This is a genomic window from Bradyrhizobium guangdongense, assembly GCF_004114975.1.
Lineage (GTDB): Bacteria > Pseudomonadota > Alphaproteobacteria > Rhizobiales > Xanthobacteraceae > Bradyrhizobium > Bradyrhizobium guangdongense.
Map to the genome: position 1 here is coordinate 4,140,972 of NZ_CP030051.1, position 56,740 is coordinate 4,197,711.

Consider the following 56,740-nt stretch of genomic DNA (forward strand, 5'->3'; position numbering starts at 1 on the left):
ACCACTGCTCCGCTCGATTTCGAGCAGGCGGCCTCCTATCAGATCGTCGTGCAGGTCGCCGATACCGCGGGCGCCACCTTCAGCAAGACGCTTCAAATCGACGTCACCAACGTGAACGAGGCGCCGACCGACGTCACCCTGTCGAACGCCTCCGTCCTGGAGAACGCTCCCGCGGGCACCGTCGTCGGCACCCTGAGCGCGATCGATCCGGACGCAAACGATTCCGCCAGCTTTACGCTGACAGACAATGCCGCCGGTCTCTTTGCGATCTCGAACGGCAATCTGGTGACCACCGCCCCACTCGACTTCGAGCAGGCGCCCTCCCATCAGATCACCGTCCGCGCCACCGACAGCGGTGGTCTCTTTGTCGACAAGACGTTCGTCATCGCCACCACTAACGTCAACGAGGCCCCGACCGCCGTGCTGCTGTCCAACGCGTCGGTCGCGGAGAACAGCGCTGCCGGCACGGTCGTGGGCAGCCTTTCGGCGGTCGATCCGGACGCGGGTGACAGCGCCATCTTTACGCTCACCGACAATGCCGGCGGCCTGTTCGCGATCTCGAACGGCAACCTGGTGACGACCGCCCCGCTCGATTACGAGCAAGCGCAATCCCACCAGGTGACCGTGCGGGCGACCGACTCCGGTGGGCTGTTCCACGAGACGACCTTTATCATCGCGACCACCAACGTCAACGAGGCGCCGACCGACATCCTGCTGTCGAACGCGGTCATCCCGCAGAACACGGCCGTCGGCACGGTGGTCGGCGCTCTGTCGGACGTCGATCCGGACGCCGGCGATACCGCGACGTTCACGCTCGTCAACGATGCCGGCGGGCAGTTCGCGGTCGACAGTCACGGCAACCTTGTCGTCGCGGGTCCCTTGACTGCCGGCGCCGAGCAGGTCGTCGTCAGGGCCACCGACTCCGGAGGCCTGACATTCGACAAGACCATCGTGATCACCGTCAACTCCGGCGCTCTCGTCGTCGGCACGGCCGGTCCGGATACGCTCGTCGGCACGGCCGGAGACGACACCATCCAGGGGCTCGCCGGCAACGACCGCCTGCAGGGGCTCGCCGGTAACGACGTCCTCGATGGCGGCCCGGGCTTGGACCGCGCGGTCTACACCGATGCGACGTCCGGCATCGCCGTCAACATGGCGGCCGGAACGGTGACCGGCGGCTCCGGATCGGACACGCTCCTCAACATCGAAGGCGTCGTCGGCAGCGACTTCGCCGATACTTACGACTCCACCGGATTCGCTGGCGATACGGGGATCGCCGGCACCAATGTGGGCTTCAACGAGTTCGAGGGCCGGGGCGGCAACGACACCATCATCAGCGCCGTCAACAGCCTGGGTGCCCTGCTGACACGGATCTCCTACATCAGCGCGGCAGCGGCCGTCACGGTGGACCTGTCGCTCGGCACCGCGCACGGCACGGCCGCCGGCGACGTCGCTGGCGTCGGCACCGACACGCTGGTCGGCAACGGCTTCGCCGGCGTTGTCGGCTCGAACTACGATGACACCCTGATCGGCAGCAACAACCCGTCCGGGACGGTCGAGATCTTCGCCGGAATGGCCGGCAACGACCTCATCAACGGCGGTGGCGGCTTCGACCGCGCGGACTACGCACAGGACCCGACAACAGCATCCGGCATCACGGTCAACATGGCCGCCGGAACCGTGACCGGCGACGGCACGATCGGCACCGACACGCTGCGCTCCGTGGAATCCGTCCGCGGCACGAACTTCGCCGACACCTACGTCGCCACAGGATTCTCTGGCGGCAGCGTGAACGCCGGCTCCAATGGCACGTTCAATGAGTTCATCGGGATGGGCGGCAACGACTCCATCACGGGTAACGGCAACACGCGTCTGTCTTACACCAATGCTACCGGTGGTGTGACCGTGGACATGCAGACCGGTTCGACGCCAGGGACCGGAACTGCGACCGGTGACGCGTCGACCGGCACCGACACCTTCAGCGGCGTCAACGCCATCCAGGGCTCGATGTTCGACGACGTGATTCGTGGCAGCAACAACACCAGCAGCACCGAGACCTTCTACGGCGGCGCCGGCAACGATTTCATCGACGGCCGCGGCGGTTTCGACCTCGTAACATACAACAACGCCTACTTCTCGACCGGAGCCGTCACCGTCGACATGGGCGCCGGCACCGCTACGGGTGACGCCTCGGTCGGCAACGACACCCTGCGTTCGATCGAAGCCATCCAGGGCACCGCTTTCGCCGACCATTACGACGCCTCGAGCTTCGGCACGGGAACCGCCCTCAACATCGGCAGCAACGGGACCTTCAACCAGTTCGAAGGCCTCGGCGGCAACGACACGGTCCTCGGCAACGGCAACACCAGGATGATCTTTTCCAGCGCCACCGGAGGCGTGACGATCCACATGGCCGCCGGTACCGCCGACGGTGACGCGTCGGTTGGTCATGACACCTTCTCCGGCGTCAACAGCGCGACCGGCAGCCAGCTCGCCGACACCTACGACGCGACCGGCTTCACCGACAGCGGCACCTTCAACAGCGGCACCTTCAACCTGTTCGAGGGCCTTGGCGGCAACGACAACATCACCGGCAACGGCAACACCCGCATCGCCTACTCGCAGGCCGCGGCAGCCGTGACCGTCGACCTGTCGCTCGGCACCGCGCACGGTACGGCCGCCGGTGACGTCGCCGGCGTCGGCACCGACACCATCACCGGCGGCGTCAATTCCGTCCAAGGGTCGAACTTCAACGATACCCTGACGGGCGGCGCCGGTAATGAACTGTTCTTCGGCGGCGGCGGCGCCGACACGATCAGTGCCGGCGGCGGCAACGACCAGATCACCGGCCAGGCCGGCAACGATACGATCGACGGCGGCGCCGGAACCGACATGGCGATCTACACCGGGCTCTCCTCGGCCTACACGATCACGACCCTCGCAGGAGGGCAGATCCAGGTCGCGGATTCCAATGCCAGCCGGGACGGCACCGACGTGCTCACCAATGTCGAAGTCCTGCAGTTCAGCGACGTCACGACCCTGCTGTCCTCGGGCAGCGCGGCAAACCCGATCGACCTCTCGAACATGGGACTCGGAGCCAGCGGCAATGCGCTGCATGGAACGGCGGGCGACGACTATCTCATGGTCGGCGGCAGCGCCTTCGGCCACCCGATCGATCTGGGCGCCGGCAACGACACCGTCGCGCTGGCCTCCACCGGCGTTACCCTCACCCTCGTCAACGTCGAGAACGTCGTCGGCAGCAGCGGTGACGACTTCATCGGCCTCGCCAATAATGCCAATGGATTGTCGATCGATGGCGGCGCCGGCAACGACTTCGTCGGCCTCGCTAACGGCGTCAACTCGATCGTTGTTCACAACGTCGAGAACGTCAATGGCAGCGATTTTACCGGAAGCTCCGACGATACGTTGACGCTGCTGAACGACGTCACCGGCGTCTCGGTCAATCTCGCCAATGGCAGCAACACGCTGAACCTCGCCGCTGGCGCCAACTCGCTGGTCGACATCTCCAACGTCCAGCACGTCAACGGGACGTCGTCCGACGACGTGCTGACGGTGACCGATACGATCTGGTCGCCCGACAACAATCCGACCGTCGACCTCGGCGCCGGCGACAACACGCTCAACATCGGCTCTCAGTTCGAAAGCATGACGCTGCTAAACACGCAGCACCTCAACGGCAGCAGCCAGGACAACTTCTTCACTCTGCACAACGATGTCTCCGGCCTCGCGGTCGATCTCGGCGCCGGCAACGACACGCTCAATCTCGCCAACGGCACCAATTCGGTGAGCCTCTTCAACGTCGAGAACCTCGACGGAAGCGACTTCACCGGCGGCATCAGCCCGAGCGACGACACGGTGACGCTGTTGAACGACGTCAGCGGACTGACCGTGAATCTTGGCGACGGCGTCAACACGCTGAACCTGGCAGCCGGCGTCAACTCGCTCGACACTTTGTTCAACATCGCGCAGCTGAACGGAACGGCCTCGGACGACACGCTGACGGTGACGCAACAATCGTTCGGGACGGTGTTCGACTTGGGCGCCGGAAACGATACCATCAACTTCCAAGGGCCTGCCGGTGGTGTCACGGTCGTCAACGCCGAAACCGTCAACGGCAGCGCCGCCATGGACTTCATCACCATCGGCACCGGTGCCACCGCCACCACGGTGACCGGCGGGGCCGGCGCCGACACGATTACCGTCGGATCCTCGGCCGTGAACTTCAACTTCAATGCTGCCAGCGAGTCGCAGACCGGGAACGGCGACACTGTGGTCAATTTCGATGCGGGCAGCGACACGTTCACGTTCACGAACATGACCGGGCCGAACGGCTTCATCGGACCGATTCACTTCGTGGGCACGGCCGGTTTCGACGGGACGGCGGGAGCCCTGCAATCGGAGGCGCGGGTCGACAATTCAGGCGGAAATGCAACCCTTCAGATCGACGTCAACGGAGACGGCGTGATGGATTCAAACGATGTGGAGATCCATCTGACCAATTACGTGGGAACACTGCACGATTCGAACTTCATCCTGGCTTAGAGGCACCGAACGCCGACTGGCTGCAAGGCCGGTCTGTTCCTTCAAATGCGGAGCGGAGAGCGCGACAGCGATCCGCCCCGCGCTCTCGCGGGCAATCATCGCAGCGCCCGGCCCGAGGGGCCTTCAGCTTTCCGGGGCTGGCACGGTCGCCGGCGCACTCAGCGGGGCCCCGCCAACCGAAACCGGCCCGACGGATTTCGGCTCGCGAAGCATCCGCTTGCGCAACGCTGCGGGCAATCCATAGCGCGCATGCGCCCTACGGATGGACGACGTGAGATCCGAGGTCATCGCACTTTGCAGCGAGTCGATCTTGGCGATCAGCGTCGAAAGCTGCGGCGATATCCTCTTCACATCGCTCCGTTCGTCCGTAATGCTCTGCCGGAGAGAGACGAGGACCGTTGAATCCTGCTGCCGCAGAGCCGTGTTCTGCTGCAAGGAGGCATTGATCTCTTGCAGCGCGGCGGCCTGCTGCTGCTGGGCCGACTGGATCTCCTTGAGGGCGGCGACGACGGGATCCGGTTTCGGCGCGGAGTTTTCCTGGTACGGAAACAGGGCGGCCAAGCTGCTGATGGCAGGCGCTGGAAGATCAAACGGCGAAGTATAAATGGCCGCTGCGCCGTTGATGGCCAAGGCACATACCGAGAATACCAGGACCGATTTTCGGCTGGACTGCCTGGCAGGTGCTGGAGCTTCCGCCGCTTCGGGCCCGGTTTCGGACGCTGCGGCGGCAAGTGCTGCGGCATCGAGGTGCTCGGCAAAGCACAGGGTGTCGGACGTCGTGGCCATCTGCATTGACCTCATGAGCGAGCAAAAGGAGGCCGTCGCCGGAACGTCTTCGCGACGCCTCCTTTACGCAGCACTCACTTACACAACTGCCTCAAATTGTGAGCATTTCGGATTAATTCCACGTTAGCGACGTGGCCGGCCTGCCTGCCCGGCCACTCCGGCCGATTACGGGCCGGACGATGGTGCCCGCGGCGCTGCATCTGTCCCCTGCTCCATGACCCCTGCGCGAAAAAGCCACGAGACAGCGCGTGAGAAAGGTGTAGGATTCACCAAAACAGGAGGAGCGGCATGTTTGAAATCACCGGTTTCGACACGGCAGGCGTCGTCAACCTCAAGCGGGAATCGCTTGCCGCTGCCCTCAAGAAGGCCAGGGAACTGATCCAGGACGGGTGCCACGACGTTCAGATCGTTAATCCCAATGGCCGGGTCTACACCTCTTTCGAGGAGCAGGCAGCCTAGCCCGATCCGCTTCCACCGAACGCATCGTTGAGCCGCCCGCAACCGGGCGCTAGGATGAGCCTTTTCAGGAGGCTCATTTGAAACAGGCTATTTTCATTGCAGCCATCGCGCTGCTTGCCGGCGGGCCCGCCCGAACCCAGACTCTGGTCGATCCCAGCAAGGTTGCACCCGAATACCGGGACGCAGCCGAAAAGCGCCGAGCCGAGCAGATCCGTCAGCGCGAATGCGCCCTGAAAGCGGACCTTGAAAAGGTGCTGCCGCGAGATCGGACCGCCTATCTGAATCGTTGCCTGGAAGCCATGGCCGCCAAACAATAGCGGCCCGCACGCCCCTGCACGCAGTGCGTGCGATCAGGCCAGCAACCGGCGTTGAGGCTTTCTTCAGACATTCGGCTCACCGTGGCCGCCGATTTCCAATGATCATTTGTCGGCGTCATGAATTCCGTCCAGATCCAGTGCACGCGCTGCAAAACGATGTTTCGCGATCGCGCGGGACGGTTGCAGGACGGCTATTCCAGACAGTGTCCTTGTTGCGAGGTGGTGCTGTTCTTCGCAGACGACGCACAGCATCCCTTCATCAAGCGCGCGATGCGAAGCGCGCGGCAAGTCCGGAAAGAGCTGCGCGCGGCTGAGGCGGCGAGGCTTGCTGCTCCACAGGAAGAGCGTGCGGCGCCGAGGTCACGATCGTCGATCAGTCGTGCGCGGGTCCAGGGCCGAACCGAGTAGCGCCCCACCGCTCAGGTCGCTTCGATCCAGATTCCGGCGTCGGAATGAGCGCGGATGTGCTCGACCAGAAAATCCGAGAACACCCTGATCTTGGCCGGCAACCGGACGCGGTTCTGGTAGGCCACGTTCATCGTGAGCAGCGGCAATTCCCAGTCCGTCAATACAGGCACGAGCTTGCCGGCCTTTATGTCGCCCTGAACGATGTAGAGCGGCTGGATCAGGATGCCGAGCCCAGCGCGGGCGGCGCCGCAGATGATCTGGCCGTCATTGCTGTCGAGCGTCGGCGCGATGCGGACGGTCTGCGTCGTGCTGCCCTTGCTCAGCCGCAATGAATATGGATCGTTGGCGAGGTTGTAGACCAGCATGTCATGGCGCGCGAGATCGGCGGGATGTTCGGGGATACCGCGCGCCGCGAGATAGGACGGCGCGGCTGCCAGCACACGGCGCATCTGCCCGATGCGGCGGATGATGATGTTGGAGTCAGGCTCCTGCTCGCGCGTACGGATCGCGACGTCGATGCCAGCCTCGATGAAGTCGGGATAGCGGTTGGCGGCGATGATCTGGACGTCGAGCTTCGGATAGAGCCTGCGAAACGCCGGCAGCATCGGCGCCATGTAGATCATCGCAAATGACAGGGAGCTCGTGACGCGCAGCATGCCCTTGGGCGAGAGCGCGCGATCGCTGACGGCATCCTCGGCCTCGGCCAGCTCGTTCAAGAGCGTGCTGCAACGTTGCAACAGCTCCTGCCCGGCCTCGGTCAGCCACTGACGGCGGGTGTTGCGCTCAATCAGGCGGACCGCGAGCCGCTCCTCCAGCGCGCTGAGATGCCGGCTCGCAGCGGCATTCGACATCCGCAAGAGCTCGGCGGCCTTGGAAAGGCTGCCGAGCTCAGCCGTCCTGGAGAACACCTCAAGCTGGAGAAGCCGATCCATTCTTCCTCATATCGGAAAAGAGACTTACGATTTTTGACCTTTATTTCCGCTTTCTGCAAGGCAAAATGGCCGCAACAAACAAGATTGCAGGCGAGGAATTCAGGGAAATGTCGGGTCCGATCAAGCACATCGTGATGTGGCGGCTGCGCGGCGAGACGGCCGCGGAGCGCTCGGCGGCCCGCACCAAGGTCAAAACCTTGTTCGAAGGCCTCAAGGGCCGGATCGATGGTCTCACCCATATCGAGGTCGGCGAGGACATCAGCGATGTCGACTATGCCTGCGACGTTGTCCTCGTCTCCGAGTTTACCGACAGCAAGGCCCTCAAGGCCTACGCCACCCATCCGGAGCATCTGCGTGTCAGGGAGCAGCTCGGCGACTTGCGCATCGGACGTTTCCAGGTCGATTATCCCGTCAAAGAGACCGGCGCATGATCGGTTCGTTCACCTTTGAAAACCTCCCCTGCCGCGTCGTGTTCGGCAGCGGAACTCTGGGCGCGGCCAAAGCCGAGATCGAGCGCCTCGGTGGCAAGCGCGTGCTGGTGCTGGCGACGCCGCAGCAGGAAGCGCACGGCAAGGCGCTCGGCGCCGCACTCGGCCCGCTCTATGCCGGCCTCTTCGCCGGCGCGACGATGCACACGCCGGTCGAGGTGACCGAGCGCGCGATCGCGGCGATGAAGGCCTGCGAAGCCGACTGCGTGGTCGCGCTCGGCGGCGGCGCGACGACTGGCCTTGGCAAGGCGCTGGCCTTTCGCACCGGTGTCAACCAGCTCTGCATTCCCACGACCTATGCCGGCTCGGAGATGACCCCGATCCTCGGCCAGACCGAGAACGGGCTGAAGACCACGGTGCGTGACGTCGCTGTGCTGCCGGAGACGGTGATCTATGACGTCGACCTGACGATGACGCTGCCGGTGGGCCTCACTGCCACGTCAGGCATCAACGCCATCGCGCATGCGGTGGAAGCGCTTTATGCGCGCGACACCAACCCTGTCACGTCGCTCATGGCCGAGGAAGGCATCCGCGCGCTGGCGCGTGCCCTGCCCGCGATCGCGGCCAAGCCCGACGATCGCGCCTCGCGCAGCGAGGCCCTTTACGGCGCCTGGCTGTGCGGCGTGTGCCTCGGCACCGTCGGCATGGCCCTGCATCACAAGCTCTGTCACACGCTCGGCGGCACGTTTGATCTGCCGCATGCGGAGACGCACACGATCGTGCTGCCGCATGCGCTGGCCTACAACGCGCCCGCGGTCCCCGAAGCGATGGCGCGGATCGCGCGCGCCATCGGTGCGACCGATGCGTCGCGGGGCCTTTTCGATCTCGCCAAACGACTGGGCGCGAAAGTCGCGCTACGTGACATCGGCATGCCCGAGAGCGGCATCGACAGGGCGGCCGACCTCGCCGTCACCAACGCATACTGGAATCCGCGACCGCTCGAGCGCGCCGCCATCCGCGACCTCATCGCGCGCGCCTGGGCCGGCGAGCCGCCGGTCACCACCCAAGCGGCGGCCTGATCACGATGAAGCGTACCCTCATCCAATCGGCAACCATCATCAGCATGGACGCGTCGATCGGCGACGTCAGGGATGGCGACGTGCTGGTCGAGAACGGGCGGATCGCCGCTGTGCGTCCCGGCATTGCCGCTGATGATGCCGAGATCGTCGACGGAAGGGGCCGCATCGTCATCCCCGGGCTCATCAACGCGCATATGCACACCTGGCAGACGGGCTTGCGCGGCTTTGCGGCGAACTGGACACTGCTGGAATATTTCCGCCGCATGCATGCTGGGCTCGCGACCCTGTTCACCCCTGATGACATCTACATCGCCACGCTCGTCGGCGCGCTGAACCAGATCAATTGCGGCGCCACCACGCTGGTCGATTGGTGCCACAACAATCCGACACCAGCTCATACCGATGCCGCCGTGCGCGGGCTGATCGATAGCGGCATCCGCGCCGCCTTCTTCCACGGCTCGCCGAAGCCTGAGCCGAAGCCGGGCGAACCGCACTTCTCGGAGGTACCGCATCCCCGCCGCGAGGTCGAGCGACTGCTGGCCGGCCCCCTCGCCGACCGCAATGGCCTCGTCACGCTCGGACTTGCCATTCTCGGCCCGCATTATTCGACGCTCGACGTGTCCACGCATGACTTTCACCTGGCGCGGGAGCTCGGCCTGATCGCCTCGATGCATCAGGGCGGCGGACCCGCAAAGACGCCGGGCGGCTGGGAGAAGCTGATCGAGGCTGGCCTCGTCGGATCCAACGTCAATATCGTCCATGGCAATGATCTTCCCGATGATCTTCTACGGAAACTGATCGATCTCGGCGTCACCTTCTCGGTCACGCCCGAGAACGAGATGATCCAGGGCCACGGCTTTCCAATCACCGGACGGTTGCTCAGGCGAGGGGTGCGCCCGACCATCGGCATCGACCTGGAATCCGTGCTGGCCGGCGATCTCTTTTCAGCAGCTCGCGTCGCACTGTCGATGCAGCGCGCGCTCGACAATGCGGAAACACGCAAGAGCGAGGGGACGATCCCCGCGACGACGACGATCCCGGCGCGCGAGGGGCTCGCCTGGATCACCACCGAAGGCGCGCGCATGCTCGGCCGAGAGAGCCAGATCGGCTCGCTGACGCCGGGGAAACTCGCCGATCTCGTCGTCATCAATGCTGACGACCTCAATCTCTTTCCGGTCCACGATCCCGTCGCCACCGTGGTGATGCAGACGAGCCTTGCGAATATCGAGGCTGTCATGATTGGCGGCACCTGGAAGAAGCGGAACGGGAAACTGCTGGTGGATGGGCTCGAGGCGAAGAAGCAGCTGCTGGCGCAATCCGGCCGGCGGCTGGTGCGGGACATCGAACGACAAGGGCACGCCGCGCCATAGCGGCCAACGGACAAGAACAATGACTGATACAAGCAAACAGGTCGCCTTCATCGGCATCGGCAAGATGGGCCTGCCGATGTCGCAACTCGTCGCCAAGGCCGGTTATGCCGTCACTGCCTTCGATCAGAGCGCGGCACGCCTGAAGGAGGCGCGCGAACAGGGCATCGCCGTCGCAAGCTCGTCCACGGAGGCGGTCGACGGCCGCCCTCTGGTCATCACCTCGCTGCCCGACGATGCCGCCTTGCGCGCGGTGATGCTCGGCCCGGCCGGGCTGGTCGGCGCGATGGCGCCGAAGGCGGTGCTGATCGAGACCAGCACGGTCAGCGCCGAAGCCTCGGCGGAGGTCAATGCCGCTACGCACGCACGCGGCATCGCCTATCTGCGGGCTCCGGTCTCGGGCAATGCCAGCATCGTGCACACGGGCGCGCTGAGCTGCTTCGTCTCCGGCCCCAAGGACGCGTTCGAAAGCGCCAAGCCTCTGTTTGCGAGCTTCACTCGTGCGCAGACCTATCTCGGCCCGAACGAGGAAGCACGCTACGCAAAGCTTGCGGTCAACCTCATGATCGCGGTCTCGGCTGCCATGATGGCGGAAAGCCTGGCGCTGGCGCGCAAGGGCGGCATCGGCTGGCAGGACATTCTGAAGGTGCTGGACGAGAGCGCCGTCGCCTCACCCATGGTGAAGTACAAGACCGCGCCGCTGCGCAGCCGCGACTTCGTCTCAAGCTTCTCCTGCAAGCAGATGGCCAAGGACCTCGATCTCATCTTGGGCGCTGGCCATGCCGTCGGCGTGCCGCTGCAGCTTGCAGCGCAAGTACGTGAGACCTATGGCGCGCTCGTCGCGCAGGGCGAAGGCGAGACCGACTTCATCGCGACCGTGAAGCATCTCGAACGGCTGTCCGGTCTCGGTGAGCCCAAACTCTGATCGACGGGAGGCGAATTTGCGAAATTTCAGCGAGACCAACATCACCGACGCCGTGCTCGAACGCATCGCCGGGGCCACCGATCCCCGCATCAAGCAGGTCAGCGAAGCCCTGGTACGTCACCTCCACGCCTTCGTGCGCGAAATCCGGCCGACCCAGAAGGAATGGGAATACGGCATCGACTTCCTGACCCGCACCGGCCACATGTGCGACGACAAGCGGCAGGAATTCATCCTCTTGTCGGACGCGCTCGGCGTTTCCATGCTGGTCGATGCGATCAACCATCCCGTGCCTGATGGCGCGACCGAGACCACCGTGCTCGGGCCATTCTTCGTCCAGGCCGCGCCCGAGAAGCAGAACGGGGACGACATCTCCGGCCCCATGGAGGGCGATCCCATGATCGTCACCGGGTCGGTCTCGACCGCCGACGGCAAGCCGCTTGCCGGCGCCGTGGTCGATGTCTGGCATTCCGACAATGACGGCTATTACGACGTGCAGCAGCTCGACGAGATCGGCGAGCTCGCAATGCGCGCGCGCTTCCACACCGACGCCAACGGCCGCTTCCACTTCTGGTCGATCAAGCCGGCGGCCTATCCGATCCCGCATGACGGTCCGGTCGGCGAGATGCTGGAGGCGCAGGGCCGCCATCCCTGGCGTCCGGCTCATGTGCATTTCATGATCTCGGCGCCGGGCTTCGAGCAGCTCGTCACGCATGTGTTCGTCGCCGGCGACAAATATCTGGACAGCGACGTGGTGTTCGGCGTCAAGGACAGCCTGATCCACGATTTCGTGCGCTGCCCGCCTGGCCGTGCGCCTGACGGTCGCATGGTGGACAACGCCTACTATCACCTCACTTACGATTTCGGCCTGAAGCAAGCCGCAAGCAGCGCGCAGGCAGCGTAAGCCGGACGTAGAATTGACGGGCTGACAACAGTCCGCAACGAAGACGGATAATGGGGAGAGACAATGGAACCGCGGGTCGACAGTGCCGCTGTGGCTGAGCGCCTCACGGGCGTGATCGGTCCGCGCGCGACCACCGCGCGCGGCGTGCTCGACCAGCATGGCCAGAGTGAGTCCTATTACCGCGCCCTGCCCCCTGATATCGTCGTCTTCCCCGAAACCACGGCGGAAGTCGTCGAGATCGTCAAGCTCTGCGCCGGCTCGGGTATGCCGATCGTGCCGTTTGGCGCCGGCACCTCGCTCGAGGGCAATGCCTCCGCGGTCGCCGGCGGCGTCTGCATCGACTTCGCGCGCATGAACAAGGTGCTTGCTGTCCACGACAGCGACATGAACGTCGTGGTCCAGCCCGGCATCACCCGTAAGCAGCTCAATGCGGAGCTGCGCGGCACCGGGCTGTTCTTTCCGATCGATCCCGGTGCGGACGCCTCGATCGGCGGCATGACCTCGACGCGCGCCTCCGGCACCATGGCGGTGCGCTACGGCACGATGAAAGACAACGTCATGGCGGTGGAGGTCGTGCTGGCCGACGGTCGCGTGATCCGCACCAGTAGGCGCGCGCGCAAATCCGCGGCCGGCTACGATCTGACGCGGCTGTTCGTCGGCGCCGAGGGCACGCTCGGCGTCATCACTGAGATCACGCTGAAACTGCATCCGCTGCCGCAGGCGATTTCGGCCGCGGTGTGCAGCTTCGACACGCTGCACAATGCGATCGATACCGCGATCGGCATCATCCAGGCGGCCGTTCCGGTCGCCCGTGTCGAGCTGCTCGACGACGTCATGATGCGCGGCATCAGCGGCTATGCCAAGCTCGGCTATCGCGAGGCGCCGACGCTGTTCTTCGAATTCCACGGCTCGGAGAGCGCAGTGGCCGAGCAGGCTGAGGTCGTGCAGGCGATCGCCGCCGAGCATGGCGGCCGCGGCTTCGAATGGGCCAAAGCGCCGGAGGACCGCAGCCGGCTCTGGCACGCCCGTGATAACACGCTCTATGCGGGGCTCGGCCTGCGGCCCGGCGCACGCGCCGTCATCACTGATGTCTGCGTGCCGATCTCGCGTCTGGCGGAATGCCTGACCGATACGCGTAAGGATGCCGACGAACACGGCTTCACCGCGCCCATCGTCGGCCATGTCGGCGACGGCAATTTCCACATGTTGATCCTGGTCGATCCCGCAAGACCTGAGGAGATCGACGGCGCCAAAGCGCTGCAGGCCCGCATGGTCGCCCGCGCCATTGCGATGGACGGCACCTGCACCGGCGAGCACGGCATCGGCCTGGGCAAGATCGACTACCTCGCCGATGAACTGGGCGAGGCCGTCGACATCATGCGGTCGATCAAGACCGCGCTCGATCCCCAGGGATTGATGAACCCCGGCAAGATCTTTGCGGGAGCGCGGCCATGAACGTCCACGTGAACGTCCCCGGCGAAACCACGGCGGTGCCGCTGCTCCAGTTGCGAGGCATCAGCAAGGAGTTTCCGGGGGTCAAGGCGCTCGACGACGTGTCCTTTGCGCTCTACCCCGGCGAAGTGCACATGTTGTTAGGTGAGAACGGCGCCGGCAAGTCCAGCCTGATGAAGGTTCTGTGCGGCGCCTACAGCGCCGATGCCGGCGAGTTCTTCTACAAGGGCGAGAAGGTCACCATTGCATCCACGGCGGACGCGCAGAAGCTCGGCATTGCCGTGATCTTCCAGGAGTTCTCCCTGGTCCCCTATCTCGACATCGCCCAGAACATCTTCCTGGGACGCGAGCCGAAGGGCCGTGTTCCAGGCACGATCGACCGCCGCAAGATCCTGACCGACGCCAAGCGGCTGCTCGACACGATCGGCTTCGACATCGATCCGTCCATCATCGTCAACACGCTCGGCGTCGCCCAGCAGCAGATGGTCGAGATCGCCAAGGCCATCAGCCAGAACGCGCGCATCCTGGTCATGGACGAGCCGACAGCCGCGCTCTCCGACCGCGAGACCGAGCTGTTGTTCGCACTGATCGCCCGGCTGAAAGCCGACGGCGTCTCCATCGTCTACATCTCGCACCGCATGGCTGAGGTATTCGCACTCGGCGATCGCATCACGGTCCTGCGCGACGGCCGCCGCATCGACGGCGTCAAGCCGGCCGACGTCACCCCTGACCAGCTCGTCCGCATGATGGTTGGCCGCACCGTCGACATGACCTACCCGCGCAATTTCGCCGGCAGGCCCGGCGAGGTGCTGCTCGAGGTCAAGGGCCTGAGCGCGCCGAGCGGCATTTCCGACATCAACATCGAAGTGCGCCGCGGCGAGATCGTCGGCCTCTGCGGCTTGGTCGGGTCCGGGCGCACTGAAGTCGCGCGCGCGATCTTCGGCGCCGATCCGGTAGCCTCGGGGGAGATCGTGTTCGACGGCAAGCCGATCTCGGGCGAGCCTGATATCGCCGCCCGCCGCGGCATCGCGCTGATCCCGGAAAGCCGCAAGAGCGAGGGCCTCGCCCTGCTGCGTTCGGTCGGCGACAATCTCGTGGTCTCGGCGTTACGAAAGCTGTTCCCAAGCGGGTTGTTCGATCCGCGCAGCAGCCAGCGCACCGCCGACGGCCTGATCCGGCAGCTCCGCATCGCCACCCCGAGCGCGCGGCAGATGGTGGGCCTGTTGTCGGGCGGCAACCAGCAGAAGGTCGTGATCGGCAAATGGCTGGCGGCTGGGGCAAAACTCTTCATCTTCGATGAGCCGACCCGCGGGATCGATGTCGGCGCCAAGTCGGAGATCTTCGCGCTGATCGACCGGCTGGTCGCCGAAGGCGCGGCTGCGCTGATGATCTCCTCCGAGCAGGTCGAGATCTGCCATGTCTGCGACCGCGCTTATGTGATGCGCGAGGGGCGCGTCGCCGGGCACTTGAGTCGCAATGAGCTGACCGAGGAGAATATCGTGCGATTGGGGATGCATCATGCGTGAGGTCGCAATCGTCTCGCAAGCAAATCCGCTGCAGCGCATTCCCGGCGTCGCCATCGTGCTGGGTGCGCTGATCGTGCTGTTCGGCGCGATCGCGCCCGGCTTCCTCACCGCGGCCAATCTCTCGAACGTGCTGGTACAGTCGACCATCCTGACCATGCTGGCGCTGCCGATGACGCTGATCATCATGACCGAGGGCCTCGACCTCTCGATGGGCGCGGTGTTGACGTTGACCTCGCTCTGCGTCGCGATCGTCTCGCTCGCGACCAAGTCGATGCTGCTCGGCCTCGGCGCCGGCGTCCTGGTCGGCGCTGCCTTCGGCACCGTCAACGGCTGGCTGGTTGCGATCCTGGGTATCCCGCCTTTCGTGGCCACGCTCGGCACCCTCGGAATGGCGCAAGGCCTGTCGCTGATCGTCTCGGACGGCCAGAGCGTGGTCGGCATTCCCCACAGCGTCCGCGACATCTATTCGGCGACGCTAGCAGGCATTCCCCTGCCGATCGTGCTGGCGCTCGTGACTTACGCCGTCTTTCACGGCCTGCTCTATCACACCCGCTTCGGCACCTATGTGTTTGCCCTTGGCGGTAACCGCGAGGCGCTCCGCTATGCCGGCCTCTCGCCGAGCCGGCTGCTGATCGCGGTCTACGCGCTCGGCGGCACCATGGCCGGCGTCGCCGGCCTCTTGATGACCGCCCGCATGAATTCAGGGCATCCGACCGCGGGCCTCGGGCTCGAATTCGACGCGATCGCAGCGGTCGCGGTGGGCGGCACCTCGTTCGAGCGCGGCAATGGCTGGCTGCTCGGCACACTCTTGGGCGTCATTGCCGTTGGCGTGCTGCGCAACGGACTGAACCTGATCTCGCTACCCTCCTCGGTGCAGGTCGCCAGCGTCGGCATCCTCGTCATCGTCGCACTTTTCCTCGACGGCCTCAGGAGCCGCGCATGACCGACATCACCAAGGAGGCGCTGTCGCCGCCGCGTTCCTTCCTGTCGCAGGACGCGATCCAACTGTTCTACCGGTTGCTCGCCGTGCTGCTGATCTGCGCCGTGCTGGCCATCTTGAACGACTCCTTCCTCAGCCTCGGCAACATCCTCAACGTGCTGCGCCAGGCGAGCCTCACCTTCTTCATCGCCTCCGGACTGACCCTGGTGGTGCTCACCGCCGGCCTCGATCTCTCCGTGGGCGCCAACGTGGCGCTATCAGCCTGCATCGCCGGGACCGTGATCCACACCACGGGATCGCCAGCGCTCGGCATCCTGACGGGCCTCGCCTGCGGCGGCATGGTCGGCCTGCTCAACGGCATCATGGTGACGGCGCTGCGCATCCCCTCCTTCATCGCCACCTACGGCATGCTCTGGGTGCTGAACGGGGTGACCTATTGGTACATGGCGGGCGAAACGCTGCACGGCTTTCCGGCCGGCTTCCGCCAGATCGGCAGCGGCTATCTTTTCGGTCTGCCGATCCCGGTATATCTGCTGCTCGTGTTCCTCGGGATCGGAACGCTGTTTGCCCAGCGCACGATTTGGGGCCAGGAGATCTACGCGATCGGCGCCAATCCGGTTGCCGCGCGCCTCTCCGGCATCCCCGTCGCGCGACGCCTGCTGCTGGTCTACGCCGTATCCGGCACCATGGCCGGGCTCGCCTCGATTATCTTCCTGTCGCGGCTCAACTCCGCCGAGGCCGACATCGGCGAAAGCCTGACCTTGCCGGCGATCGCGGCCGTGCTGATCGGCGGCACCTCCCTGTTCGGCGGCGTCGGCACCGTGTTCGGCACCTTCGTCGGCGCGCTGATCCTGACGCTGGTGCTGAACGGCATGAACCTGCTCTCGGTAAGCGCCAATTGGCAGCCGCTGGTCACCGGCATCATCGTGATCGTCGCGGTCTGGCTCGACATGAAGACCCGCCGCCGCACGCAATGAGTTCTCAACCGATCCAACAAACCAAAAAGGGGATGGAGACGACATGAAACAGAGACTTGAACAAAGGGTTGGCTATCTCGCACTGCCGCTGCTGATGGCGGCCGCGTTCGCCACGCAGGCACGCGCCGACGGCGAGACCATCGCGGTGTTCACCAAGAACCAGACCAATCCGTTTTTCCAGACGGTGCGGGTCGGCGCCGACACCATGGCGAAGACGCTGAACGCCAAAACGCTGCAATACATTCCGACCAAACCCGACTCAATTCCCGAACAGCTCAGCCAGATCGAGGACGTCGTGGTGAAGAAACCGAGCGCGATCGTCTTCACCCCGGTCGACTACAAGGCGATGGTGCCGGGTGTCGAGAAGATCAACGACGCCAAGATTCCCGTTGTCAACATCACCGACCGCTCTGCCGGCGGCAAGTTCCTCTCGTTCGTCGGCGCCGACGATTACAGCCTCGGGCTTGAGACCGCGCGCTTCCTGCTCAAGACGCTGGGCGGCAAGGGCAACATCGTCATCATCGAGGGCGTCAAGGGCTCGCTCACCAATGTCGACCGCGTCCGCGGCTTCAATGACGCGCTCAAGGAGAACCCGGGCGCCAAGCTGCTCGCCTCGCAGCCCGGCAATTACCAGCGGCTCCAGGCGCTCCAGGTCATGGAAAACCTGATGCAGTCGAACCAGCAGATCGACGGCGTATTAGCTGCCAACGACGCCATGGCGGTCGGCGCGATCGAGGCGCTCGAGGGCGCCAACCGCAAGGCACAGGTGATCGGCATCAACGGCACCAAGGAGGCAATCGACGCCATCAAATCCGGTAAGCTGCTGGCCAGCGGCGATTACAACGGCTTCTTCCAGGGCTGCCTCGGCACCATGATGGCGATCCGCGCCTTGCGCGAGCAGCCTGTGATCGCCGAAATCGTGCTGAAGCCGACGGTCATCACCAAGGATAATTACCAGCCGTTCGACACACCGCTCGAGCAGCGCACCTGCCCCACCTTCGAAGAGGCCGGCAAGCTCAGCGCGAAGTAGCCTCGTCCCGTTCTCATCAAGCCATGGGACGGCTGATGACACAGCCGCCCCCAAGAAGACTGGAGACATCATGTTGTTTGCCATCCATGCCATCGACCGCACCGGCGCCCTGCCGACGCGCCTTGCCAATTACGATGCCCACAAGGCCTTCCTCAGCGACACCTCCCAGTTCGGCGTCAAGATCGTGATGTCGGGACCACTGGTCGCGGATGACGGCGCCACGATGATCGGCAGTCTGTTCCTGATCGAAGCCCCAAGCCGCAGCGACGTCGAGGCCTTCAACCGCGCCGATCCGTTCGCTGCGGCCGGCATCTGGGAGAAAGTGACGATCACCGGGTTTCTACGGCGGCAGGGCTGAGCAGCGGCGCGCTCCCCAACGCGAAAAACCCCAGCGCTAGCGGGCGCTGGGGCGTTTCAAGAAAATGGATTGGTAAGGCAATGACGCCTCTATAGCAGCGCGTTTCACGGCAGCTTGTGAACTGGTTCACATATCCGCGGGAGGTCCAGACTATTTGTCATCCCCGGGCACTATCGCCGCCGCGACTTCCGCGGGAACAGCCGATCGCGGATGTAGCGCGAGGTCGCGGTCAGGCGGATCCCGCGCGGCTTCTGCCAGGCGGCGCGGTCGATCTCTTTCTTGTCGCCGATCGCCAGGCGCCCCTTGGCGCTCTTCGCGATGAAGATCGCGTCGCTCATCCTGCGCCCCGAACGCTTGTTCTTGGCCTTCACCTCTTTCCAGAGGCTGATCCGGCCGAGCTTCAACTTCGGCAGCTCTTCCTTGATTTCACGCCGCAGGCAGGCCTTCTCGGTCTCGCGCGCTCGCTTGCGGCCGCCGGGGAACATCCACAGGCCGTCCGACCGTCGCCGGACCAACAGAACCTTGCCGCGCCTGGCGGCCACCAGCTTGGAAGACTTCGCCATTCCCGTCGCAAACCAACAAAAGAATCTGGTTGCCATCGTAACTTGTCTATTTCGTTAGACAAGTTCGATGGTTGCTCCGGTCGACGCCGCCAGGCGCAATTGTCCACATCTTGCGACATGAGCGTGAGGCGCGATCAGGTCTCGTCGGCGATGGGCGGCTCAGCGGCCCGCTTCGACGCCGTCCCGATCCACGCCGCCGCCATCTCCCAGGCCACCGACAGGATGATCGGGCCGATGAACAGGCCGACAATGCCGTGAGCGAGCGTGCCGCCGATCACGCCGACGAAGATCACGATGGTCGGCGTGTTGAGACCGCGTCCCATCACCAGCGGCTTGAGCATGGTGTCGATGAAGCCGACGACGACAAAGAACACGGTGAGCACCAGCGCCGTGGTGACGTCCTTGGCGGTCCAGATCCAGATGATGACGGGCAGCAGAACGAGGAAGGCGCCGATCTGCACGATCGACAGCAGCAGCACGATGAAGGCGAGCAGGCCCGCGCTCGGCACCGCCGCGAGCTTGAAGCCGATGCCGGCGAGCAGCGCCTGCACGATCGCGACACCGATCACGCCCTGCGCCACGGCGCGGATGGTGGCGCCGCCGAGCTCGAGGAAATGCTCGCTCTGCTCGGGCACGATACGCGACAGAAAGCCGCGCCCGGCCGCAACCAGCCGGGGCCCATGCGGAAACAGGAAACCGGCCACGAACACCGAGACGAGGAACTGCAGCGTGCCGAGGCTGGCATCGCCCGCGAGCACCAGAAGCGGTCCCGCCAGCGGTTGGAGATACGGCGCGACCTCGCGCAATACCGCGCGGATGTTGGTATAGGCCTGGTCCCAGAGCTCGTAGAGGGTCGGACCGATCAGCGGCCACGATTTGATCTGCTCGGGCGCGGACTGGAGCGCGAGGTCACCGGTGCCGAGCTGGTGCGCAAGCTCCCTCACCCCGTCCACGGCGCTGAGGCCGAGCCAGGTGGCTGGTCCGAGAACGATACCAAGCGTGACCAGGGTCAGGATGGCAGCTGCGGTCTTGGGCCGTCCGCCCAGCATTTTGGCGACCCAGCTGAACGCCGGATAGAACGCGACGGCGAGGACGAAGCTCCAGGCCAGGATCGGCACGAAGGGACGGATGATCAGGAAGGTCCAGATGATCAGCAGTGCCAACAGGCCAAGCCGGATCACGAGCTGAATGACGTCCTCGCCCGTCAGGAGCTGACGCAGACTTTTCACAGGCACAGCTTTCCTTGCGGCATCAACGCGGGTTCCGGCGCTTGCGCGGGCATGCGTTATTGCCAGCCTCGGGCCGGCCGTCAAGACGAGCGGGTCTGGGCGCCGCTGACCCGGCCGGTCCGGGAGCCCTCCTCGGACCCTGAAAAATACGACAGGATTGGCGCCCCGCGCCGGTTTTCCTAACAGCGATTAACCGGATTTCCTCCGACCGGTTTACGCCGATGCAAAGGCTCGCACCTAGGCTCGCGCCAGCGCATCCAAGAACACTGAAGTGCAATGGCCAACAGCATCTGGACGACCGAAGAATTCACCTGCGCGGGCTGCAGCATGACCTACACCGCGACGCGGGAAGAGCACAGCGAAGCGCATACCGGCAGCTTCAAGTGCAGCATCTGCAGCGGCGTGGTGCACAGCTGGTCCGGCAAGCATCATTTCTTTGGCTGGCGGGCGGTGAAGACGAAGCCAGCCGTATTCGGAAGGCGCTGGGCCGGGGTGCCGTATTAGGCCGAGGCAGCGGGCCGCGGCGCTCGTTTGAACTGCAAGATCACGGATGAACGTCTAGACTCGTCAATCGGTGTCACCTGCGGGCGGCATCGAACTGGATGGAGATCGGGTCGGTCTGGACTTGATCCCCCATTGGCCGGCCGGTACACGTCACGGCTGCCGTTGCGCCAATGACCTCCTCCGAGACTCGAAAGCGACCGATGCTGCCAAGAACGATCCGTGCCTTGCTGCTGGTCGCCGCGACGATTGCCCCACCTCAAGCTCGCGCCAACGATTCCACTGCCGAGCTGGCCACCGGCGGCCTGATCTTCACCCGCTCGCCCGACATCGAGATGCGATCGGAAGATCTATTCATCTCGATGACCGAAATCCGGGTCCAGTACAGGTTTTTCAATCATTCGAGCCGCGACGTCGACACGCAAGTCGCCTTCCCGATGCCCGACATTTCGTTCGGGATGGACTCGGACATCGCGATCCCGACCAACGATCCCGAAAACATCCTCGGCTTCAGCACCACGGTGGACGGCTCGCCGGTCGCAGCCCTGGTCGAGCGCAAGGCGCTTCTGAACGGCATCGACAAGACCGAAACGCTGAAAACCCTGAATGTGCCTCTGGCGCCGCGAACCGGACAAAAGCAGGATCATCTTTCCCAGGAGACCTGGGACCGGTTGATCCGCGAAGGTCTGATCGAGGATACGCCGCGTGCCGATGGATACATGACGCCAAAATGGGTCTTGAAGACCACGTATCACTGGCAGCAGAGATTCCCCGCCGGCCAGGAGGTCTCCGTCTCCCATCGCTATTTGCCAAGCGTCGGCGGCACCGTGCCGATGTCGGCGTCCACGTTCCTCGATAACCCGTCAATCCTCCAGATCGAGCGGTCCAAGGGGCTCAATCGCTTCTGCGTCGATCAGGATTTTCTCAACTCCATGGTCCGCTCGCCCAATTTGAACTGGCAGCAGAACTACATGGAATACATTCTGGTGACCGGTGCGAACTGGTCTGGACCCATCAGGGAATTCCGCCTGGTGGTCGACAAGGGCGCGCCGGAAAATCTGCTCAGCTTCTGCGGACATGGCGTTCGAAAAATCAGCCCGACCCAATTCGAGGTCCGCGCCTCGAACTTTGTCCCGAGCGCCAATATCAGCCTTCTGATTCTCAAACCGGAGCGTGCCGATCCAGCCGCCGCGCGGGATGCCGATGGATCTCAGAACGTGGCAGACCAGCCTTGCGACCAGCTGTGGCAGCAGCGGAACAGCATCTTCAAAGCCGGCGGCTATTGCTTTCGTACGCCACGCGCCATTGCCGCCTTTGGCAATGCGGGATGCAAGTACGACAATATCCTCGACGTTCCTCTGTCGGCCCGGGACCGGCAGGTGGTCAACGACATCCAGCGGATCGAGCGGATCAAGGCCTGTCCGCGATAGCAGCGCATCATTGCGGTCTGCACGAACTGCGGCTTTTGCCCGGCTGCAGCTCCGGCTAAGCTTTGCTCCCCGAAATAAAAGCCGAAATCCAATGACCGCTCCCTTCGTCCCGCAGATCGCCCTCTACCGCAGCTGGCTCGCCGAGCAGCGCGGACTCACATTCTCGACTTACGAGGAGATGCGGCAATGGTCGGTGCGCGATCTCGATGCGTTTTGGCGCAGCATCTGGGACTATTACGATCTGCAATCGCCGACGCCCTTTGCAGCCGTCATCACTGAGCGCAAGATGCCCGGCGCAGTCTGGTTTCCCGGCGCGCAGGTCAATTACGCCCGGAAGGTGTTCCGGCATGTGGACGCCGCGCACGCCGCCGGCCTGCCCGCGATCGTCAGCAGCGGCGAAGACGGCCGGCTTGTCGAGACGAGCTGGCCGGAGCTGCGACGTCGAGCCGCTGCGCTCGCGCTGCACCTGAAGGATCGGGGCGTCCGGCCAGGCGACCGCGTCGCGGCCTATCTGCCCAACATCCCCGAGACCATCATCGCGTTTCTCGCCAACGCCAGCATCGGGGCGGTCTGGAGCCTCTGCGCCCCCGACATGGCCGCGCCCGCCGTGATCGACCGCTTCAAGCAGATCGAGCCGAAGGTGCTGATCGCCTGCGACACCGTGACCTATGCCGGGCGCAGGCACGACCGCAAGGACGTCGTCGCCGAGCTGCGGCGATCGCTGCCGTCAGTCGAGCATGTCATCCTGCACAGCGAGGCCGCCGCACCTGCAGCGCCGGACGCGCTGCTCTCCGAGATCACCGCAAGGACGGGCGCCGCGATCGACGCATTCGAACCGATCTGGCTGCCGTTCGATCATCCGCTGTGGATCGTCTATTCCAGCGGCACCACCGGCCTGCCCAAACCGATCGTGCACGGCCATGGCGGGATCGTCATCGTCGTGCTGGCGCTACTCGGCCTGCACAACGACCTCGGCTGCTCGTACCACCCGAACTCGTTCGGGGAGCGCTATCACTGGTACTCGTCGACGGGCTGGATCATGTGGAATAGCCAAGTCGGCGGGCTGCTCAGCGGCACCACCTGCTGCATTTTCGACGGCAGCCCCGGCGGCACCAAGGACAAGCCGGACTGGTCCACGCTGTGGCGCTTCGTGGCGCAGTCGAAAGCGACCTTCTTCGGCGCGGGCGCGGCGTTCTTCGCGAGCTGCGCCAAGGCCGAGATCGATCTCGCCGCCGCCGGCGATCTGTCGCGGCTGCGCTGCCTCGGCTCGACCGGCTCGCCGCTCAGCGCCGACACCCAGGCCTGGTTCAACGACCGCTTCGCCGCACTCTCGAAGTCAAACGGCAGCACCGCGCAGGCCAACATCTGGTGGGCGAACATCTCCGGCGGCACCGACTTCGCCGGCGCCTTCATCGGCGGAAACCGCGAATTGCCGCAGACACCTGGCGCGATGCAGTGCCGCCTGCTCGGAGCTGCGGTCGAAGCTTTCAGCGAGCAAGGCCGCGCCGTGATCGACGAGGTCGGCGAACTCGTCTGCACCGAGCCGATGCCGTCGATGCCGCTCTACTTCTGGAACGACAAGGACGGTGCGCGTTACCGCGCCAGCTATTTCGAGACCTATCCCGACAATTTCGACGGCAGCGGCCGCGGGCCGGTGTGGCGGCACGGCGACTGGCTCAAGGTCAATCCGGACGGCTCCTGCGTGATCTACGGCCGCAGCGATGCCACCATCAACCGGCACGGGCTGCGCATGGGCACCAGCGAGCTCTATGCCGCCATCGAGGCACTCCCCGAAGTGCTCGACAGCCTCGTCGTCGACCTCGAATATCTCGGCCGCGACAGCTACATGCCGCTGTTCGTGGTGCTCCGCGACGGCGTTGCCTTCGACGATACGATGCGGGCCAAGATCAACAAGGCGATCGAGGCCGGCCTCTCCCGCAGATTCCTGCCGAACGAGATCTTTGCCGTCGCCGAGATCCCGCGGACGCTGTCGGGCAAGAAGCAGGAACTGCCGATCAAGAAGCTCCTGCTCGGCCATCCCGTCGAGAAGGTCATCAACAAGGAGGCGATGGCCAATCCGGCCTGCCTCGACTGGTATCTTGCGTTCGCGCGCGACCATCTGGCGCGGAACAAGGCGTGATGGGAGATCGGCCCAATTGCGCCGGTCACGTTTGGAGTCCGTTCACCGATCGCCGCTAGATCAGACGGGATCCTCCGCAACGAACCCAGCAATGGCCGACCTCAACGCCGTCCTCACCAGGCTCAATGACCGCCTGCTCCGCCTTGAAGGCGAGCTGTTCGTGCTGCGCTCGCTGGCGCGTGCGACGCTGACGGCAGGTGACGATCACGCCGCGCGGATGCGCAAGCTGGTCGAAGCCGCCAAGGTCGCGCTCGATGACGAGGCCAAACGTGAGCTCGACAAGCCGACGCGCAAATATGTCGATGCGGCAACGGCGCTGGTGGAGGAATTGCTGGTCGAGCCGACCCCGGCGCGGCCGCTCTTCACCGTGATCGATGGCGGCCGACGCGACTGAGCGCGTCAGATCCGACGGACCGTATCGGTATCGGAGGATTCGGCCTTCAGCCGGCTGAGGCCTTCCTCGATAATCGCGATCTCTTCGTCGATCTTGCTGATCGGCAGGCTGAAATCGTAGCTGCCCGACCTGCTCTTCAAATCGACGGCGAGCCGCTGCCTGTGCATCATCAGCTCGTCCAGGCCACGGCGGTTCTTCAGCCGCACATAGGCATCCACGATCTGCGCAATCGCATTCGACATGAAATCGGTCCCGGCAAAAATGCCCGCGCGACGCACCCACGCCGGCGGGACATTCTTGGTGTCGCGGTACGCAATACAAGTCCGCGACGGATTCGTCGATACGACAGCGAAGTTGAGAACGCGTTACCGTTTGATGATTTCGCGATGGCAGGAACAACAAAGCCGCCGGCGATCAAGCCGGTGGCCTAAGTCGGCTTGGAAAGCAGATCCGGGATGAAATTTGGCCAGTCGCGTCATTCCTCCCGCCCCCTGGCATTGTTGATAACCGGCGCAAATGCGGCGCGGGTGGTGACACGACGGCCTGACGTGTTATCGGAGGGATGACGCAGCTGCGAGACGGATCGGACACCCATGCGCATTACCCTCGTCGGCTCCCGCCATTTCGGCGTGACCACCCTGAACATGCTCCGCGAGCACGGCGTCGGCATCGTGCGGGTCGTGGTCGCTGACGCCGAGGACCGCTTGGCTGCGGCCGCGAAGGCCGCCGGAATCGAGGTGGTTGTACAGGCAAACCCGAAGCTGGTGGTCGCCTCGGAGATTGCGCCCGATACCGATCTGATCATCACCGCCCACAGCCATGCCCGGATCGGCAAGGACGCGTTGGCGGCAGCGAAGCTGGGCGGCATCGGCTATCATCCCTCGCTGCTGCCGCGCCACCGCGGCAAGGCCGCGGTGGAATGGACCATCAAGGAAGGCGATCCGATCGCCGGCGGGACGATCTATCACCTCGCAGACCGCATGGACGCCGGCGCCATCGCCGCTCAAGACTGGTGCTTCGTCAGAAAAGGTGAGACCGCGCGCGAGCTCTGGGAGCGTGCGCTGGCCCCGCTCGGCCTCAAGCTGCTGGCCGACGTGATCGATTATGCCAAGGTGCACAAGGCCCTCCCGTCCAAGCCCCAAGACGAGCAGTTCGCCACCTCGGCGCCCAGCTTGTCCTAGGCGGCCATTCCGAGTCACTCCCGACGTTAACGATTAACGCCAAGGGCCCTTGATTTCGCTTCCAAAATTGGAGCCGAAAACGCAAATAAACCATTGTTTTGACAGGAACAATTTTCGACTTTGCATTGCACCAAATTTCCGTCACATTTCTTCCGAATAAGCGTCAGCATATCAGACAGATTCAAGGACGGAATTCATGCGTTTTGCTCGCATCGCGGCGTTCTGTGCCGCTTCAGTTATTACCGCCACCCTCGCCGCCCCGGCGGTCGCCCAGACCCCCTACGATGGCAATTGGCAGGTCACCATCGTGACCAAGACCGGTTCCTGCGAGCCGACCGCAAGCTCGATGCTGACGGTTGCCGACGGCAAGATCACCGCGCCGGGCGCTAACGTTTCCGGCACCATCGGCAGCGGGGGTCTTGTGAAAGTTTCGATCAATGGTGCATATGCTAACGGTCAACTCAGCGGCAACGCCGGATCGGGGAAGTGGAATGGAGCATCTGCAGGCATACCGTGCAGCGGGCGGTGGGAAGCATCGCGCCAATAAGCTATTCGGAACGAACCTCCTTAATCGGCGGCTGCTCATGACGGCCGCCGTTTTGTTTGTGACAGCTGTTGCCGGCTCGGAGAGCAAGGCCCAGTCGGGTCCCTTCGCCCCGATGGCGGGCAGCTGGAGCGGCGGCGGCACCGTGACGCTGGATGACGGCTCGACCGAGCGGATCCGCTGCCGGGCCAAATACGCCCCGATTGGCCCCACCATGGAGATGTCGCTGACCTGTGCCAGCGACGCCTATAAGTTCAACCTCGCCGCCAACGTGAGGGCCGAGGGAAGCGCCATCACCGGCAGTTGGTCCGAGGCCAGCCGCAATATCTCCGGCTCACTCCAGGGCCGCGGCGGCGGCGGGAACTTCGAGGTCGTCGCCTCTGCCGCCGGTTTCAACGCCAACATCGCGCTGAGGACGAGCGGCAACAAGCAGAGCGTCACGATGCGCGCGGACAGCCAGTTCCGCGGCGCCAACATCTCAATGTCGCGCTGACAGAGCCGCCCTCGAGACATCGACCCGGCGACCTCGCCGGGTCGATTTTTATGCGCCAGGCACGAACGCCGTGACCTCGATCTCGACCTTGGCTCTGGGGTCGACGAGGCCGCCGATATAGAGCAGCGTCGAGGGCGGGAAGTTGCGCCCGAGCGTCTCCTTCCAGGCCGCACCAATGCCGGCGCCTGCGGCCTCATATTCGCTGCGGCTGGTCAGATACCAAGTCAGGCGCACGATGTGGTCGGGGCCGGCGCCGGCCTCCGCAAGGAGCTTGACGATCCGCTGCAGCGCGGTCGCGACCTGGGCCGCCATCTCGGGATCATAATTGCCGGTCTCGTCGCCGCCGGTCTGCCCGGCCAGCACGACCCAGCGACCCGGCCCCTCCGTCACCACACCATGTGAAAAGCCGCGCGGTTTTTTCCATTCGGCCGGCTGCAAGATGCGCATGGGCGGAGATCTCCGGATTTTTTGTTGATCTGCGCTGCCTTACCACGCCGCTGCGCATCGCTGCATCAGCAGATTTGGCCGTTGCAAACACCGGCGATGTCGCCGATACCGGCCTTCCCTCAGGTTCGATCTCCCATCCCGCACCGATGAGCGCAACACCGTCCAAAACGATGGCCGCCCTTTGGATGGCTGGATGGCTGTCCCTGATGCTGGTCATGGCGGTCGCCGGGCGCGAGACCACGCGTGACCTGAGCGTCTTTCAGATCATGGAGGTGCGCTCGCTGATCGGATTCACGTTGCTGCTGCCGATCATCTATCGGGCCGGCGGCTTCAAGGCGATCAAAACCAAACGCCTGCCCCAGCACCTCGCACGCAACGGCGTGCATTATTTCGCGCAGCTCGGCTGGTTCTATGCGCTGACGCTGATCGGTATCGGCCAGGTTGTCGCGATCGAATTCACGATGCCGATCTGGACCGCGCTGCTCGCCGCAACCTTCCTGTCCGAGCGTATGACGAGCTGGAAGATCGCCGCGGTCGTCCTCGGCATCGTCGGCGTCGTCATGATCGTGCGGCCCGCTACCGGCGAGATCAATCCGGGCCAGTTGATCGCGCTTGGGGCTGCGATCGGCTTCAGCATCTCGATGGCCCTGGCAAAGTCGTTGACGCGGACCGAAAGCGCCTTGTCGATCCTGTTCTGGATGATCGTGGTGCAGATGGTCATGGGCCTGCTGCCGACGCTCTATGTTTGGACCTGGCCATCAGCCACGCTCTGGGGGTGGCTCTTCGTGATCGGGGTCTGCGGCACTTTTTCGCACTATTGCCTCGCCAGCGCGCTGCGGTACGCGGATGCGACCATCGTGGTCCCGATGGACTTCCTGCGGGTTCCCCTCACCGCGACCGCCGGCTGGCTGCTCTATTCCGAGCGGCTCGACGCCTGGACCGTGCTGGGCGCGGCCTTGATCCTGTTTGGCAATCTCCTGAATTTGAAGCCGATCGCGCCGGTTCCTGCCCGCGCACAGTGAACCCCGCCGCGGCCTCGCGCGACACATCGAAGTGGTCGAGCGTGATTTGGATCACGTTGGAGCGGGCATTCCGGCGTGCGCATTCGGCCACACGGCAACAGGTTGAACCAAACGTCCCGTCGTTTGGGTGGCGTGAAGTCGGGCAGTTCGTGTAGCTTCGCCGCCAATTTGTTGCTGCCTCCAATTCGATTCTGGGGATTTCAGATGCGAACTCTCACCATCATCGTTTCGCTGATGTGCATGGCGCTGTCGGTCAGCGCCGCGAAGGCGGACCGCCGCGTCGCTTTCGTCGTCGGCAATGGCGCCTACAAGAACGTCGCGCAATTACCGAACCCGCCGATCGATGCCAAGGCAATGGCATCGACGCTGCGCAATGTCGGCTTCGAAGTGATCGAAGGATCCAACCTCACGCGCGACCAGATGACCGAGAAGCTGCTGGATTTCGGCCGCAAGGCGCAGGGCTCCGATATCGCGGTGTTCTATTATGCCGGCCATGGCATCGCCGTCGGCGGCACCAACTATCTCCTGCCCGTCGATGCCGACATCAAATCGGAAATGGACGTCAAGCTCGGGGCCGCCATCAACATCGACCTGACGCTCGACCAGACGATGGGCGATGCCAAGGTCAAGCTGGTGTTCCTCGACGCCTGCCGCGACAATCCTTTTGCCGCCAAGATCAAGTCGAACTCCGCCACCCGCAGCGTCAACGTGGGAAGCGGCCTTGCCGAGATGAAATCGGGCGAAGGCACGCTGATCGCGTTTGCCACCGGCCCCGGCCAGACCGCGCTCGACGGCCAGGAAGGCAACAACAGCCCGTTCACCCGCGCGCTGATCGACAACATCACCAAGCCCGGCGTCGAGATTCAGCAGGCGATGACCTCTGTGCGCGCCCAGGTCAATGAAGAGACCCACAAGGGCCAGCTGCCCTGGGGGCACACCAATCTGATCGGCGCGGTCTACCTCAACCAGGGGCCGGCGACCCAGGTGGCCAACGCAGCACCGACAGCAACCGCCGCGCCTGCCGCATCGACAGCCGGCTCCGAGGCTGAAGTCGAGTTCTGGCGTTCGGTGAAGGAATCCAACAAGCCGGAAGAGCTGAACGCCTACCTCTCCGCCTATCCCAACGGCCAGTTCAAGCCGCTGGCGCTGGCCCGGCTTGCGGCGATCCAGAACGGTCCATCGACCACGACCCGCAACCTCAATGCCGGCGTCGATCCCGCCACCTTCACCGACGATGCCAGCCAGCTCACAGAGGACCAGATCGGCCTGGACAAGGGTCAGCGCCGCGACGTGCAGCGCCGCCTCAACGGCCTCGGCTTCGACACCAAGGTGACCGGCGTGTTCAACGACGAGACCCGGTCGGTGCTGAAGCGCTGGCAGGCCGCCCGCGGTTATCCGTCGACGGGCTTCCTCAACAAGCTGCAGCACAAGGCCCTGCTCTCCGAGATCGTGGCCTCGACAACGACTGCAAGCGAGGACAGCCCGAAGCCGGCGCGGCGCGCCGCGCCCGTGCAGAGCGCGCCCGCGCCCCGCCACAGCGGTGGCGGCGATGCCGGCGCCGCGTTCGTCGGCGGCGTGGTTGGCGGCATGATGGGCGGCATGTTCCGCCACTGAGCCCTGACCAGAGCGCAAAACACAAAAGCCCGGCTCGCGCCGGGCTTTTTCATTGTTGCGACGAAGTACGTTACTTCCCCGCCGCCTTGCGCAGCGCCTCGTTGATGCGGTCCTGCCAGCCGGGGCCACCCTCCTGGAAGAACTCGAGCACGTCCTGATCGATGCGCAACGTCACCTGCTCCTTGATGCCGGGAACCGCGTTTGACTTCGGCGGCGCCGCGGCGACCTTGGCGGTCACCTTCTTGAACGCTGCCTCGGCCTCGGTCCTCGCGTCGCCAAGCGTCCGCGGACGCCTCGGTTGATCCGCCATGTGCTAGATTCCTTCAAACAGAGCGGTCGAAAGATAGCGCTCTGAGAAGGACGGCACGATAGCCAGGATGGTTTTTCCTGCAGCTTCCGGCCGCTTGCCGATCTGGAGCGCGGCCGCGATCGCGGCGCCTGAGGAGATGCCACCCGGAATGCCCTCATGCCGCGCCAACGCCCGCGAAGTCTCGATGGCCGTTGTCGAGTTGATCTTGACGATCTCGTCGATCACGGAGCGATCGAGAATGTCAGGCACGAAGCCTGCGCCAATGCCCTGGATCTTGTGGGGCGTGTGCTGGCCGCCTGACAGCACCGGGCTTTCCTCCGGCTCGACCGCGACCACCCGCAAGGATGCCTTGCGCGGCTTCAGGACCTGACCGACACCGGTGATAGTGCCTCCGGTACCGACGCCGGCGACGAAGTAGTCGATATTGCCTGCGGTGTCGTTCCAGATCTCTTCCGCCGTGGTGCGACGATGCACTTCAGGATTGGCGAGGTTCTTGAACTGCTGCGGCATCACCGAGTTCGGTGTCGTCTTCAAAAGCTCTTCGGCGGCCGCGATCGCGCCCTTCATGCCCTGCGCGGCCGGCGTCAGCACCAGTTCGGCGCCGAGGAAGGCGAGCATCTTGCGCCGCTCGATCGACATGGATTCCGGCATCACCAGCTTCAAGCGGTATCCGCGTGAGGCCGCGACAAAGGCGAGCGCAATACCGGTATTGCCGGAGGTCGGCTCGATCAGCACGGTGTCGGGCTTGATGATGCCCGCCTTCTCCATGGCGATGATCATGGCCGCACCGATGCGGTCCTTCACGCTCGCGGCCGGATTGAAATATTCAAGCTTTGCCAGAATGGTCGCATTGACGCCGTGCATGCCCGGCAACCTGCGCAAGCGCACGATCGGCGTGTCGCCAAAAGCCTCGACGATCGAGTCATAGACCCGGCCGCGACCCGGTTGGTGCGCTGCACCCGTGGTGGACGTTGCATCCATGACGAACTCCTCTTGGCAACAATTTGCACTTCTGGCAGAGCGCTTGCACAGTTACGGTCAGCGTGTGACCACCGCGCAAGCGGCAATGCGGCACATGTTAAATACGCTGCATCGCAAAACCGCGTGAGCTTTAATTAGCAGAAAACCAACGCATTTGTGTTGCGACCTCGTCAACTGATTCTGCTTATGTTAGACTTAGGTCTCGAAGCAGGGAGGTCACCACGATGTCAGCTATCGCTGAAGTCTTGCCGACCGTCACGCCAAGGCGCGATCCGCGTTGCAGCGAGTTGCCCACCTGTCCCGTCTGCGCCGACTCCATGGTCGCCGCCGAAGCTTCCGCCTACGTCTCGGACCATATGATCAGTTATCTCTGGACCTGCGACAATTGCGGCTATGGCTTCGTGACCAAGCACGCCGTCAAGCAGCGACTCGTCTGCAATTGATCAGCGCGGGGCGATATCGCCCCTCGCCCAGTCCTCGCGCGTACGCTGGTAGAACTCTTCAAATGTTCCGTGTGCGATCGCGTTCCTGATGCCCTGCATCAGGAACTGATAATATGCGATATTGATTTCCGACAGCAACATGGCCCCGAGCGTCTCGCCGGCCTTGACGAGGTGGTGCAGATAGGCGCGCGCGTAATTACACGCCGACGGCCATGAGCTCTCTTCATCGAGCGGACGTGGATCGTCGGCGTGGCGCGCATTGCGCAGGTTCACCTGACCAAAACGCGTGAAGGCGACGCCGTGGCGGCCATTACGCGTCGGCATCACGCAATCGAACATATCGACGCCGCGCTTGACCGCCTCGAGAATGTCATCAGGCGTGCCGACGCCCATGAGGTAACGCGGACGATCCGTCGGCAGCGCCGGCGCTGTTTCGTCGATCATCGCCAGCATCACCGCCTGCGGCTCGCCGACGGCCAGACCGCCGATCGCGTAACCGTGAAAGCCGATTTCGACGAGGCCTTGCGCGCTGGCATGACGCAGCTGTGGGACATCGCCGCCCTGAACGATGCCGAACAGCATGTAGCCGTCGGGCGCGCTCTCGAAGGCGCGTTTGCTTCGTTCGGCCCAGCGCAGCGACAACCGCATCGCGCGGTCGATGTCGTCGCGCTCCGCCGGCAGCCGGACGCATTCATCCATCTGCATCGCAATGTCGGAACCGAGCAGGCGCTGCACCTCGATCGAGCGTTCCGGCGACAGCTCGATCTTGGCGCCGTCGATATGCGAGCGGAAGGTGACGGCGTGCTCGCTGATCTTGCGCAGGTCCGACAGCGACATGACCTGGAAGCCGCCGGAATCGGTCAGCATCGGCCCGTTCCAGCCGGTGAAGCGCTGCAAGCCGCCGAGGCCATTGATGCGCTCCGCGCCGGGTCGCAGCATCAGATGATAAGTGTTGCCGAGCACGATGTCGGCGCCGGCCTCGCGGACCTCGCGCCAGTGCATGCCCTTCATGGCGCCGGCGGTGCCGACCGGCATGAAGGCGGGCGTCCGCACCACGCCATGCGGCGTGGTCAGGCGGGCGGTGCGCGCGGCGCCATCGGTGGCGAGCAGCTCGAAATGATTGGGAAGATTCATGGCGTGCTTATTGCGTGTCGAGGCAGCCCGATCAACCCGCACGATGCCCCAGACTGGGACAGCGTTGACGCGGACGTGATCCGCGCCGGCCTTGTTAAACAAAACGATACAGTATAGTTTAATACCGGGGGACTGGACGAGACGCTGTGGCAACATTGCCGGCAGCTGTAAATGCGTGATCGTCAGCCAGCGACCAATGCCCCTCCCCATATGTTCGACCGACATGTCCGCCACTCCCGATGGCCGGGCGAAGCGGACAGGCGCCCGCCCGATCGGGGCGCTGGTGCTGGCGTGCAGTCTGGCGCTCACCGCCTGCACTTCGCTGCCCCGCACGCCCTACACGGCGGCCGATGCCCGCGCCTCCCGCGTGCTCGATATCGACGGCTTGCGCCGCTATGCCGACGAACCCGTCACCAGATTCAACTTCGAGCAGGACAAGGCGACCGGGAGCAGAACCTACCTGGCGCTATCAGGCGGCGGCGCCGATGGCGCCTATGGCGTCGGCGTCCTGAACGGCTGGACTGTGGCGCATAACCGCCCAGCTTTCTCCGTCGTCTCCGGCGTGAGCACCGGCGGCCTGATCGCACCCTTTGCGTTCCTTGGATCGCAATATGACGACACGCTGCGGGAGCTCTACACCAGCGGCATCGCCGAGAGCCTGCTGAACGATCCCAGCATCATGCGCGTACTGTTCGGTTCGGGCCTGTTCGGCAATACGCGGCTGCGCGAACTGGTGGCACGCTACGTCGGGCCGGAGATCCTGGCTCAGGTCGCGCGCGAGAACGCCAAGGGGCGGCGTCTATTGGTCGTCACCACCGATCTCGACACCCAGCGCACCGCGATCTGGGATATGGGCAAGATCGCCGCGGTCGGCACGCCTGAAGCGCTCAAGCTGTTTCGCGACGTGATGGCCGCCTCCGCCAGCATTCCCCTGGTGTTTCCGCCGATCATGATCGAGGCCGAAGGCGGCGGGCGCAGGTTTCAGGAGATGCATGTCGACGGCGGCGTGACGGCCCCGGTGCTGACCTTGCCGGAAGCTCTGCTGCTCCAGGGGCGCCTGCCCGGCAACGCGAAGATGGACATCTACATCCTCGTCAACAAGAAGATCGAGCGCAATTTCGAGCTCGTCGCCAACAGCACGATCGACGTCGCCTCACGCAGCCTGTCGTCGATCACGCAGTCGCAAACACGCTCGATCATCTTGTCGACCTATGATTTCGCCCAGCGTAACCATCTCGGCTTTCATCTCTCCTATATCGAACGCGACTATCCAGCGCCTCCTTCCGAGGGATTCGACACCGCCTATATGCGGGCGCTTTACCAATACGGATACGAGAAAGCGGCCGCCGGCCAGGCCTGGACCTCGCGGATGCCCTGAGATCCGCCCTCAGGAACGACGGTGGTGCAAGTCCGTTGACGATACGGCCAATTCGGCCAGATTCGCGATGACGCCCCGGTTGCTGCGCGTTATACAGCAATGAACATTGGCAACATGGCGCAAGAATCATTGGGCACATTGGGCATGGGATTGGCTGCGACCAAGGCAAGAACGGCAGCGGCTCGGCGCGAGGTATCGAAATCGCGCGGCGGCCGGCCGACGAAGTCAGCTGCGATCGAGCGCGATCAGCGGTTGATCGAGGTCGCCACCCGCCTGTTTCTCGATCGCGGTTTTGACGCGACCTCGCTTGACGCGGTGGCGGAAACGGCGCGCGTCAGCAAGCCTACGGTCTATTCCCGCTATGGCGACAAGCGCGGGCTGTTCACGGCCGTGCTGAGGCGCGAGATCGCGCGCTGGCTCGCGCCGCTATCGGCCGCGGCCGAGACGCAGCTCGGCAGTCCGTCCGACATTTCGGTCGAACAGCGGCTGATCGAGATCGGGCGCGAAATGCTCAGTTTCACCTGCGGGCCGGACGCCATGGCCTTCAGCCGGATGATGACGTCGCAGGCCATCAACTTTCCTGACATTGCCAGGCTCGGCAAGGAAGAAGGCTGGCTGAAAGCGGTCGCCACCACCGCGCGCTTCTTCGACCATCTGGTGGCGCAAGGCGCACTCGACGTCGACGACACCACGATCGCGGCGGAAGTGTTCCTCGACGTTGTCGTCGGTCACACCCACCGCATGGCGACGTTCGGCACGCCGATGGAACTGAAGGCCGCCGAGAAGCGGATGCGCGCGGCGATCAAGCTGTTCCTGGCCGGCGCGATCGGACCAGCCGACCGCGTCCAAAGCATCCCAAAACCCGCTCCAAAGCGCCGCCCATCCCGCTGACATTTCCGTGAAACCGGCGATTTGTCCCTGCGGACGATCGTCTCGTCGTTGACCAAAACAAAACGATACCGTATGGTTTTGTTTGTAAAGCGGTGCGGACCACTTTTTTCACCAGCCCCAAAAGAGGACCGGACCGCTTAGATCGCCGCGACGGGTGCAGCCCGTCCCGACGCTCCGCGGCCGGCCGGTGCCCAAGGCCGGCCGCGATTTCTTTACGAACGTCCGGCAGACTGACTGGTCGAGGGTTTGGACCATGAGATCGACAAAACGACGGGTGGCAGGCTTGCTGGCGATCGCCCTGTCGGGGCTGCTCGCCGCCGCGCCGGCCCGCGCCATCGTCTCGGCGAGCTCGACGCCCGCCACCCTCCACAACGAGACGGATGGGGATATCACGGCGGACCGCCAGGCCATCAGCCGCGAGATCGAGCGCTTCCGCAGCTCCTCGATCTCGATCAGCCAGGCCATGGCGATTGCGGAGGCCCGTCATGCCGGCGCGACAACCGCCGATGTCAGCTTCGACGGCGGCTCGGGCGTACCGGTGTACCGGGTCAAGACCCTGCACAACGATCGGATCTGGCGCAACACCATCAACGCGGCGACCGGCGAGGTGATGAGCGGCGAAGCCGCCCTGCCCCTGGCCGAGCTCGACCTGGAGGATCGCAGCAATCTCGCGGCGCTCGGCACCATAAAGCACCGCCTCGCCGATGCCGTGCGCGTCGCGGAGAAAGCTGCATCCGGCAAGGCCATCAGCGGCGGGCTGGTGCGCGATCGCGGCCGGCTCAATTTCGCGATCGTCGTCATCAGCGGCGACGATCTCAAGGAGGTCATCCTTGAGCCGCCAGGCGCGCGGAGCAGGTAGCGATAGGCCACAATCCGGCCGAAAAGCCATTGACGCGCGCAGGACTCTCCCGCATAAGTCGCCGCCATGTTCACGACCACCAAACGCACGACCAAAACCACCACGGCCTTCGGGGCCCGGGGAGGCGTGCGCGCGTAGTCGTCGACTAGAACGCATCAAGCTCTGCCGAAGCCCCGCCCTCGATGGTCTGGGGCTTTTTTGTTGCCTAAATCCCAGCTCAACCGAAATGCAATGGAGGACAAAGTGAGTAACGATCCCGTCGTCGCGATTGTCGGCGTCACCGGTGCGGTGGGCGCCGAATTCATCGCCACCATGGACAAGCGCGGCTTTCGCGTCAGCAAGCTCAAGGCGCTCGCGAGCGCCCGCTCGGCCGGCAAGACGGTGTCGTTCCGCGGCCAGAACATTGTCATCGAGGAGTTGACCGAGCGCTCATTCGACGGCGTCGACATCGCGCTGTTCTCCGCCGGCAGCGGCATCTCCAAGAAGTTCGCGCCTGTTGCGGTCAAGGCCGGGGCCGTCGTCGTCGACAACTCCTCCGCCTTCCGGATGGACCCGAACGTGCCGCTGGTGATCCCAGAGGTGAACGGCAATCGCATCCGCGATCACAAGGGCATCATCGCCAATCCGAACTGCGCCGCGATCACCGCGCTCGTGCCGCTGTGGCCGATCCATCGGAAGAACCGGATCAAGCGCGTCATCATCTCGACCTACCAGGCCGCCTCCGGCGCCGGCGCTGCTGCGATGGACGAACTGGTCGAGTCCACCCGCGCCAATCTCAACGGGCAGGTCTATACGCCCAAGGTGATGCCGCACCCCTACGCCTTCAATCTCTTCAGCCACAACACGGCAATCGACCCCGAGACCGGCTACAACGACGAAGAGACCAAGGTCATCAAAGAAACCCGCAAGATCTTCGAGGACGAGAAGATCGCGATCGGCGTCACCTGCGTGCGCGTGCCGGTGCTGCGCGCGCATTGCGAGGCCATCACCTTCGAATGCGAGAAGCCGATCACCGAGGATCAGGTCCGCGCCATCATGGCGCAGGCACCGGGCGTGAAGATGGTCGACGATCGCGTCAAGAACCACTTCCCGATGCCGATCGACGCCTCGGGTCAGGACGACGTTCTTGTCGGCCGCATCCGCAAGGATCTCAGCGACGCTAGCGGCCATTCGATCTCGATGTTCGTGGCGGCCGATCAGCTGCTCAAGGGTGCGGCTCTCAACGCGGTGCAGATCGCGGAGCTGTTGCCGCAGCGGGTGATGGCGTAACGGAAGCTTCCGTAGAAGCAGGTATCGTAGCAACCATTAAGTCGCCCCCGATGGCCTTGATGGTGACGCCGCGCTTGCGCCCATCAAGGCGTGGCCTGGCAGCAGCTGATGTAAGGCGGGAGCAGAGCGACGGCCAGCCTTGACGGCCGCCGCGCGCGGCGTCTTTGTTGCGGCAGGTCGGGACGAAGAAACGGTCGCCTAGTCGAACAAAGAAACGGGTCAGGCGGCGGGCCGCTTGGCGAGTTGAGGCAGCTCTGCCACCCAGGGAGTTCCGCGGGCGACGACGGCGTTGATCGTGACGAGCAGCTTTCTGGCGCAGGCGATGAGCGCGCATTTGTGGCCTTTGCCGGCGGCGATCAGGCGGGCGTACAGAGCCTTGAGCTGCGGATTCCAGCGGAAGGATGCCGCAAGGGCCGCGGTGTAGAGCGCCCGGCGCAGGCGTTCGCGGCCACCCTCGATGTGACGGGCGCCGGCGCGATTGCCGCTGTCGTCGTCGTAAGGCGCCAGCCCGCCGAGAGCTGCAGCGGGCCCACGCGTGATGTTGCCGACCTCGGGCATCCTGACCAGGACGGCAACCGCGGTCGGCAGGCCGCAGCCGGCGACGCTATAGATCAGATCGAGCCGTGCGGCCAGATCAGGGTGCTTGCGGATCGTCGCCAGCAGCGCTTTGAGTTCAGCTCGTTTGGACTTGGTCAGGAGCGCGATCTGCGCCTTCCAAACCCCTTGAATCCGCGTGTCGCGGCAACTCTCAAGCCGGTTCTTCAGTCTTGCGATGTCCTCCGTGATCTGGTCGATCATCGTCAGATGCTCGGCAAAGGGCTGCAGACGCGGATCCGGAGCGGGATGGATCGTTTTGACCGCAGCAGTGCACATCGCGATCAGCGCCGCGTCGATCGTATCGTTCTTGGCCAGCAGCTGATGGAACGTGGCATAGGCACGGACCTGCTTGGGCTGAAACAGGACGACGACGAACCGCTTGCGTCGCAGCTCAGCGACGACAGCCCGCTCATAGCCTCCGCTTGCCTCGATCCCTATCCGCTTGACCTTGTGGCCCTTCAGCCACTCCACCAGCTCCTGGCGGCCTTCTACCGTATTGTCGACCTGCAATCGCTCCGAGCTGCCGTCGACCGCCACGTCGAGCTTGTCTTTGCCGGTATCGATCCCGGCACAGATCATGATATGCTTGGCCATCTTCCTCGACCCTCCCTTGTGAATGCGAACCTGAAGTTCGTTCAACCATGCGGGTCCCGCTGAAGTGCCGACCGCGATCTTGCTACGAAACGCAGCCCTTCAGGGCTTCGGTGGGCATCGATCCGATCGATCGGCGGCCCAGCTCGGGCGGCCACCCGGGCTGGGCCATTCCTCACGGAACGTGGCCATCCTAACCCGGCGCGCTAATACAAGGGTGGGCAAAGGCGCGAAGCGCCGTGCCCACCTGTCTTCTCCGCATTCAAGAAAGACGTGGGCACGCTTCGCTTTGCCCACCCTACGGCGCCGGAGCTAGCCGCCTGCCCGAAACAACAGACACGCGTCGCCATACGAGTAGAACCTGTACTCATTCGCGATCGCGTGCGCGTAGGCCTGCTTCATCGTGTCCAGGCCAGCAAAGGCGGACACCAGCATGAACAATGTCGACTTGGGCAAATGGAAGTTCGTCATCAGGACATCGACCGCGCGAAAGCGATAGCCCGGCGTGATGAAGATCGAAGTCTCCGCCGCGAACGGCTGAATGATCCCGTCCTCGTTCGCCGCGCTTTCCAGCAGCCGCAACGAGGTGGTGCCGACGGCGACGATGCGCCCGCCGTTTTTCCGCGCAGTGTTGAGCTGCTCGGCCGTCTCGGCCGAGATCGTACCCCACTCGGCATGCATCTTGTGACCGTCGGTATCCTCGACCTTGACCGGCAGGAACGTCCCTGCCCCGACATGCAGCGTCACCCTGACGATGCCGACGCCGCGCGCTTGCAGCGCCTGCTCGAGCGCGGGCGTGAAATGCAGACCCGCGGTGGGCGCCGCGACAGCGCCTTCGTTCGCTGCGAACATGGTCTGGTAGTCGGCGAAGTCCTGATCATCAGGCGTGCGCTTGGAGGCGATGTAGGGCGGCAGCGGCGGGCTGCCGAGGTCGGCGATCGCCTGGTCCAGCGCCGGGCCGTGGAACGAGAATGACAGCGTCACCTCGCCTTCACCGCCCTTGGCCTCGACCTCGGCATCGAGATGGCCGAGCAGGCAAACCTTGCCTTCATTGCCGAAACGGATGCGGTCGCCGGCGACGAGCTTCTTTGCCGGCTTCACCAGCGCCTGCCAGCGCGAGCCGTCGAGGCGCTTGATCAACGTCGCCTCGATCTTCGGCTCGGTCTCGCGGCCAATGCGACGGCCTTTCAATTGCGCCGCGATGACCTTCGTATCGTTGACGACGAGCTGGTCGCGTGGCTGCAGCCATTGCGGCAGGTCGGCGACGGTCTGGTCGCGCAGCGCGCCGCCTTCTACGACCAGCATCTTCGCCGAGTCGCGCGGGCTGGCCGGGCGCAACGCGATGCGCTCGGGCGGCAGGTCGAAATCGAAGAGATCGGTGCGCATTTGCAGCTTGCCACCAGGAGCGCGCCTGCGCGCGCCCCTGGAAATGAGGAGCTTACTCCTTGTCTGCGGCCATCCGCGCCTTGACGATCTTGTCGGGGTTCTGCACGGGCTCGCCGCGCTTGATCTTGTCGACGTTCTCCATGCCCTCGGTGACCTTGCCCCAGACCGTGTACTGGTTGTCGAGGAAGCGGGCGTCGTCGAAGCAGATGAAGAACTGACTGTCGCCGGAATCCGGATTGGCGGCGCGCGCCATCGAGGCGGTGCCGCGCACGTGCGGCTCCTTGTTGAACTCGGCCTTCAGCTTCTTGCCGGAACCGCCGGTGCCAGTGCCGTGCGGGCAGCCTGTCTGCGCCATGAAGCCGTCGATCACGCGATGGAATACGATTCCGTCGTAGAAGCCCTCGCGGACCAGCTCCTTGATGCGCGCAACATGGCCGGGGGCGAGGTCAGGCCGCATCTCGATGGTCACGGGGCCCTGCGTGGTTTCGAGGATCAATGTGTTTTCGGTGACGCTCATGCTCGTTTCTCTTGCGTTGGGGGTGAAGTCTTGTCAGGTGAAGTCTTGCGGTTACGGAACTGGATCGCGAATGGACGTCCCGCGGCGGCACCGGCCATTGCATCGGTAAATGGCATCGGCGTGCAGCGTTGCAACGCCTCCATCACTGCGATCCGGTATTGCAGCCGGTCATTGTCGGAGGCCTCCGCGGATTCGTAGGTAATCCTCGGATGGCCCAGAATGTTTCCGGACCGGTTAAAGCTCACGACGACGGTGATGTCGAGTGGGCGGGCCTTACTGGGTGCCGGCGGCTTCCAGCAGGACCTTAAGTGCTGGAAGACGTCCTGGATGGTGTTGACCCGTGCGTCCTCTGCGGCAGCACTGGTGGTGCCGAGCAGCAGCACCGCTGCAGCGAACAGGAGTCTGTCGCCGCGGCGTGCCATCGTGCCGGCTACTTGATGTCGGAGGCGACCTGCACCTTCACCATCTTGTCGGGATCGGTGACGGTGCCGCTCGGCGAGCCGGCTGGCGCCTTCTTCAACTTGTCGACCACGTCCATGCCCTGCACGACCTCGCCGACGACAGTGTACTGGCCGTCGAGGCTGCCGCCGTCGGCGAACATGATGAAGAACTGCGAATTGGCGGTATCGACGCTGTCACCGCGGCGGGCCATGCCGACGATGCCACGCGCGAAGTGAACCTTGGAGAATTCCTGCTTCAGGTTCGGATATTTCGAGCCGCCGGTGCCATTGCCGTTCTGGCCATCGCCGGTCTGGGCCATGAAACCGTCCATCACGCGGTGGAACGGCACGTTGTTGTAGAAGCCTTCGCGCGCGAGCTGTTTGAGGCGCTCGGCGTGTTGTGGGGCCAGGTCGGTCCTGAGCTTGATGACGATGCGACCCTTGGTGGTGTCGATGACGAGCGCATTGGCCTTGTCGAGATTGGCCGGCAGCTGCTGCGCCATGGCCGGGACCGCGAGCACGAGCGCGGCAAACATCGTGGCAAGAATTGCGAAACGACGGTTCATGAAAACTCCGGATCAGATGAGATGAAGACGCGCGCCGTTTTCAGGCGAATTTGGCCTTGAGCAAGGATGCAACGAGCGGCGGCACGAAGGTCGAGACATCGCCGCCCATGCCTGCGATCTGACGCACCAGTGTGGCGGTGATCGGGCGGACCATCGGGGATGCCGGCAGAAAGATCGTGTGCACCTCCGGCGCCATCGCCTCGTTCATGCCCGCGAGCTGCATTTCGTAATCGAGATCGGTGCCGTCACGAAGGCCGCGAATCATGATGGTCGCGCCGTGCTTGCGGGCGGCCGTCACCGAGAGGTCGTCAAAGGTGGTGGCCTCCAGCGCACATCCGGCTTGGGCCGCAATCGGCCCGCAGACGTCGTGGAGCATCTTCAACCGCTCCTCGGTCGAAAACAGCGGCTTCTTGCCGGGATGGACCCCGATAGCGACAACCAGGCGGTCGCAGAGCGGAACGGCGTGCCGGACCACGTCCAGATGGCCGTTGGTGATGGGATCGAAGGAACCCGGGTAAAAGGCGATGCGCGGCATGGCTCCCTCCTACCCCGCCCGGCCCGGCCCGGCAAGCCGGCCGGGTTCCGTGGCAGTTTCCTGCGGTTTTCCACCCCCTCGGTATGACGGTTTGTTTCGTCCCCGGGCGGTCCACGAAACAAAACGGGATGAGAACGAAACCATTTCCGGCGTCGGCGAAGACATCCGGAAACTCGCCATGGTTATCAATCCAACCAACGAATGACGGGCCGCATACTGGGCGTAGCGGCCGCATCACAGGGGACCGTCGATGATCAAGGCTCTTTCAGCGATCGCCATCGCCGCGTGCGTTGCTGCAGCCCTCACCCTCCTGCCCGGTTTTGCTCCTACCGTCGAAGCAAGCGTGCCGCAGCCGCTTGCCAAGGGTGACCGGCTCGACATCAAGTCTATCGGCAGGGACTGCTCGCAGCGGGCCTGGCCGAATTTCGAGGCCTCCTGCCTGCGCCGCGCCGGCACCAAGGCCGATGTCCGCGTGGCTCGCCTGGTGACCGCCGACCGCACCCCGTAGGCGCCCTGTCAGCTTCGCGTCATGTAAAGCCGACTATAAACCCCATGGATATTTGCGACGGCTCGTCGCAGAGTGTGTCATTGCTCGCGCCCGTCGGAATGGACCGACGGGCGCGATCCCATTGAGGGGTTGCCTTTGTCCAGTACGCCCGCAGTCGCTTCCGGCCATCATCATCCCGATCCACTGCCGCTTGCCATGACGATGGGCGCCCTCGGGGTGGTCTACGGCGATATCGGCACCAGCCCGCTCTATGCCTTGAAGGAAGCCGCCAAGGCGGCCGCTCATGGCGGCACAGTAACGCCTGAGGCTGTCCTCGGTGTTGCTTCGCTGATCCTCTGGGCCTTGCTGCTGATCATCTCACTGAAATACGCGCTGCTGATCCTGCGCGCTGACAACCGCGGCGAAGGCGGCATCGTCGCGCTGCTGGCGCTCTTGCACGCTCGCCACGCCCAGCCGGGCACCTGGCGCGCGCATCTGCTTGTGGTCGGCCTCATCGGCGCCGCTCTCCTTTACGGCGACGGCGCGATCACGCCGGCGATATCGGTGCTATCGGCCATCGAAGGCCTCAAGGTCGACGCGCCATCCCTCTCGCCTGTGGTCGTGCCGATCACCATCGCCATCCTGGTCGGCCTGTTCATGATGCAGAAGCAGGGCACCGGCTTCATCGGCCGCATCTTCGGACCTGTGATGCTGGCCTGGTTCGTCGTGCTGGCTGCGCTCGGCATCCACGGCATCATCAAGGCCCCGGCGGTGCTCGCCGCGCTCAGCCCGCTCTATGCCTTCGACTTCCTGATCCACCAGGATTTCCATGTCTCCTTTGCGATCCTCGGCGCCGCCTTCCTCGCGGTGACCGGTGGCGAGGCGATGTATGCCGACATGGGCCATTTCGGCCGCCTGCCGATCCGGCTCGCCTGGTTTGCGATCTGCCTGCCTGCGCTGGTGCTGAATTATTTCGGCCAAGCCGCGTTGCTGATCACCGATCCCACGATGATCGAGAACCCGTTCTTCCAGCTCTGCCCCGACGCCCTGCACTATCTGCTGGTCGCGTTCTCGGCCGTGGCGACCGTGATCGCCTCGCAGGCGATCATCTCCGGCGTGTTCTCGCTGACACAGCAATCGATCCAGCTCGGCTTCCTGCCGCGCATGCAGATCCGTCATACCACCAGCGATGCGATCGGCCAGATCTACGTGCCCCTGGTGAACTGGTTGCTTGCCGCCGCAACGCTAGGGGCGGTCCTGAGCTTCGGCTCCTCGGACGCTCTCGCCGGCGCCTATGGCATCGCGGTGTCGCTGCTGATGGCGATCACCACGCTATTGGCCGCGCTGGTCGCGATCCAGTGGGGCTTTTCGCCCTGGCTGGTGGTGGCCGTGAACGGCTTCTTCTTCGTGATCGATCTGATCTTCTTCGCGGCGAACTCAATCAAGCTGTTCGAGGGCGGCTGGTTTCCGCTGCTGCTCGCCGGCCTCGTCGCCTTCCTGATGCTGACCTGGCGCGCCGGCGTGAAGCTGGTCGAGGCCGCGCGCGCAAAGCTGCGCCAGCCCGAGGAGGATCTGATCGAGACGGCCGTCAACAAGTGCCGCGCCAGACTGCCCGGGACCGCCGCGTTCCTGGCTTCCGCGCCACGCGGCGTGCCGCTCGCACTCACCCAGTTCGTCAAGCACAACCACGTGCTGCACGAGCGCGTGCTGCTGGTGACGGTGCTGATCGAGGAGGCCCCGCACATCGCCGACGAGGAGCGCGCCGAGGTAATCGAGATCATCCCCGGCATCACCCGCATCATCCTGCACTACGGTTTCATGCAGAACCCCACGATCTACGAGGGATTGGGGCTCGTCTGCCGCCAGGGCAAGCTGCCCGGTGTCGAGCTCTCCGACGTCACCTATTATGTCGGCCGCGAGACCATCATCCCACGCGAGGACATCCCGGGCATGTGGGTCTGGCGCGAAGGCCTGTTCGCCTTCCTGCAGCGCAACGCCGAACGCTCCGCCGCGTTCTTCGGCGTCCCGACCAAGCAGGTCGTGGAGTTCGGCACGGAGCTGGAAATTTAGCGCAACTGCGTAGCCCGGATGGAGCGCAAGCGTAGTCCGGTTTTTTTTCCAAGCATCAGGAGTCCCGGATTTCGCTTCGCTCCATCCGGGCTACGGGGCTAGGAGTTAGTCTCCGTTTGTCTCCGCATTCGCCCCATTCCCGCTCTCCGCCTCTTCCGTGATGTGCTCGACCGAAACGACGTGCTCGTCCTCGGCGGTGTCGAACACGATCACGCCTTGGGTCGAGCGGCCGGCAATGCGGATGCCCTCGACCGGGCAGCGGATCAGCTGGCCCTTATCGGTGACCAGCATGATTTGATCGGCGTCCTCGACCGGGAAGGACGCCACCAGATTGCCGTTGCGGTTGTTGACGCTCATGGCGACGATGCCTTTGCCGCCGCGGCCCGTGGTGCGGTACTCGTAGGACGAGGTCCGCTTGCCGTAGCCGTTGACGGAGACGGTCAGCACGACCTGCTCGGCCGCCGACATCTCGGCATAACGCTCCTGCGCCAGCTGGAAGCTGCCGGAGGTCTCCTCGGTCTCGGCGTCCGCCGGCGCCTCCTCGGCCGCGGCTTCGCCGGCGACCGCGCGGCGCATCTTCAAATAGGCCGAGCGTTCGTCGGAGGTGGTTTCGACATGGCGCAGGATCGCCAGCGAGATCACCTTGTCACCTTCGCCCAGCGCGATGCCGCGCACGCCCATCGAGGTGCGCCCGGTGAAGACGCGCACATCAGGAACCGGGAAGCGGATGCACTGGCCGCCGGCCGCGGTCAGCAGCACGTCGTCGCGCTCGGTGCATATCTGGACGTCGACAATCGCTTCGCCGTCGTCGAGCTTCATCGCGATGATGCCGGAGCGGCGGACATCGACGAAGTCGGACAGCTTGTTGCGGCGGACGTTGCCGCCTGTGGTGGCGAACATCACGTCGAACTCGCCCCAGGTCGATTCATCCTCGGGCAGCGGCATGATGGTGGTGATGCGCTCGCCCTGCTCCAAGGGCAGGATGTTGATCAGCGCCTTGCCGCGCGCGTTGGGGGCTGCCATCGGCAGCCGCCAGACCTTTTCCTTGTAGACCTGGCCGCGCGAGGAGAAGAACAGCACCGGAGTATGGGTCGATGCGACAAAGAGCCGGCTGACGAAATCCTCGTCGCGGGTCTGCATGCCGGAGCGACCCTTGCCGCCGCGGCGCTGGGCGCGATAGGCCGACAGCGGCACGCGCTTGACGTAGCCGGCATGGGAGACTGTGACGACCATGTCCTCGCGCTGGATCAGGTCCTCGTCCTCGACCTCGCCTTCCTGCTCCATGATCACGGTCTTGCGCGGCGTGGCGAACTCGGCCTTCACCTCGGCAAGCTCGGTCTTGATGATGTCGAGGATGCGGGCGCGCGAGCGCAGGATCGCCAGATAATCCTCGATCTCGCCGGCAAGCTTGGCCAGCTCCTCGCCGATCTCGTCGCGGCCGAGCGCGGTGAGGCGTGCCAGGCGCAGCTCGAGGATCGCCCTCGCCTGCTCCAGCGACAGGCGGATGGTGCCGTCCTCGTTGATGCGATGCCGGGGATCGTCGATCAGCGTGATGATGTCCTCGACGTCGCGCGCCGGCCAGTCGCGCGTCATCAGGGTCTCGCGCGCGGCGGCCGGCGTCGGCGAGTGCCTGATGACCTTGATGATCTCGTCGATGTTGGCGACGGCAATCGCAAGGCCGACCTGCTCATGCGCGCGCTCGCGCGCCTTGCGCAGCTTGTACTTGGTGCGGCGGGTGACGACCTGCTCGCGGAAGCCGACGAAGATCGTCAGCATGTCCTTGAGGTTCATCGTCTGCGGACGACCCGAGTCGAGCGCGACGGCGTTGACCCCGAACGAGGTCTGCAGCGGCGTGAACTTGTAGAGCTGGTTGAGCACCACGTCGGGCACGGCATCGCGCTTGAGCTCGACGACGACGCGGTAGCCGTCACGATCGGATTCGTCGCGAAGGTCAGAGATGCCCTCGATCTTCTTTTCCTTGTAGAGCTCGGCGATGCGCTCGACCATCGTCGCCTTGTTCACCTGATAGGGGATCTCGGTGATGACGATCGCCTCGCGCTCCTTACGGATGGTCTCGAACGTGACCTTGCCGCGCATCACGATGGAGCCACGGCCGAGATGATAGGCGCTGCGGATGCCCTGGCGCCCGAGGATGATGCCGCCGGTCGGGAAATCCGGGCCCGGGATGATGCCGTTGAGTTCGTCGATGGTCAGCGAGGGATTGTCGATCAGCGCGACGCAGGCGTCGATCACCTCACCGAGATTGTGCGGCGGGATGTTGGTAGCCATGCCGACGGCGATGCCGCCGGCACCGTTGACCAGCAGGTTCGGGAACCGCGCGGGCAGAACCACCGGCTCACGCTCGGAACCGTCGTAATTGTCCTGGAAATCGACCGTGTCGTCGTCGATGTCCTCGAGCAGCTTCAGCGCGATCTTGGTCAGGCGGGATTCGGTGTAACGCATCGCCGCGGGAGGATCGCCGTCGACCGAGCCGAAATTGCCCTGTCCGTCGATCAGGGGCGCGCGCATCGAGAAGTCCTGCGCCATGCGCACCAAGGCGTCGTAGATCGCCTGGTCGCCATGGGGATGGTACTTACCCATGACCTCACCGACGGCACCGGCGGACTTCTTGTGCTTCTTGTCCGGCGTGTCGCCGCGATTGTTCATCGCGTAGAGGATGCGCCGATGGACCGGCTTCAACCCGTCGCGCGCATCGGGCAGCGCACGCGACACGATCACGCTCATGGCGTAATCGAGATAGGACTTTTTCATCTCCTCGTAGATCGAGACGGGGCGAATGTCCGAGGGTTGCGCCGGCTGGTCGCCGGGCTTGTTGTCGTCGTCAGCCAAGGGGGAATCCGGTGATATTTTATCTGGGAATCATATAGCGCATCGAGGTCCTGATAACCACCCTTGGACGTGTCCGGGAAGCGCTTTTTCCGACTGTTTTTCCAACAACTTAAGGTGCCGAGAGCAGCGCCTTCGGCCCTGCCGGAACGACCATCCAAAATCGGCCCGCATCCCCGATGATCGGGCACGCGGATGCCCTCCGCCGGCCGCGTTCCGGCAGCTCGCAAGACGAGTTCACCTCAAACGTGAAGTGGGCCCGGAATTTCCGAGCCCAGCCTGCCAATTAGCAAGATTTGCTGATCCGAGATGGAAGCCGCCGCTCTGGCGGCCGGCCCGCTCTCCGCAGTGGAACAATCCTCAGAACGGGATGTCGTCGTCCATGTCGTTGTTGCGGCCTCCACCGCCGGCGGCAACGGCACGGCGCGGCGCGCTGCTGACGGGACCGGACGAGCCGAAATCGCCGCCCGGCTCATCACCGAAGCTGCCGCCTCCTCCGCCACCGCCGCGGCCGTCGAGCATCGTCAGGGTCGAGTTGAAGCCTTGGAGCACAACCTCCGTGGAGTACTTTTCCACGCCGCTCTGGTCGGTCCATTTGCGGGTCTGCAGCGCGCCCTCGATGTAAACCTTCGCGCCCTTCTTAAGATACTGCTCGGCGACCTTGCAGAGCCCTTCGTTGAAGATCACGACGCGGTGCCACTCGGTCTTTTCCTTGCGCTCGCCGCTGTTCTTGTCGCGCCAGGTTTCGGAGGTGGCGATGCTCAGATTCGCAATCGGCCGCCCGTCCTGGGTCCGGCGGATTTCCGGATCCTTGCCGAGATTTCCAACCAGAATGACCTTGTTGACGCTTCCCGCCATCGCCGCTCTCCACTCCAAATGCCACTGAATTTCGAAAGGCGCGCCCGCGCTGCCGCCTGTTGGGCCGACCCTATACGCTTACGGGCGCCGATCGGCCCGCCACGCCCTCGGTTATCCCCACATATAGCATTGACCCAAAGTTTGTTCCAGATTTGTTCTAGCCAAAGAATACGATGCGCGAAGCGCGGATGAGGAGCCTGGCGCCGCTATGCACGCCGGCATGAATTGGAACTCGGCCAGGCGGGAAAGCGCTTAACATTCATCAACTTACGCCCGCTTCGATTGCCCGATGAGTGTTGCATTCCAGAGACGGACTCAGCCTCCCCGTTGGACTACGGTGGCCTCGGAATTGGTTCATATGGGCGTCGCGCCTGAATTGACCGCTTCGGGGACTGCTGAAGCGGACGTCACTGGGGAGACTGCAATGAAGAAAATTCTATTCGGTACTATTGGGATTGTTGCGTTGGGCCTGTCTGCACCCGCCAGTGCAGCGGATCTGGCGGCCCGTCCCTACACCAAGGCGCCGCCGATGGTCGCGACCATCTACGACTGGAGCGGCTTCTACATCGGCATCAACGGTGGCGGCGGATCGGCCCACAAATGCTGGGACTTCGTGACGCCCGTCACGGGCACTCTCGTTGGCGAGGGCTGCCACAACGCCACCGGCGGCACGATCGGTGGTCAGATTGGCTACCGCTGGCAATCCGCCAACTGGGTGTTCGGCCTCGAGGGTCAGGGCAACTGGGCTGATTTCAGCGGTGACAACATCAGCCTTGCCTTCCCGGGCACGGCACTCGTCACCGGCGATCGCAATCGTTCGCGCATCGACTCTTTTGGCCTGATCACCGGTCAGGTCGGTTACGCTTGGAACAGCGTGCTGCTTTACGTCAAGGGCGGCGCCGCTGTCGTCGGCGACAAGTACGACGTGTTCGCAGCTCCCGGCACGCCCGGCGCTGGTACCCTGCTGGCGTCAGCCCGCGAGACTCGTTGGGGCGGCGCCGTCGGTGCAGGTCTCGAATTCGGCTTTGCGCCGAACTGGTCGGTTGGCGTCGAGTATGACCACATGTTCCTTGGTCATCGCACGATCGGCTTGACCACGCCGGCCGGAGCCGCCTTCGGCAGCGACCGCATTGGCCAGGATGTCGATATGGGCCTCGTCCGCCTCAACTATCGCTGGGGCGGCCCGGTCATCGCGAAATACTGATATCCCGCTGATATCATTGGAAGATCAAAGGCCGGCCCTGTGCCGGCCTTTTTGCTGCGGGTTCCAGGATGAAACTAAAGGTCAGCAAACGTTACGTTTTGCGTCTGTTGTGGCTTTTGGGAGACACAACTTGCGGCTTTGGTGGTGTAAGCACGACGTCAGTTGGACCACAGCGTCCGATACTGCTTCCGACGCACGGAAGTCCAAAATAGAAACTGGGACTGGGATTTGTTCAATATGAAGAAGATTCTCTTGGCTTCGGCCGCTCTGATCGCTCTGACCGGCGCCGCTTCGGCTGCCGACCTGGCGGCTCGCCCCTACACGAAGGCCCCGGTGGCCATGGCTTCGGTCTACAACTGGACCGGCTTCTACCTCGGTCTCGTCGGTGGCGGCGCCTGGGAAGATTCGGGCTCGCCCCGCATGCAGGGCGGCTTCGTCGGCGGCACCGCTGGCTACAACTGGCAGACCGGCAATGTCGTGTTCGGCGTCGAGGCCGATGGCGCCTGGGCTGACGTCAGCGCCACGGCGACCGGCGCCACCGTCGTCCCCGGCTTCGGTGTCGTGACTGCGACCGCCACCTCGAAGACCGACGCGATGGGCACGGTGCGCGGCCGTATCGGCTACGCCGTCAACAACGTGCTGTTCTACGGCACCGGTGGCTACGCCTGGATCGACAACAAGATCACCCTCTCGGCCCTCGGCGTGAGCGCCTCCGACAGCAAGTTCCACTCGGGCTGGACCGTCGGCGCCGGCGTCGAAGCCTTCATCGCTCCGCAGTGGTCGATCAAGGGCGAGTACCTCTATCGCAGCCTCGGCGGCGAGACCTACTTCGGCGCTCTGCCCACCGGCACCCTCAACCTGCACACCGTGCAGGTCGGCGTGAACTATCACTTCAACGGCCCGGTCGTCGCCAAGTACTGAGTTCAGTACTGATCGTCGCGACCGACGTTACATCGTCACGAAAGGCCGGCCTCGCGCCGGCCTTTTTCTTTGGGCGACGCTCGCGCAGTTCCGCGCCCTGCTGCCAAGTGCCGCCAGCGCAACAACAATCCGTTGACGATTCGCAAGTCCCACTGGAAATCCACCTCCGTTCTTCCTACGTTCGCTACAACCCCATCGGCGCCGATCCCGGTTCCGGGCGAAGCGCGCCTCTCCATTGGCGCGATCGCGTAGCCTTGGGATTCCTCGAGGGCAACGCGGATGGATGAAGTGATCAAGGCGAAGCGCCAACAACAGAATGCGGGCTCCAGCCTGCGCGCAATTACGATCCGCGGCGCCCGCGAGCACAACCTCAAGAACATCGACGTCGAGATTCCCCGCGACAAGCTCGTGGTCTTCACCGGGCTCTCAGGCTCCGGCAAATCCTCGCTCGCCTTCGACACCATCTACGCCGAGGGCCAGCGGCGCTACGTCGAATCGCTGTCGGCCTATGCCCGCCAGTTCCTGGAGATGATGCAGAAGCCCGACGTCGATCAGATCGACGGCCTGTCGCCGGCGATCTCGATCGAGCAGAAGACGACGTCGAAGAATCCGCGCTCCACCGTCGGCACCGTCACCGAGATCTACGATTACATGCGCCTGTTGTGGGCGCGCGTCGGCGTGCCCTATTCGCCGGCCACCGGCCTGCCGATCGAGAGCCAGACCGTCTCGCAGATGGTCGACCGCGTGCTGGCACTGCCCGAAGGCACGCGCCTCTATTTGCTGGCGCCTGTCGTGCGCGGCCGCAAGGGCGAGTATCGCAAGGAGCTGGCCGAATGGCTCAAGAAGGGCTTTCAGCGCGTCAAGATCGACGGCACCTTCTACGAGCTCGCGGAGGCCCCGACGCTGGACAAGAAGTTTCCGCACGACATCGACGTCGTCGTCGACCGCATCGTGGTGCGCGCCGATATCGGCCAGCGCCTCGCCGAAAGCTTCGAGACCGCGCTGAAGCTCGCCGAGGGTCTCGCCGTCGTCGAGTTCGCCGATGCGCCCGCGGCGGCAGCACCGATCGAAGAGAAAAAGAAGACCGCAAAGATCCACGACAAGAGCGGCCCCGAGCGCATCCTGTTCTCGGAAAAGTTCGCCTGCCCGGTCTCCGGCTTCACCATCCCCGAGATCGAGCCGCGTCTGTTCTCGTTCAACAACCCCTATGGCGCCTGCCCCGCCTGCGGTGGCCTCGGCGTCGAGCAACACGTCGACGAAGACCTCGTCATCCCCGACAAGGAGCTCGCCATCGGCAAGGGTGCGATCGCGCCCTGGGCCAAGTCGTCGTCGCCCTACTACACGCAGACGCTGACCGCGCTCGGCAAGCACTACAAGTTCACGCTGACCACCAAGTGGAAGGATCTGCCGAAGAAGACGCAGAACGCGATCCTGTTTGGCTCCGGCGAGGACGAGATCAAATTCTCCTACGAGGACGGCGTTCGCTCCTACGACACCAAGAAGCCGTTCGAAGGCGTCATCACCAACATCAACCGCCGCTATCGCGAGACCGAGAGCGAGTGGGCGCGCGAGGAGCTGGCGAAGTATTTCCACGACGTGCCCTGCGGCGCCTGCAACGGTTTCCGGCTCAAGCCGGAGGCGCTCTGCGTCAAGGTCGGCGGCAAGCACATCGGCGAGATCTCCGAGCTTTCCGTGAAGGGCGCCGGCGCCTGGTTCGAGACCGTGCCTGATACACTGAACGCACAGCAGAACGAGATCGCAGGGCGCATCCTCAAGGAGATCCGCGAGCGTCTCACCTTCCTGCTCGACGTCGGCCTCAACTATCTCACCCTCTCCCGCTCCTCCGGCACGCTGTCCGGCGGCGAGAGCCAGCGCATCCGCCTGGCCTCGCAGATCGGCTCTGGCCTCACCGGCGTGCTCTACGTGCTGGACGAACCCTCGATCGGCCTGCACCAGCGCGACAATGCGCGCCTGCTCGACACCCTCAAGCGGCTTCGCGACCTCGGCAACACCGTGGTCGTGGTCGAGCATGACGAGGACGCGATCCGGCTTGCCGACTACGTGCTCGACATCGGCCCCGGCGCCGGCATGCATGGCGGCAACATCGTTGCCGAAGGCACGCCCGCCGAGATCATGCGCAACCCGAAATCGCTGACCGGCAAATACCTCACCGGCGAGCTCGAGGTCGAGGTGCCGGAGCGGCGCCCGCCGAACCACCGCCGCACCATCAAGGTGGTGAACGCGCGCGGCAATAACCTCAAGAACGTCACGGCGGAAATTCCGCTCGGCCTGTTCACCGCCGTCACCGGCGTCTCGGGCGGCGGCAAGTCGACGTTGCTGATCGACACGCTCTACAAGGCCATCGCCCGCAAGCTGAACAATGCCAGCGAAGGCGCGGCGCCCCACGACCGGATCGAGGGCTTGGAGCATATCGACAAGATCATCGATATCGATCAGTCGCCGATCGGCCGTACCCCGCGCTCGAACCCGGCGACCTATACCGGCGCCTTCACGCCGATCCGCGAATGGTTCGCCGGCCTGCCCGAGTCGAAGGCGCGCGGCTACGAGCCCGGCCGCTTCTCCTTCAACGTCAAGGGCGGCCGCTGCGAGGCCTGCCAGGGCGACGGCGTCATCAAGATCGAGATGCACTTCCTGCCCGACGTCTACGTCACCTGCGACGTCTGCAAGGGCAAGCGCTACAACCGCGAGACGCTGGAAGTCCTGTTCAAGGGCAAGAGCATCGCCGACGTGCTCGACATGACCGTCGAGGAAGCCGCCGAGTTCTTCAAGGCGGTGCCGCGCGTGCGCGAGACCTTTCAGACCCTGCACCGCGTCGGCCTCGACTACATCCATGTCGGCCAGCAGGCGACGACGCTCTCAGGCGGCGAAGCCCAGCGCGTCAAGCTGGCAAAGGAATTGTCAAAACGCGCCACCGGCCGCACGCTCTACATCCTGGACGAGCCGACCACAGGCCTGCACTTCCACGACGTCAAGAAGCTCCTGGAGGTGCTGCACGAGCTGGTCGCGCAGGGCAACACGGTCGTCGTCATCGAGCACAATCTCGAAGTCATCAAGACCGCCGATTGGGTCATCGACCTCGGCCCCGAAGGCGGCGACGGCGGCGGCGAGATCGTCGCCTGGGGCCCGCCGGAGGACATCGTGAAGGCGGCGCGAAGCTACACGGGCAAATTCCTGGAGCCGGTGCTGAAGAAGGCGCGCAAGCCGAAGCGAAGGAGCACGAGCGAGGCGGCGGAGTAGAACGAGACCGTAGGGCGGATTAGCGAAGCGTAATCCGCCGCTGCTTTCTCGTAAGACCCAGGACCCGGGAACGAGCCGACATGTCCGCTGGACTTGTGCAAACCTATCGCGCTTTCGCCCACAACAATGCCTGGGCCAACCATCGCCTGCTCAACGCCTGCGCCGGTCTCAACCAGGCGGATTTCGAAGCCCCGCGAACGGGTTTCTTCCCGAGCATTCAACGCACGCTGAACCACATCTACGTCATCGATCTCTTCTACATCGATGCGCTCGAAGGCGGTTGGCTCGGACCGCGCGCCTGGGCAAACGAAGTACCATACCCCTCGGTTTCCGAACTGAAGCCTGCCCAAGCCACAATGGACAAGCGTTTGCTCGCAATCTGCGACGCGCTGACGCCTGAACTTCTCCATGGCACGATCCGGATCAATCGCGACACACGGGTCCAGACCGAGCGCTGCGACCGGCTCCTCATGCATCTCTTCCAGCATCAGATTCATCACCGCGGACAGGCGCACGCCATGCTGTCCGAGACAGCAATCGTGCCGCCGCAGCTCGATGAGTTTTTTGCAGAAGGAGAAGCGCCGCTTCGGGCTGCCGAGTTTGCAGACCTCGGTTGGAGCGAGGAGACCGTGTGGAAGTCCTAGCTCCGGATACCTTGGCTCGATATTGCTAAGAAAGGGGTATGATGGCATGATGGCGCTGGGCCTGGCTAGGAGCAACCCATGAGCGCCAGAACGCAAGTTACGCTCGACCCGGAAACTCGACGGCGGGCACAAGCCAAAGCCGCCGAGAAAAAGATTTCGTTCGCCGAATATGTGAGGCGACTCGTGGTAGATGACCTGGGCGAAGCGGAGACGAAGCTAGATATCTCCACAATGTTCGATCTTGCCGACGAGGGGCAGGAAACAGACGTCGCAAATCAAAAAGACGAAATGATAGCGGAGGCGATCCTGGATGTGCACTCGTCTCGCAAGCGGCGCAAGACAACGAAACTTAAGCTCAGGTCGCGCCGCCGTTGAGCATCTTCGTCGACACGTCGGTCTGGTTTGCGGCAGTCGCAAAGCGCGATCGGAACAATGCCGTAGCCAAGGGAATCCTCCAGGCTTTTCCTGATCCTCTGATGACTGATCACGTTCTGGCCGAGACGTGGCTTTTGCTTAGAAGTCGCTTTAACCGAAACGTGGCTGAGACGTTCTGGGATCGCGTTCGCGGTAGCGCGGTGCGCATCGAGCCAGTCATCAGTGCAGATCTCGAGACGGCGTGGGCGATAGGCACATCGTTTCCGGATCATGACTTTTCGTTGGTAGATCGAACGAGCTTCGCGGTGATGGAGCGGCTTGGGATTACACGGGCGGCGAGCTTCGACGATGACTTCTCGATTTACAGGTACGGCCGCGCGCGCGACAGGGCCTTTGAAATCGTGCGATCGAGCCACAGCGCAGCCTACCAAACCTTTGCGCAAGCAATATTGCAACGCTTGCCTGTGTCTTTAAACTACAATGGCGTCCGTCGCGAAGTATGTCCTTACATTCTTGGCCACACCAACGGCCAAGAGCGAGTCCTGGTCTTTCAGTTCGGCGGCTCCAGCCGAAGCAGACTACCAGCCGGCGGTGAATGGCGTTGTCTAACGGTGGCACAGGTCAGCGACGTTAAAATTTACGAGGGCGAATGGCGCGGCGGAAGCTATCATCGCACCGTGCAACGCTGCGTAGACAAGGTTTACCTGGACGTCAATGAGGCGGTGCCCAATCAACCTGGCCGTCGGTTAGGCTACGACTAACTCGCAGCTACGTAGCGTTTCCCATCAGATTCTGCAAACCAGACCACAGTTGCCCTTCGCCCTCGCCATCTTCGACCTCGACGGCACCCTCGTCGACAGCTTTCCCTGGTTCCTGCGCATCATCAACGATGTCGCCGACCGCTTTGGCTTTCGCCGCGTCGCCGATGAGGATGTCGAGTCGCTGCGGCATGCTTCGACGCGCGAGATTCTCAGCCGGCTCGAAGTGCCGCTATGGAAGCTGCCGGTGATCGTTCGACATGGCCGGCGGTTGAAGGGTGAGGCAGCAGCTCAGATTTCGCTGTTTGCGGGCACTGATGCGATGCTGCGGACGCTGACTGAGAATGGCGTGCAGCTCGCGCTGGTGACGTCGGACAGCGAGGCCAATGCGCGGCAAAAGCTCGGCGCCGCCGCAGCGCTGTTCTCGCACTTCGACTGCTCGGCATCGATATTCGGCAAGCCCGCGAAATTTCGCCGCGTGATCCGGCGCGCCGGCGTTGCGCCTGACAAGGTCATCGCGATCGGCGACGAGGTTCGCGACATCGAAGCGGCGCGTGCGGTGGGGATTGCCTGCGGTGCGGTCAGCTGGGGCTACGCGGCACCGGCGGCGCTGCGGGCGCAATCACCGGATGTTGTCTTTGATCGAATTGGGGACATTGTCCCTGCCCTGTGCGCCAGCAATCGCTGACGCGACGCAACACAAAGACCCAGCGTCGCGGGTTGCCGCGCGAAGGGACGACCGGCTGGCATGATTTCTTCCAGGTTTGATCCAGCGCAATGCTGCGCCCGTTCTTTGCCCCACTCTTCGCAATGGCCCATCGTATGGATCACGACCATGATCATGGAGCTGCTTAACCGGGAGCACCGCAACATCGAGCGATTGCTCGCGGTCCTCGAACACGAACTCGAGGTCTTCGACCGCGCCGGTCGTCCCGACTACGAGGTGATCCGCGCCATCATCGCCTATTTCGAAGTCTATACGGCGATGTACCACCATCCCCAGGAAGACCGCGTCTTCGCCAAGCTCAGGCTTCGCGATCCCAAGGCCGCCGCAAAAGTCGGCGACCTCGCACAGGACCACAAGAAAGGCGCCGAGCGGTTACATCGGGTAGCGCAGGCGGTGGACGGCGTGCTTGCCGGCCGCGAGGTGCTGCGCCAGGACGTCGACAAGATCGTCCGCGATTTCCTGGAACACGAACGGCGCCACATCGCCATGGAGGACCGCGATTTCTTCCCCGCCGCAGCAAATGCCTTGCGACCTCGGGATTGGACCGAAATCGCCGACGCCTTATCTCCCCATAAGGACCCGCTGTTCAGCGATGCCACGGAAACGCGGTTCGACGCGCTGCGGGCCCATATCCTGAATTTGGAGCAGGAGGCGGAGGCGGCCCGGCATTAGCGATCGGGAGACCGTA

Annotated in this window: 55 protein-coding genes (1 of these 55 running past the window's edge); 38 read left to right on the forward strand and 17 right to left on the reverse strand. The window is 64.0% G+C overall.

Translation table 11 applies throughout. The features are described 5' to 3' along the window. Positions 1-4,563, forward strand: partial view of a beta strand repeat-containing protein gene (locus X265_RS19785; protein ID WP_164938695.1) — the 3' portion only. The gene continues 7,227 nt to the left of window position 1, outside the view; only the last 4,563 of its 11,790 coding nucleotides appear in the window; its start codon lies off the left edge, out of view; the stop codon is at positions 4,561-4,563. 123 nt (positions 4,564-4,686) lie between these two features. On the opposite strand, the gene X265_RS19790 is transcribed toward X265_RS19785, so the two are convergent. Beyond that, positions 4,687-5,355, reverse strand: a complete 669-nt coding sequence (locus tag X265_RS19790; protein ID WP_164938696.1) for a hypothetical protein — start codon at positions 5,353-5,355, stop codon at positions 4,687-4,689. A gap of 282 nt (positions 5,356-5,637) precedes the next feature. On the opposite strand from X265_RS19790, the gene X265_RS40635 reads away from it, so the two are divergent. Both X265_RS40635 and X265_RS19795 read left to right on the forward strand, forming a co-directional pair. Then, positions 5,638-5,808: a hypothetical protein gene (locus X265_RS40635; RefSeq protein WP_164938697.1), complete on the forward strand. Its 171-nt coding sequence runs from the start codon at positions 5,638-5,640 to the stop codon at positions 5,806-5,808. A gap of 77 nt (positions 5,809-5,885) precedes the next feature. Next, positions 5,886-6,125 carry a hypothetical protein gene (locus tag X265_RS19795; RefSeq protein WP_128966332.1) on the forward strand — a complete coding sequence of 80 codons (240 nt, stop codon included), beginning with the start codon at positions 5,886-5,888 and terminating at the stop codon, positions 6,123-6,125. Positions 6,126-6,544: 419 nt separating this feature from the next. Here X265_RS19795 and X265_RS19805 read toward each other — a convergent pair whose 3' ends face one another. Beyond that, positions 6,545-7,465: a LysR family transcriptional regulator gene (locus tag X265_RS19805; protein WP_128966334.1), complete on the reverse strand. Its 921-nt coding sequence runs from the start codon at positions 7,463-7,465 to the stop codon at positions 6,545-6,547. A gap of 107 nt (positions 7,466-7,572) precedes the next feature. On the opposite strand from X265_RS19805, the gene X265_RS19810 reads away from it, so the two are divergent. The 11 genes from X265_RS19810 to X265_RS19860 all read left to right on the forward strand — a co-directional run bounded on the left by X265_RS19810 (position 7,573) and on the right by X265_RS19860 (position 18,448). Next, positions 7,573-7,896, forward strand: a complete 324-nt coding sequence (locus X265_RS19810; protein ID WP_128966335.1) for a Dabb family protein — start codon at positions 7,573-7,575, stop codon at positions 7,894-7,896. Further along, a complete protein-coding gene (locus X265_RS19815) occupies positions 7,893-8,972 on the forward strand; it encodes a maleylacetate reductase (RefSeq protein WP_128966336.1) in 1,080 nt (359 codons plus the stop codon). The genes X265_RS19810 and X265_RS19815 overlap by 4 nt, the downstream gene beginning before the upstream one ends. Before the next feature lie 5 nt (positions 8,973-8,977). Continuing rightward, complete coding sequence (locus X265_RS19820) at positions 8,978-10,342, forward strand: amidohydrolase family protein (RefSeq protein ID WP_128966337.1); 1,365 nt, start codon at positions 8,978-8,980, stop codon at positions 10,340-10,342. Between the two features lie 19 nt (positions 10,343-10,361). Then, positions 10,362-11,264, forward strand: coding sequence for an NAD(P)-dependent oxidoreductase (locus tag X265_RS19825; protein ID WP_128966338.1), 903 nt, complete (start codon positions 10,362-10,364; stop codon positions 11,262-11,264). A gap of 16 nt (positions 11,265-11,280) precedes the next feature. Further along, a complete protein-coding gene (locus tag X265_RS19830; RefSeq protein WP_128966339.1) occupies positions 11,281-12,165 on the forward strand; it encodes an intradiol ring-cleavage dioxygenase in 885 nt (294 codons plus the stop codon). 63 nt (positions 12,166-12,228) lie between these two features. Beyond that, positions 12,229-13,620 (forward strand): FAD-linked oxidase C-terminal domain-containing protein, encoded by a 1,392-nt coding sequence (locus X265_RS19835; protein WP_128966340.1) that lies wholly within the window; start codon positions 12,229-12,231, stop codon positions 13,618-13,620. Continuing rightward, complete coding sequence (locus X265_RS19840) at positions 13,617-15,143, forward strand: sugar ABC transporter ATP-binding protein (protein ID WP_128966341.1); 1,527 nt, start codon at positions 13,617-13,619, stop codon at positions 15,141-15,143. The genes X265_RS19835 and X265_RS19840 overlap by 4 nt, the downstream gene beginning before the upstream one ends. Next, entirely contained in the window at positions 15,136-16,086 is a 951-nt protein-coding gene (locus X265_RS19845; protein ID WP_128966342.1) for an ABC transporter permease, read from the forward strand. The genes X265_RS19840 and X265_RS19845 overlap by 8 nt, the downstream gene beginning before the upstream one ends. Next, the gene (locus tag X265_RS19850; RefSeq protein ID WP_128966343.1) at positions 16,083-17,060 is read left to right on the forward strand and encodes an ABC transporter permease; all 978 of its coding nucleotides are present in this window, start codon (positions 16,083-16,085) and stop codon (positions 17,058-17,060) included. The genes X265_RS19845 and X265_RS19850 overlap by 4 nt, the downstream gene beginning before the upstream one ends. Before the next feature lie 43 nt (positions 17,061-17,103). Continuing rightward, positions 17,104-18,090 (forward strand): sugar ABC transporter substrate-binding protein, encoded by a 987-nt coding sequence (locus X265_RS19855; protein WP_128966344.1) that lies wholly within the window; start codon positions 17,104-17,106, stop codon positions 18,088-18,090. A gap of 70 nt (positions 18,091-18,160) precedes the next feature. Continuing rightward, complete coding sequence (locus tag X265_RS19860; RefSeq protein ID WP_128966345.1) at positions 18,161-18,448, forward strand: YciI family protein; 288 nt, start codon at positions 18,161-18,163, stop codon at positions 18,446-18,448. Between the two features lie 170 nt (positions 18,449-18,618). On the opposite strand, the gene X265_RS19865 is transcribed toward X265_RS19860, so the two are convergent. Continuing rightward, complete coding sequence (locus tag X265_RS19865; protein ID WP_092290501.1) at positions 18,619-19,011, reverse strand: NUDIX hydrolase; 393 nt, start codon at positions 19,009-19,011, stop codon at positions 18,619-18,621. Between the two features lie 134 nt (positions 19,012-19,145). Beyond that, on the reverse strand, positions 19,146-20,246 hold the full coding sequence (locus tag X265_RS19870; RefSeq protein ID WP_128966346.1) for an AI-2E family transporter: 1,101 nt from the start codon (positions 20,244-20,246) through the stop codon (positions 19,146-19,148). A gap of 270 nt (positions 20,247-20,516) precedes the next feature. Between X265_RS19870 and X265_RS19875 the strand changes: the two genes are divergently transcribed. From X265_RS19875 to X265_RS19890, 4 genes are all read left to right on the forward strand, one after another. Continuing rightward, entirely contained in the window at positions 20,517-20,744 is a 228-nt protein-coding gene (locus X265_RS19875; RefSeq protein WP_128966347.1) for a hypothetical protein, read from the forward strand. Positions 20,745-20,944: 200 nt separating this feature from the next. Then, positions 20,945-22,171 carry a DUF4424 family protein gene (locus X265_RS41445; protein ID WP_164938698.1) on the forward strand — a complete coding sequence of 409 codons (1,227 nt, stop codon included), beginning with the start codon at positions 20,945-20,947 and terminating at the stop codon, positions 22,169-22,171. A gap of 91 nt (positions 22,172-22,262) precedes the next feature. Beyond that, complete coding sequence (locus X265_RS19885; protein WP_128966349.1) at positions 22,263-24,311, forward strand: acetoacetate--CoA ligase; 2,049 nt, start codon at positions 22,263-22,265, stop codon at positions 24,309-24,311. Positions 24,312-24,402: 91 nt separating this feature from the next. Beyond that, positions 24,403-24,705 (forward strand): hypothetical protein, encoded by a 303-nt coding sequence (locus X265_RS19890; RefSeq protein ID WP_011087444.1) that lies wholly within the window; start codon positions 24,403-24,405, stop codon positions 24,703-24,705. Positions 24,706-24,710: 5 nt separating this feature from the next. Here X265_RS19890 and X265_RS19895 read toward each other — a convergent pair whose 3' ends face one another. Then, the gene (locus tag X265_RS19895; RefSeq protein ID WP_128966350.1) at positions 24,711-24,947 is read right to left on the reverse strand and encodes a hypothetical protein; all 237 of its coding nucleotides are present in this window, start codon (positions 24,945-24,947) and stop codon (positions 24,711-24,713) included. Positions 24,948-25,298: 351 nt separating this feature from the next. On the opposite strand from X265_RS19895, the gene X265_RS19900 reads away from it, so the two are divergent. The 3 genes from X265_RS19900 to X265_RS19910 all read left to right on the forward strand — a co-directional run bounded on the left by X265_RS19900 (position 25,299) and on the right by X265_RS19910 (position 26,923). Next, the gene (locus X265_RS19900) at positions 25,299-25,886 is read left to right on the forward strand and encodes a formyltransferase family protein (RefSeq protein WP_128966351.1); all 588 of its coding nucleotides are present in this window, start codon (positions 25,299-25,301) and stop codon (positions 25,884-25,886) included. A 196-nt stretch (positions 25,887-26,082) separates the two neighbouring features. Next, positions 26,083-26,433: a hypothetical protein gene (locus X265_RS19905; RefSeq protein WP_128966352.1), complete on the forward strand. Its 351-nt coding sequence runs from the start codon at positions 26,083-26,085 to the stop codon at positions 26,431-26,433. Beyond that, complete coding sequence (locus X265_RS19910; protein ID WP_164938699.1) at positions 26,378-26,923, forward strand: hypothetical protein; 546 nt, start codon at positions 26,378-26,380, stop codon at positions 26,921-26,923. Before X265_RS19905 ends, X265_RS19910 begins: the two co-directional genes overlap by 56 nt. 48 nt (positions 26,924-26,971) lie before the next feature. Here X265_RS19910 and X265_RS19915 read toward each other — a convergent pair whose 3' ends face one another. Further along, the gene (locus X265_RS19915) at positions 26,972-27,370 is read right to left on the reverse strand and encodes a RidA family protein (RefSeq protein ID WP_128966354.1); all 399 of its coding nucleotides are present in this window, start codon (positions 27,368-27,370) and stop codon (positions 26,972-26,974) included. A 146-nt stretch (positions 27,371-27,516) separates the two neighbouring features. On the opposite strand from X265_RS19915, the gene X265_RS19920 reads away from it, so the two are divergent. Together X265_RS19920 and X265_RS19925 are read left to right on the forward strand one after the other, a co-directional pair. Beyond that, positions 27,517-28,392, forward strand: a complete 876-nt coding sequence (locus tag X265_RS19920; protein WP_128969343.1) for a DMT family transporter — start codon at positions 27,517-27,519, stop codon at positions 28,390-28,392. 204 nt (positions 28,393-28,596) lie between these two features. After that, positions 28,597-30,006: a caspase family protein gene (locus X265_RS19925; protein WP_128966355.1), complete on the forward strand. Its 1,410-nt coding sequence runs from the start codon at positions 28,597-28,599 to the stop codon at positions 30,004-30,006. Positions 30,007-30,076: 70 nt separating this feature from the next. Here X265_RS19925 and X265_RS19930 read toward each other — a convergent pair whose 3' ends face one another. Continuing rightward, positions 30,077-30,316, reverse strand: a complete 240-nt coding sequence (locus X265_RS19930; protein ID WP_092290515.1) for a BrnA antitoxin family protein — start codon at positions 30,314-30,316, stop codon at positions 30,077-30,079. A 3-nt stretch (positions 30,317-30,319) separates the two neighbouring features. Then, positions 30,320-31,297, reverse strand: coding sequence for a cysteine synthase A (cysK, locus tag X265_RS19935; RefSeq protein WP_128966356.1), 978 nt, complete (start codon positions 31,295-31,297; stop codon positions 30,320-30,322). 224 nt (positions 31,298-31,521) lie between these two features. On the opposite strand from cysK, the gene X265_RS19940 reads away from it, so the two are divergent. After that, on the forward strand, positions 31,522-31,740 hold the full coding sequence (locus X265_RS19940; protein ID WP_128966357.1) for a hypothetical protein: 219 nt from the start codon (positions 31,522-31,524) through the stop codon (positions 31,738-31,740). On the opposite strand, the gene tgt is transcribed toward X265_RS19940, so the two are convergent. Continuing rightward, positions 31,741-32,874 carry a tRNA guanosine(34) transglycosylase Tgt gene (gene tgt, locus X265_RS19945; RefSeq protein WP_128966358.1) on the reverse strand — a complete coding sequence of 378 codons (1,134 nt, stop codon included), beginning with the start codon at positions 32,872-32,874 and terminating at the stop codon, positions 31,741-31,743. It abuts the gene before it with no gap. A 223-nt stretch (positions 32,875-33,097) separates the two neighbouring features. Between tgt and X265_RS19950 the strand changes: the two genes are divergently transcribed. The 4 genes from X265_RS19950 (at position 33,098) to X265_RS19965 (ending at position 37,271) form a co-directional block, all read left to right on the forward strand. Then, positions 33,098-34,252 carry a patatin-like phospholipase family protein gene (locus X265_RS19950; protein ID WP_164938700.1) on the forward strand — a complete coding sequence of 385 codons (1,155 nt, stop codon included), beginning with the start codon at positions 33,098-33,100 and terminating at the stop codon, positions 34,250-34,252. A 144-nt stretch (positions 34,253-34,396) separates the two neighbouring features. Continuing rightward, on the forward strand, positions 34,397-35,143 hold the full coding sequence (locus tag X265_RS19955) for a TetR/AcrR family transcriptional regulator (RefSeq protein WP_128969344.1): 747 nt from the start codon (positions 34,397-34,399) through the stop codon (positions 35,141-35,143). A 253-nt stretch (positions 35,144-35,396) separates the two neighbouring features. Further along, positions 35,397-36,002: a PepSY domain-containing protein gene (locus X265_RS19960; protein ID WP_164939020.1), complete on the forward strand. Its 606-nt coding sequence runs from the start codon at positions 35,397-35,399 to the stop codon at positions 36,000-36,002. A 231-nt stretch (positions 36,003-36,233) separates the two neighbouring features. Continuing rightward, positions 36,234-37,271 carry an aspartate-semialdehyde dehydrogenase gene (locus X265_RS19965; RefSeq protein ID WP_128966361.1) on the forward strand — a complete coding sequence of 346 codons (1,038 nt, stop codon included), beginning with the start codon at positions 36,234-36,236 and terminating at the stop codon, positions 37,269-37,271. 219 nt (positions 37,272-37,490) lie between these two features. Here X265_RS19965 and X265_RS19970 read toward each other — a convergent pair whose 3' ends face one another. From X265_RS19970 to coaD, 6 genes are all read right to left on the reverse strand, one after another. After that, positions 37,491-38,462 carry an IS110 family RNA-guided transposase gene (locus X265_RS19970; protein WP_128963081.1) on the reverse strand — a complete coding sequence of 324 codons (972 nt, stop codon included), beginning with the start codon at positions 38,460-38,462 and terminating at the stop codon, positions 37,491-37,493. Positions 38,463-38,771: 309 nt separating this feature from the next. After that, positions 38,772-39,845: a tRNA preQ1(34) S-adenosylmethionine ribosyltransferase-isomerase QueA gene (gene queA / locus X265_RS19975; RefSeq protein ID WP_128966362.1), complete on the reverse strand. Its 1,074-nt coding sequence runs from the start codon at positions 39,843-39,845 to the stop codon at positions 38,772-38,774. 52 nt (positions 39,846-39,897) lie between these two features. Further along, entirely contained in the window at positions 39,898-40,362 is a 465-nt protein-coding gene (locus tag X265_RS19980) for a peptidylprolyl isomerase (protein WP_128966363.1), read from the reverse strand. After that, positions 40,359-40,784 carry a hypothetical protein gene (locus X265_RS19985; RefSeq protein ID WP_128966364.1) on the reverse strand — a complete coding sequence of 142 codons (426 nt, stop codon included), beginning with the start codon at positions 40,782-40,784 and terminating at the stop codon, positions 40,359-40,361. Before X265_RS19985 ends, X265_RS19980 begins: the two co-directional genes overlap by 4 nt. 8 nt (positions 40,785-40,792) lie before the next feature. Then, a complete protein-coding gene (locus X265_RS19990) occupies positions 40,793-41,368 on the reverse strand; it encodes a peptidylprolyl isomerase (protein ID WP_128966365.1) in 576 nt (191 codons plus the stop codon). 40 nt (positions 41,369-41,408) lie between these two features. Then, positions 41,409-41,903, reverse strand: a complete 495-nt coding sequence (coaD, locus tag X265_RS19995) for a pantetheine-phosphate adenylyltransferase (protein WP_128966366.1) — start codon at positions 41,901-41,903, stop codon at positions 41,409-41,411. A 250-nt stretch (positions 41,904-42,153) separates the two neighbouring features. On the opposite strand from coaD, the gene X265_RS20000 reads away from it, so the two are divergent. Next, positions 42,154-42,411, forward strand: coding sequence for a hypothetical protein (locus tag X265_RS20000; RefSeq protein WP_128966367.1), 258 nt, complete (start codon positions 42,154-42,156; stop codon positions 42,409-42,411). A gap of 195 nt (positions 42,412-42,606) precedes the next feature. Next, entirely contained in the window at positions 42,607-44,460 is a 1,854-nt protein-coding gene (locus tag X265_RS20005; protein ID WP_128969345.1) for a potassium transporter Kup, read from the forward strand. Positions 44,461-44,565: 105 nt separating this feature from the next. Here X265_RS20005 and gyrA read toward each other — a convergent pair whose 3' ends face one another. Both gyrA and X265_RS20015 read right to left on the reverse strand, forming a co-directional pair. Further along, on the reverse strand, positions 44,566-47,310 hold the full coding sequence (gyrA, locus tag X265_RS20010) for a DNA gyrase subunit A (RefSeq protein ID WP_128966368.1): 2,745 nt from the start codon (positions 47,308-47,310) through the stop codon (positions 44,566-44,568). A 357-nt stretch (positions 47,311-47,667) separates the two neighbouring features. Then, the gene (locus X265_RS20015; RefSeq protein WP_128966369.1) at positions 47,668-48,165 is read right to left on the reverse strand and encodes a single-stranded DNA-binding protein; all 498 of its coding nucleotides are present in this window, start codon (positions 48,163-48,165) and stop codon (positions 47,668-47,670) included. 424 nt (positions 48,166-48,589) lie between these two features. Here X265_RS20015 and X265_RS20020 point away from each other — a divergent pair, with 424 nt between their 5' ends. The 8 genes from X265_RS20020 to X265_RS20055 all read left to right on the forward strand — a co-directional run bounded on the left by X265_RS20020 (position 48,590) and on the right by X265_RS20055 (position 56,724). Continuing rightward, the gene (locus tag X265_RS20020; protein ID WP_128966370.1) at positions 48,590-49,369 is read left to right on the forward strand and encodes an outer membrane protein; all 780 of its coding nucleotides are present in this window, start codon (positions 48,590-48,592) and stop codon (positions 49,367-49,369) included. A gap of 237 nt (positions 49,370-49,606) precedes the next feature. Further along, entirely contained in the window at positions 49,607-50,290 is a 684-nt protein-coding gene (locus tag X265_RS20025; protein WP_128966371.1) for an outer membrane protein, read from the forward strand. A 279-nt stretch (positions 50,291-50,569) separates the two neighbouring features. Further along, on the forward strand, positions 50,570-53,548 hold the full coding sequence (gene uvrA, locus X265_RS20030) for an excinuclease ABC subunit UvrA (protein ID WP_128966372.1): 2,979 nt from the start codon (positions 50,570-50,572) through the stop codon (positions 53,546-53,548). 80 nt (positions 53,549-53,628) lie between these two features. Then, positions 53,629-54,192, forward strand: a complete 564-nt coding sequence (locus tag X265_RS20035; RefSeq protein ID WP_128966373.1) for a DinB family protein — start codon at positions 53,629-53,631, stop codon at positions 54,190-54,192. A 78-nt stretch (positions 54,193-54,270) separates the two neighbouring features. Then, entirely contained in the window at positions 54,271-54,567 is a 297-nt protein-coding gene (locus X265_RS20040; RefSeq protein WP_128966374.1) for a hypothetical protein, read from the forward strand. Then, positions 54,564-55,328, forward strand: coding sequence for a type II toxin-antitoxin system VapC family toxin (locus X265_RS20045; RefSeq protein ID WP_128966375.1), 765 nt, complete (start codon positions 54,564-54,566; stop codon positions 55,326-55,328). Before X265_RS20040 ends, X265_RS20045 begins: the two co-directional genes overlap by 4 nt. Before the next feature lie 49 nt (positions 55,329-55,377). Further along, positions 55,378-56,013 carry an HAD family hydrolase gene (locus X265_RS20050; protein WP_128966376.1) on the forward strand — a complete coding sequence of 212 codons (636 nt, stop codon included), beginning with the start codon at positions 55,378-55,380 and terminating at the stop codon, positions 56,011-56,013. 147 nt (positions 56,014-56,160) lie between these two features. Next, positions 56,161-56,724, forward strand: a complete 564-nt coding sequence (locus tag X265_RS20055; RefSeq protein WP_128966377.1) for a hemerythrin domain-containing protein — start codon at positions 56,161-56,163, stop codon at positions 56,722-56,724. Positions 56,725-56,740 lie beyond the last annotated feature (16 nt).

What these genes read in the sequence shown, in the direction of transcription:
- X265_RS20035 (WP_128966373.1), top strand. Translation starts at nt 53,629, where the DNA reads ATGTCCGCTGGACTTGTGCAAACCTATCGCGCTTTCGCCCACAACAAT.
- tgt (WP_128966358.1), bottom strand. Translation starts at nt 32,874, where the DNA reads ATGAATCTTCCCAATCATTTCGAGCTGCTCGCCACCGATGGCGCCGCG.
- X265_RS19915 (WP_128966354.1), bottom strand. Translation starts at nt 27,370, where the DNA reads ATGCGCATCTTGCAGCCGGCCGAATGGAAAAAACCGCGCGGCTTTTCA.
- X265_RS19960 (WP_164939020.1), top strand. Translation starts at nt 35,397, where the DNA reads ATGAGATCGACAAAACGACGGGTGGCAGGCTTGCTGGCGATCGCCCTG.
- X265_RS19845 (WP_128966342.1), top strand. Translation starts at nt 15,136, where the DNA reads ATGCGTGAGGTCGCAATCGTCTCGCAAGCAAATCCGCTGCAGCGCATT.
- X265_RS19850 (WP_128966343.1), top strand. Translation starts at nt 16,083, where the DNA reads ATGACCGACATCACCAAGGAGGCGCTGTCGCCGCCGCGTTCCTTCCTG.
- X265_RS19910 (WP_164938699.1), top strand. Translation starts at nt 26,378, where the DNA reads ATGGAGCATCTGCAGGCATACCGTGCAGCGGGCGGTGGGAAGCATCGC.
- X265_RS19955 (WP_128969344.1), top strand. Translation starts at nt 34,397, where the DNA reads ATGGGATTGGCTGCGACCAAGGCAAGAACGGCAGCGGCTCGGCGCGAG.
- X265_RS19990 (WP_128966365.1), bottom strand. Translation starts at nt 41,368, where the DNA reads ATGAACCGTCGTTTCGCAATTCTTGCCACGATGTTTGCCGCGCTCGTG.
- X265_RS20055 (WP_128966377.1), top strand. Translation starts at nt 56,161, where the DNA reads ATGATCATGGAGCTGCTTAACCGGGAGCACCGCAACATCGAGCGATTG.
- X265_RS19950 (WP_164938700.1), top strand. Translation starts at nt 33,098, where the DNA reads ATGTCCGCCACTCCCGATGGCCGGGCGAAGCGGACAGGCGCCCGCCCG.
- queA (WP_128966362.1), bottom strand. Translation starts at nt 39,845, where the DNA reads ATGCGCACCGATCTCTTCGATTTCGACCTGCCGCCCGAGCGCATCGCG.
- X265_RS19925 (WP_128966355.1), top strand. Translation starts at nt 28,597, where the DNA reads ATGCGAACTCTCACCATCATCGTTTCGCTGATGTGCATGGCGCTGTCG.
- X265_RS19900 (WP_128966351.1), top strand. Translation starts at nt 25,299, where the DNA reads ATGCGCATTACCCTCGTCGGCTCCCGCCATTTCGGCGTGACCACCCTG.
- X265_RS19965 (WP_128966361.1), top strand. Translation starts at nt 36,234, where the DNA reads ATGGAGGACAAAGTGAGTAACGATCCCGTCGTCGCGATTGTCGGCGTC.
- X265_RS19890 (WP_011087444.1), top strand. Translation starts at nt 24,403, where the DNA reads ATGGCCGACCTCAACGCCGTCCTCACCAGGCTCAATGACCGCCTGCTC.
- X265_RS41445 (WP_164938698.1), top strand. Translation starts at nt 20,945, where the DNA reads ATGCTGCCAAGAACGATCCGTGCCTTGCTGCTGGTCGCCGCGACGATT.
- X265_RS20015 (WP_128966369.1), bottom strand. Translation starts at nt 48,165, where the DNA reads ATGGCGGGAAGCGTCAACAAGGTCATTCTGGTTGGAAATCTCGGCAAG.
- X265_RS19985 (WP_128966364.1), bottom strand. Translation starts at nt 40,784, where the DNA reads ATGGCACGCCGCGGCGACAGACTCCTGTTCGCTGCAGCGGTGCTGCTG.
- X265_RS20025 (WP_128966371.1), top strand. Translation starts at nt 49,607, where the DNA reads ATGAAGAAGATTCTCTTGGCTTCGGCCGCTCTGATCGCTCTGACCGGC.
- X265_RS20000 (WP_128966367.1), top strand. Translation starts at nt 42,154, where the DNA reads ATGATCAAGGCTCTTTCAGCGATCGCCATCGCCGCGTGCGTTGCTGCA.
- X265_RS19980 (WP_128966363.1), bottom strand. Translation starts at nt 40,362, where the DNA reads ATGAGCGTCACCGAAAACACATTGATCCTCGAAACCACGCAGGGCCCC.
- X265_RS19885 (WP_128966349.1), top strand. Translation starts at nt 22,263, where the DNA reads ATGACCGCTCCCTTCGTCCCGCAGATCGCCCTCTACCGCAGCTGGCTC.
- X265_RS20005 (WP_128969345.1), top strand. Translation starts at nt 42,607, where the DNA reads ATGACGATGGGCGCCCTCGGGGTGGTCTACGGCGATATCGGCACCAGC.
- X265_RS19855 (WP_128966344.1), top strand. Translation starts at nt 17,104, where the DNA reads ATGAAACAGAGACTTGAACAAAGGGTTGGCTATCTCGCACTGCCGCTG.
- X265_RS19790 (WP_164938696.1), bottom strand. Translation starts at nt 5,355, where the DNA reads ATGCAGATGGCCACGACGTCCGACACCCTGTGCTTTGCCGAGCACCTC.
- X265_RS19930 (WP_092290515.1), bottom strand. Translation starts at nt 30,316, where the DNA reads ATGGCGGATCAACCGAGGCGTCCGCGGACGCTTGGCGACGCGAGGACC.
- uvrA (WP_128966372.1), top strand. Translation starts at nt 50,570, where the DNA reads ATGGATGAAGTGATCAAGGCGAAGCGCCAACAACAGAATGCGGGCTCC.
- X265_RS19905 (WP_128966352.1), top strand. Translation starts at nt 26,083, where the DNA reads ATGCGTTTTGCTCGCATCGCGGCGTTCTGTGCCGCTTCAGTTATTACC.
- X265_RS19920 (WP_128969343.1), top strand. Translation starts at nt 27,517, where the DNA reads ATGAGCGCAACACCGTCCAAAACGATGGCCGCCCTTTGGATGGCTGGA.
- X265_RS19865 (WP_092290501.1), bottom strand. Translation starts at nt 19,011, where the DNA reads ATGGCGAAGTCTTCCAAGCTGGTGGCCGCCAGGCGCGGCAAGGTTCTG.
- cysK (WP_128966356.1), bottom strand. Translation starts at nt 31,297, where the DNA reads ATGGATGCAACGTCCACCACGGGTGCAGCGCACCAACCGGGTCGCGGC.
- X265_RS20020 (WP_128966370.1), top strand. Translation starts at nt 48,590, where the DNA reads ATGAAGAAAATTCTATTCGGTACTATTGGGATTGTTGCGTTGGGCCTG.
- X265_RS20040 (WP_128966374.1), top strand. Translation starts at nt 54,271, where the DNA reads ATGAGCGCCAGAACGCAAGTTACGCTCGACCCGGAAACTCGACGGCGG.
- X265_RS19840 (WP_128966341.1), top strand. Translation starts at nt 13,617, where the DNA reads ATGAACGTCCACGTGAACGTCCCCGGCGAAACCACGGCGGTGCCGCTG.
- X265_RS40635 (WP_164938697.1), top strand. Translation starts at nt 5,638, where the DNA reads ATGTTTGAAATCACCGGTTTCGACACGGCAGGCGTCGTCAACCTCAAG.
- X265_RS19860 (WP_128966345.1), top strand. Translation starts at nt 18,161, where the DNA reads ATGTTGTTTGCCATCCATGCCATCGACCGCACCGGCGCCCTGCCGACG.
- X265_RS19875 (WP_128966347.1), top strand. Translation starts at nt 20,517, where the DNA reads ATGGCCAACAGCATCTGGACGACCGAAGAATTCACCTGCGCGGGCTGC.
- X265_RS19940 (WP_128966357.1), top strand. Translation starts at nt 31,522, where the DNA reads ATGTCAGCTATCGCTGAAGTCTTGCCGACCGTCACGCCAAGGCGCGAT.
- X265_RS19805 (WP_128966334.1), bottom strand. Translation starts at nt 7,465, where the DNA reads ATGGATCGGCTTCTCCAGCTTGAGGTGTTCTCCAGGACGGCTGAGCTC.
- X265_RS19810 (WP_128966335.1), top strand. Translation starts at nt 7,573, where the DNA reads ATGTCGGGTCCGATCAAGCACATCGTGATGTGGCGGCTGCGCGGCGAG.
- X265_RS19825 (WP_128966338.1), top strand. Translation starts at nt 10,362, where the DNA reads ATGACTGATACAAGCAAACAGGTCGCCTTCATCGGCATCGGCAAGATG.
- X265_RS19895 (WP_128966350.1), bottom strand. Translation starts at nt 24,947, where the DNA reads ATGTCGAATGCGATTGCGCAGATCGTGGATGCCTATGTGCGGCTGAAG.
- X265_RS19820 (WP_128966337.1), top strand. Translation starts at nt 8,978, where the DNA reads ATGAAGCGTACCCTCATCCAATCGGCAACCATCATCAGCATGGACGCG.
- coaD (WP_128966366.1), bottom strand. Translation starts at nt 41,903, where the DNA reads ATGCCGCGCATCGCCTTTTACCCGGGTTCCTTCGATCCCATCACCAAC.
- X265_RS19970 (WP_128963081.1), bottom strand. Translation starts at nt 38,462, where the DNA reads ATGGCCAAGCATATCATGATCTGTGCCGGGATCGATACCGGCAAAGAC.
- X265_RS19815 (WP_128966336.1), top strand. Translation starts at nt 7,893, where the DNA reads ATGATCGGTTCGTTCACCTTTGAAAACCTCCCCTGCCGCGTCGTGTTC.
- X265_RS19835 (WP_128966340.1), top strand. Translation starts at nt 12,229, where the DNA reads ATGGAACCGCGGGTCGACAGTGCCGCTGTGGCTGAGCGCCTCACGGGC.